Consider the following 54,810-nt stretch of genomic DNA (forward strand, 5'->3'; position numbering starts at 1 on the left):
GCTGGTGGTGGGCGGCCGCGCGAAGTTCGGCTGGTGGCGGCTGGCCCTCGGTGGCGTCATCACCGGCTTGGCGGTGAATGTCATGCACTACACCGGGATGTCGGCGCTGCGGGTGAAGGGCGACTTCGGCTACGACGGCGGCCTGGTGGCGCTGTCGGTGGTGATCGCGGTGGTGGCGGCGACCGCGGCACTGTGGTTCGCGGTCTTCCTCGACCGCCTCCTGCTGCGGCTGCTGGCGGGGTTCGTGATGGGCGCGGCCGTGACCGGCATGCACTACACGGGCATGGCGGCGGTCCGGATGACGATGGACATGAACGCCCCGGACCCGGCGGGCGCGGAGGTGTTCTCCTTCCTGTTCCCGGTGTTCGTGCTGGGCGCGATCGCGATGGCGGTGCCGCTGTGCGCGGTCCTGATGGCGCCGGCCCGCGGGGGAGTTCCCCGCGAGCCGGCGATCTCACCTCCCTACAGGCTGCACAGCAGCGAACACGCCTTGGCCGCCGACCAGTCCGTTGTGGACGGTGGCGTTCCCGGCGGGACGTTCACCGGCAGGTAGGTCACCTTCGCCTTGTTGGTGATCGGGAACAGGTTCAGCAGGGCGTACGTGGCGCAGTACACCTGCTTCGACTGGCCCGCCGCCAAGGTGAACGGACCCGTCTGGCACGACGGCTCCACGGTGTCCACCACCTGCGCGGACGTGATCCCCACCGGACCCTCGTTCGTCACCGTGATCCGCCAGTACGCCGACGCCGCCAGCACGCCGAGCAAGCCCACCGGGGCCTGCTTCGCCCACGGTCCGGCACCGCCCGGCCCGCACTGGGCCGGGTGGACCGCGGTGCAGATCTCCTTGTTCACGGTCACCTTCGGGGTGCACGACGCGCCCGGGGCGACCGGCAGCGTCACCGTGTTGGACGTGAACGAGCCCGTCGAGTCCGTGCCCGTCGCCGTGTTCGCCACCGACGTCACCAGGCAGTCCGCCGAGATCGTCGTCCGGAAGCACAGCTGGGGTGCGTCACCCGCGAAGTCGACCACCAGCGACCCGCTGAAGCCCGCCGCGCTGTGCAGGACCAGCGTCGTCGTCACGGTGATCGACGGGTGGGCCGCCACCGAAACGCCGGTCAGGTCGACCGAGCCGTCCGGCGCGAAGCCCGGGGTCGGCACCACCGCGTCGTCCTGGTCGACGACCGTGACCCGCGACGCCGCGAGGTCGACGTTCGCCAGGTCGACGTCCGTCAGCCGCGCCGACGTGTAGCCCTGGACGTGACTTCCGCCGTCACAGTAGAAGTCGCCTGGACGCAGGGTCACCTGCCCGCCGGAGCGGACACACGGTGTCGCCCCGGTGGCCGGGTCCATCGAGAACAGCACGCCCGCGTCACCCAGGCCGATCAGGCAGCCCGACGGCGGATCGTAAGCGTACCCGTAGTCCCGGGTGGCACCGCCGTTCACCGTCGGGTGCGTGACCCGGGCGGGGAGCCCGGCGCACGGCGCGCCCGTCGTCCAGTCGTGACAGACCGCCGCACCGGCGATACCGGCGTTCCACACCGGGAGGTAGCTGCGCACGTGGCCACCCGGATCGGTGACGACTTCCGGGTTGAAGACGTACGCCCCGGCCGGCAGCGCGGCCGGACCCGGCGGTGCGGGAAGCGCCGACCCGTCGAGCGCGAAGCACGTCGTGCCGCCGGTCGTCGACGAGCACACGCCCACCGGGGCGCCGGCCGTGTCGAACGCCGTGTAGGCGCTGAAGGTGAAGTTGCCCGCCGGTGCCGTCGGCCGCCAGGACGCCCAGCCGGCGCACGCCGTGGCCGTGGCGGGGTCGAAGCAGCCCAGCGAAGGCTGCTGCCCGGTGTTGGGGTCCGAGGACGACGCGAAGACCTTCCCCGCCACCACGTCCAGCGCGCCGTAGACGTACGGGTTGCTGGGAATGGCCGGTGCGATCGGCGCGTACGGCTGGCCGCCGCAGGCGCTCTGGGTCGCGATGGTCCAGCAGACCACCGTGCCGCTGGTGACCAGGCCGTACAGGTTGCCGCCGGTCTCCACGAACCCGGTGAGGCCGTTGACCGCGGGCGAACCGCCGGTGGCGGCCAACGGCCAGTACCCGCAGTTGGCCGCGGCGGCCATGTCGAGGCAGGCGACCCCGACGGACGCCGCCGTGACGGCGGGGTAGTAGACCTTCGCGGGCGCCGCGGGATCGCGGACGTACTGCTCGATCAGGGTGCTGGTGATGTCGCCGGCCCCCAGGGTGCCGAGCGGGCCGGGTGCGGTGTTGAGCACCTTCGGCCACGGGCCGCCCGGGCACCGCGCACCGGTGGCGAGCTCGGTGCAGACGACCTTCGGTGACGTGGCCCCCAGGTGGTGGTAGATGTTCCAGGCCTGCAGCACCCCGCCCGGGGTGCGGTACAGGATCGGCGAGAAGCCGTCGCCTCCGGTCGCGGTGGTCGCCGCCTGCACGGGCGGGGTGAGGGCGCCGGTCAGCTGGGTCGCGTCGGGGCCGGCGGCCGGATTCGTCCCGCGGACCGCGGTGACGCCGGACGCCGGTTCGGCGCCGGTGAACGTGCTGCCGTCGGTGGACCACTCCGGCGTCCAGCCGGGCGGGACGTGCAGGGAGCCGGACTGGTAGGCCTGCCCGGCGCCGACGGCGTCGGTGATCGTGGCGGCGCCGGTCGTGGTCGCGTGGTCCTCGTAGCCGACGACCCAGTTCGCGGTCGCGCCGTGCGCGGCCGGGGAACCGGTGCCCTGCACGGACTTCGTCAGGGCCGAGACCGGCGGGGCGGGGTCGGCGGCCGCGGGCAGCGGAACGGCGGTGACCGCCGTGAGCACCAGGGGCAGGACCGCCCCCAGCATGCGTCTTCGCATGGTTGGTCCTCGATTCTGGAAATGGACAGAATTTGTCCAGGAATCGTTTCCTGGCCGAAGGAAAATCCTATGCCGCATCGGCGTTGTGGTTGAAGTGCTCTCACCCGGGCGCCGAAAAGGCGATGCGAACAGCGCAATTCGGGGGTCGGTCGCCGTCGCGGGCACCTGCTGTGACGAGGAGGTTCCGATTCCGGCGTCACCCGTACGCTGATGACGTTCACTCGATCGGGTAACGAGGGCAGGCTAAGAAATCGCGTTTCCGAATGGCGTGAAGATTTATTCACCGGATGCGTCGTCGCTCCGCTGTGAGCGAATTCGCTGGCCAGGCGGTGATCTTGGTGCTTGGCTGCCGGGATGGAGATCTTGGTGCTGGGCGGGACGGCGTGGGTGGCCCGGGAGCTGTCCCGGCAGGCGATCGGCCGCGGCCACCGGGTGACCTGCCTCGCGCGCGGCGAAAGCGGAGCCGTCGCCGAGGGCGCGACCCTGGTCGCGGCCGACCGGCGCGACCCGTCGGCGTACGAGCCCCTGCGCGACCGGGTGTGGGACGCGGTCGTCGAGGTGTCATGGCAGCCGGGGTTCGTCCGCGGAGCGCTCGGCGCACTGGGCGGCAAGGCCGGGCACTGGGTGTACGTCTCGTCCGGCAACGCCTATGCCTCCCACGCCACCCCGGGGGCGGACGAGTCCGCGCCCCTGCTCGCCCCGACCGACCGGAGCGAAGCCGACCGCGCGTCCTACGGCGAAGCGAAGGTGGCCTGCGAGCAGGCCTCGACGGCGGCGGTGGGCGACGGCCTGCTCATCGCGCGGGCCGGGCTCATCGGCGGTCCGGGCGATCACACCGGCCGCTCCGGCTACTGGGCCGCCCGCGCGGCGCGCGATCCGCGGGGGCCGATGCTGGTCCCGGACACGCCGTCGGTGCCCACGCAGGTGATCGACGTGCGGGACCTGACGGCCTGGCTGCTCGACTCCGCGGAGGCGGGCACCACCGGCACGTACAACGCGGTCGGCCCGGTCGTGCCGTTCGGGGAGTGGATCGAGCTGTCCCGCGCCGCCGGCGGGCACACCGGCCCGGTGGTGACCGCCGGAGCGGACTGGCTGCTCGCCCAGGGCGTGGCCGAGTACATGGGGCCGGAGTCGCTGGCGATGTGGCTGGTCGAGCCGGGCTGGGAAGGCTGGTCGGCCCGGGACGGGTCGGCGGCGCAGGCCGCGGGGCTGCGGCACCGGCCCCGGGCGGAGTTGCTGGCGGACACGGTGCGCTGGGAACGCGAACAAGGCCTGGACCGCGAGCGGCGGGCGGGCCTCAGTGCGCGGCGGGAGCGCGTGTTGCTCGACGCCCTCGGCTCCTAGCCGGATTCGGCGTCGAAGCGGAGTTTCGACGTGATGCGGTAGCGGTCGCCGCGGTAGGCCGAGCGGGTCAGTTCCACGATGCGGCCCTCGCCGTCCCTGGTGAGCCGCTCGATGTGGAGGATCGGCGCGTACACCGCGATGTCCAGCAGGTCCGCCTGGTCCGGGTTGGTCACCGCGGGCTCGATCGTCTGCACCGCGTCCGCCACCGCGATCCCGAAGCGTTCGCGCAGCAGCCGGTAGAAGTTGCCCGTCTCCAGGTCGGCCGGGCGCAGGCCGGGGACCAGCGCCGCGGGCAGCGCCAGGTGCTCGATCGCGATCGGCTCGTCGTCGACGTGCCGGACCCGGGTCACGCGCAGCACCGGCGCGCCCGGCTCCAGCTCCAGCTCCCCGGCCAGGGACCGCGGGGCCGGGGACACCGCGAACGCCACCACCCGGCTGGTCCAGTGGCCTTCCGCGGGCGGCACCGCGAGGCCGGTCGCCAGTTCCTGGGTGACCTTCTGCGGGCTGGTGAACGTCCCGCGACCGCGCTGGCGCACCAGCAGCCCGGTGCGGGTCAGCTCGTCGATGGCCGCCCGGACGGTCGGGCGCGAGACGCCCAGCTCCGCGGCCAGGTCCCGCTCGGAGGCGAGCCCGGTGCCCGGCCCGGCGTTCTCGATCACCTTCAGCAGGTGCCGCCGGACGCGGTCGCGCTTCACGGTTGTCGGCCGGTCTAAAGGCTCGTCGGCAACGGTCAACGCACTGTCTTCCCGGGTACTCCGAGCGCGCCGGCGAACCGGACGCGCTCCTTCGGCAGGGCACCCAGCGCCCGCAGCCGGCCGAGGTGGCCGGCCAGGCGCTGGTGGAAGTCAGCATAACCGCGGCCCGGCGGCGACCACGCCCGTTCGGCCAGCGCGCACAGCCGGGGGAACGCCAGGTGCCGCACGTGGTCGGGGGTCGGCGCGTGCTCGGTCCACAGCTGGGCCTGGGTGCCCAGCACCCCCGGCGCGGTGCCGGTCGCCACCGGGAGCCCGCCTTCCAGGGGGTCGAAGCGGTAGACGTCCTCCAGCGTCGTCACCGGCCCGCGCGGTGGCTCGCCGGGTTCCTCCCTCTGCGGGTAGTCGAAGTACGTCGAGGTGTGCGGTGCCATCACGACCTGGTGGCCGCGGGCGATGGCGAGTGCGCCGTGCGCCGCCTCGCGCCAGGCCGTCACGACCAGGTCCGCGGGCAGCCGTCCCGCGGCGTGGCCGGTTTCGTCCCAGCACACGGCCCGGCGGCCCAGGCTCGCGACGACGTCGTGCAGCCGGCCGAGGAACCACGGGTGGAGCTCGGCCGGGCGCACCCCGAGCCGGGCCGCCGTGGCCCGCGCGACCGGGTCGGTCTCCCACTGCGTGGTCGGGCACTCGTCGCCGCCGATGTGCAGGTACGGCGACGGGAACACGCCGGCGACCTGCTCGAGCACGTCCCGGCAGAAGGCGAAGGCTTCGTCGTGGACGCCGAGGATGTCCGGGCTGATGCCCCATTCCGTCCACACCGGCAGCGGCACCGAAGGCCGGTTGCCCAGCGAAGGGTAGGCGGCCAGCGCCGCGCGCACGTGGCCCGGCAGATCGATCTCCGGCACGATCCGGACCCCGCGTTCGGCGGCGAAGGCGACCAGTTCGCGCAGCTCCCGCTGGGTGTAGAAACCGCCGTGCGGCACGCCGTCGAAGACACCGCTGCCCGCGGGCCCGACCATCGACTCCGCGCGCCACGCCCCGACTTCGGTGAGCCGGGGCCGTCCGGTGATCTCGATCCGCCAGCCCTGGTCGTCGGTGAGGTGCAGGTGCAGGACGTTGTACTTGTGCAGCGCGAGCAGGTCGACGAACTCGTGCAGGAACTCCGGCGGCATGAAGTGGCGGGCGACGTCGAGCAGCACGCCGCGCCAGGGCAGCCGGGGCGCGTCGCGGATGGTCAGGCACGGCAGCCGCGGGAACAGCTGGCGGATCGTCTGCACCCCGGCGAGGAGGCCGGCTTCGGTGGACGCGGTGAGCAGCGCGCGCCCGGGGTCGATCTCCAGGGTGTACTCCTCCGGCCCGAGGCCCGGTTTCCGGGCGAGCCGGATCACCGGTCCGTTGTGGACCAACGGCAGCCCGGTGTAGGCGGCCAGCAGCCGGGCCGGGCCGTGGGTGCCGGGGCCCGCCAGGATGCCGGTGGGCACGCAGGATCCGGCGTGGCGGGTCAGCCACGCGGGGCGGGGGATGAGCATCAGCCCTTCACCGCGCCCGCGGTCATGCCCTCGACCAGGTGGCGCTGCACCAGCGCGAAGAAGACGACGACGGGCAGCGCGAACAGCGTCGACGCGGCGATGAGGCCGCCGTAGTCGGTGCCCGTGCTGGTGCTGAACGACACCAGCCAGACCGGCAGCGTGTAGCCGGAGCTGTCCTTCATGATCACGTAGGCGAACAGGAAGTCGTTCCACGCGGTGATGAAGGCGAACACGCTGGTCGCGATCAACCCGGGCAGGACCAGCGGCAGCAGGACCGAGCGCATGACCCGGCCGCGTGTCGCGCCGTCGACCATCGCGGCTTCCTCCAGTTCGACCGGGATCCCGTGCAGGAAGCCGCGCAACGTCCAGATCGTGAACGGCAGCACGAGCGCGACGTAGGTCAGGACCAGCCCGGGCAGCGTGTCGAGCAGGTGCGCGCTCTTGAGGCCGAGGAACAGCGGGATGACCAGAGCGGGCACCGGCACCATCTGCAGCACCAGCACGCCGATGAGGAAGCTGCGGCGCCCGAAGAACCGGAAGCGAGTCAACGCCGTCGCGGCGAGGAAGGCGACCACGATGGACAGCACGACCACCGCGACGACGACCACGGCACTGTTGAGCAGGTCCTGGACGAACCCGGGCTTGGCGAGCGCGCCGGCGAAGTTGTCCAACGTGACGTCGACGGGCAGGAACTCGGGCGTGGGCTGGAGGATCTTGCCCGCGGGCTTGAAGGCCGTGAGCACCATCCAGTAGACCGGGAAGATCCACACGAGGCAGAACACGGCCGCGGTCAGGTTCCGGCCGATCCGGCGGATCACAGGTCCTCCCCGGAGCGGACGAGCCGCCGCACGTACACGGCGGTCAGGCCGACGAGCAGCGCGACCGAGACCACGGCGATCGCCGCACCCTGGCCGAAGTCGTTGCGGCTGAAGGCCCGGGTGAACGTCCAGATGCCCAGCGTCGTCGTGCCGCCGGCCGGGCCGCCCTGGGTGAGGATCCAGATCTGGTTGAACACGGTGAAGTCCCAGATGACCGAGAGGATGGTGACCAGCCCGAGGATCGGCTGCAGGAAGGGGACGGTGATCGTGCGGTGCACCCGCCACGGCCCGGCGCCGTCCAGCGCCGCGGCTTCGTAGTAGGACCGCGGGATCTGCGCCAGGCCGGCGTGCAGGGTGAGCGCGGCGAACGGGACCGACTGCCACACCACCAGCAGCCAGACGAGGGCGAACGCCGACGCCGGGCTCGTCGTCCAGTCGTGCTGGGTGAGGTCCCCGAAGCCGACCCGGGTCAGCAGCCAGTTCACCACGCCGTAGCCGGGCTGGAAGAGCCACTGCCAGACCAGGGTGGAGGCCACGTTCGGCAGCGCCCACGCCGCGATCAGGCAGAGTGTGACCGCCGTGCGCATCCGCCGGCCCAGGCGTTGCAGCAGCAGGGCGACGCCGGACGCGATCACCAGCGTCCCGAGCACCAGCGCGGTGCAGAACCCGACGGTGCGGGCGAGGACCGGCAGCAGCTGCGGGTCGGCGAGGACGGCGGCGTAGTTGTCCCCGCCGGCGAAGCCGGTTTTGCCGGTGAACAGCGACCGCAGGCCGTAGTCCTGCAGCGAAATGACGACCAGCCGGACGAGCGGGTAGCCGAGCACCAGCCCGAGCAGGGCGGCGGCGGGCAGGAGCAGGCCGTAGGGGAGCAGGGAAGGGCGTCGCGTTCTTTCCCGGACGCGGGCCTTTTCGAGCAGCACGGGGACTCCTTCGCGGAACAGGGGCGGGGCGGCCCGGCGGGGACGGCGGTCGGCCGGGCCGCCCCGCCGGTCAGCGGGCGCCCAGCGCCTCGGTCAGGTGGGCGTCGAACTCCCGGGCCGCGTCGGCGATCGGCCGTCGCCCGGTGGCGATGTCGGCGAAGAACGTGTTGATGGACTTGTCGCTCTCGATGGTCGCCCAGCCGGGGGCGGCCGGGGTGGCGACGCTGGTCTTCGCCGCGGTGGCGAAGGCCGCGTTGACCGGCGGCAGCGTGGGCGTGATCCGGTCGATCAGCTCGGTCGAGATCGGCGTCCAGCCGTCGATGCCGGCGATGGCGTCACGCTGCACGGCCGGGTCCGTCGCCGCCTTGAGGTAGGCCAGCGCCAGGTCCTGGTGGCGGCTCTTGGCCGCGACGGCGAGGTCCGAGCCGCCGAGGAACACCGGCTGCGTCTTCCCGGGCGTGGCGCTCGGGAACGGGAAGGTGCCCAGCCGGTCCTTCAGCTCCGGCTTGTTCTTGAGCACGGTGTTGACGCTCGTGTCGAGGATGGCCGCGGCGCCGCCGGAGGAGAAGATGGCGGCCTGGTCCGGGGCCTTCGTGTCGACGTTGCGGGACGCGGGGGAGGAGTAGGCGTTCTGGAAGTCCTTCCAGGCCTGCAGTCCCTTCAGCGCCTCGGGGCTTTCGAGGGCACCGGTCCACTTCCCGTCCCGCTGCGTGGCGATCTGCCCGCCGGCGTCCCAGACGAACTGCAGCGCGCCGAACCAGTACCGGCCGGGGAAGTGGAAGGCCGAGAAGTCCGGCGCCGGGTGTTTCGCCTTGATCTTGTCCAGGGCCGCGGTGAGCTCCGGCAGGGTCTTCGGCGGGGCGGTGACGCCGGCGTCGGCCCACAGCTGCTTGTCGTAGATCACCGCGCGGTTGCCGGCGAACAACGGCGCGCCGTACAGCTGTCCATCCACAGTGGCCGGTCCGGCCAGGCCGGGCAGCCAGGTCTGGCCCGCGGCGAGCTCGTCGCGGTGCGGGGTCAGGTCGGTCAGCGCCCCGTTGGCGGCGAACAGCGGGACGTTCGTGTTGCCGATCTCGATGACGTCCGGCGTGGTGTCCTGGGCCAGCGCGGTGCTGATCTTCGTGTTGATGTTGTCCCATTCCTGGATCTGCACGGTGACGTGCGCGCCGGTGGCCTTCTCGAACGCGGCGTTGATCGCCGCGGTGGCCTTGTCGCTGAGGTCGCCGTTCATCAGCCAGACGGTGAGGGTGCCACCACCGGCGGCCGGAGCGGGAGTGTCGGTACCGCAGGCGGTGGCGGTCACGGCGGCGACGGCCAGTGCGGCGGCGAGGGTGCGTCTGCGCATGGGGAGCTCCTGAGCGGTCAGCAGTGGCCGAGGTCGCGCCACTGGGCGGTGAGGCCGGGCTCGGAACCCTGGGTCCACCAGTTCGCCTGCCAGAGGTGGGCGTTGTGCTTCACGCGCTGGCCCTCCAGGTACACCGTGCCCCAGTCCCATTCCGCCGCCGTGGAACAGTTCGCGGGCTGGGAGGGTGTGGTGGGCGTCGTCGGCGTCGTCGGCGTCGTCGGCGTCGTCGGAGTGGTGGGCGGGGTGGTGGTCGTCTGCGGCGGGGTGGTCGGCGTCGTGCAGCCGGCGACGGTGTCCACATGGGACGTTCCGGCCGAGCGGTACTGCCCGGCCCGCGCGACGGCGTCGGCCGGGGAGACGACCTGGTTGCCCGCGTAGTAGGTCCAGTCGACCTGTTCGGTGTAGACGCTGTTCCCGCTCGTGTGGCCGGCGGTGTCGATGAACCACATGTTGTAGTTGATCGACATCGGCGTGCGCGGGTACACCGGATTGCCCTGGGCGTCGGTGGTGTGGTCCGCGGTGAGGACGCCGTCGAGGTAGTACTTCACGTGCCCGCCGGAGACCTGCGTGACGATGTCGTGCCAGCCGGCGAAGCTGCGGTTCTGCGCGGTGGACGTGCGCAGGCCGTCCCAGGTCGGGTTGTTCCAGTAGGTGTACCAGCTGGTCTGGTAGTTCGCCTGCGGGCCGCCCCAGCCGCCGTTGGGCAGGTACTCGGAGAAGTCGAGCTCGCTGTAGAGCGGGTCGCGGTCGTACCGCAGCGGGGAGATCGTGAAGTAGGTTTCGTTGACGTGGTCGCCATCGGGGCCGCTGTCCGGCGCATCGGTGAAGCGGACACGGCTGGCGTACGTGCCTTCGAGGAACCGAAGCTGGTTCTGGTAGAGCTCGGAGTGCGTGGTGCCGGCCGCGCTGCCGTCGGTGCTCGCGGCGAGCTGGGCGACGCGCTCGCCGTTCACCGTCGGGAAGCTGACGTTGCTGGTGAGCCACCGCGCGCCGGGCACCCCGGGGCTGCCGACGTCGTTGCGCGTGGTCCAGCCGGCTTGGGTGAAGGCGCCATCGGTGGGTGAGGCGTAGTGGAAGTCGTCGAAGAGCACACCGCCGCAGGCGGCTGCGGCAGGGTTTGCGGTGGCCGGGCTGGTGGTGGCCGGGCTGGCGTCGGCCCCGCCGGAGAGGATCAGGGCGGTCGCGGCCGCGGTCGCGAGGCTCGTCAAGGCTGCGGTGGTGGTCCGGGTGGTGCGGGACATGGGTCTCCTCCTGGGGATGCCGTCCGCGGGGAGCGCCGATTGGTCTAGACGAATCAGGTGGCCAGTACCTTCCTCCCTGACCATTGGTAAAGTCAAGAAGGCGACAGAACTTACCTTTGGTAATTTCCGGCGGCGGCTCGCTGGTGGTGGGCGGCTCGTGGGAGGAGCGTTGATCGCCCGCGTCGAGCGCGGGCCGGCGATGCGCGGGTCGGGTCGCCGGCGGTTGTTCGCGACCGGCGACCCGCGGCCGCGACCGGCACCCCGCGACCCGCGGCGGGCGATCCGCGGCTGGCGGGCGAACTGCCCGCGGCCCGCGATCGGCGGGCGTTGGCGGCGACGACCCGCGACCCGCGCCGGGCGGCCGTTGACCCGCGGCTGGCGCCCCACGATCCGCGGCCGGCGACCGCAGCCGGCGGCCCGCGCCCCGCGCCTGGCGCCCCGCACCCCCTCGGGCGACCGGCCTGCGGGCGAGCCGCCGATGGCCGTGCGGCGGCGGAATCCCCTGGCTCGACCGCCCGCGAAAACCAGACCGCGTCAGCCGACCCAGCGGCGGTAGGCGGCCAGGTCCACATTCCCGCCGCACACGATGGTCGCCACGTGGCGGCCGGCGAAGCGGTCGCGGTTCTCCAAAACCGCCGCGATGCCCAGCGCCGCCGACGGTTCGACCACCAGGCCGGCGTGCTTCAGCAGCAGCCGCATTCCCGCGATGATCGAGGCCTCCGAGACGAGGACCGCGTCGTCCGCGACGAGGAGGAGGTCGGCCAGGACCTCCGGGATCGGGCGCCGGCCGGCGACGCCGTCGGCGATCGTGTTGGTCGGGCCCGTCGTGATCACGCGCCCGGCGTGCCACGAGCGCGTCATCGCCGGGGCGCCCTCCGGCTGGATGCCGATCACCTCGGTGCCGGGAGCACAGGTCCGCAGCACGTGCCCCACCCCGGTCGCGAGAGCCCCGCCGCCGAGGGCGATCAAGACCGCGTCGAACGACGGCCCGGCGGCCACCAGCTCCAGGCCGATCGTCGCCGCCCCTTCGCACGTTTCGAGGTCCAGGCTGTCTTCGAGCAGCCGGATGCCGTCGCGGCGGGCGATGGCCGACGCGCGCTCGCGGGCCAGTTCGTGGTCGCCGTCCACCAGTTCCAGGCGGGCGCCCAGCGCGCGGATGCGCTCGAGCTTGGCCGCCGTCGCGTGCCGCGAAGCCACGACGGTGACGTCCAGTCCCCGGTTGCGCCCGGACCACGCGAGCGCCTGACCGAGGTTGCCCGCGCTGGCGCACACCACCGCCCCGCCGAGCGCGCTCGCCACCACTTCGGTGCCGCGGCCCTTGAAGCTCCGCACCGGGTTCGCCGTCTCGAGCTTGATGCTCACCGCACACCCGAGCGCCGGCTCCAGGGCCCCGCAGCGGTACAGCGGCGTGTCGAGGAAGACGGGGTCGATCACCTGGCGGGCCGCTTGGATCCGGCCGAGGTCGAGGCGCGTTTCCGGCACGGCCGAAGCCTAGTGCGCGGGCTGGAACAGCTCCACGAGGTTTCCGGCCGGGTCCGCCAGGAGGATCTGCCGCCCGCCCGGGCCGGACACCACGTCGGTGCGGAAGGCGACCCCGGCGTCGGCCAGCCGCGCGATCTCGGCGTCGAGGTCGGCGACGATCAGGTGGATGCGGTTGCGCCCGGCGGCGGCGGAATCCGCAGGGGTGGCGCGGGCGCCCGAGCTCGCCGGGCCGGAGAGCAGCAGCCGCAGCGGTCCGCGGACGACGTCGGCGAACGCCGGAGCCGCGCTCATCCGCACGGTGAAACCCAGGTGGGTGGTGTAGAAGTCGATGGCCGCCGGGACGTCGTCGACGACGTACCGGACGCTGGCGTGCTCGGTCATGGCCGGGCCTCTTTCTCTTGTGACGCACCGAGTTCCGGCAGCAAGTAGCGGATCCGCCGGTCGAGCTCCGCGGCCGTCTCGGAAAAGGAGCCCGGCTCGGGGATGCTCCAGTGCCGGCGCCGCGGGTGGTGCGGGAACTCCGGGCAGACTTCGCGGACCTTGTCGCACAGCGTGACGACGTGGTCGAACCGCCGCCCGGCGACCGTGTCCAGGTGCCGCGGCCGCTGCCCGGTGACGTCGATGCCGAACTCCTCGCCCAGCACCCGGACCGCGGCGGGGTGCAGGGCGGCCTTCGGGTGGCTGCCCGCGCTGGTCACCGTGACCACCCCGGCGGTTCGCCGGCGCAGCAGGGCTTCGGCGATCGGGGAACGGGCACTGTTTCCGGTGCACAGGAACAGCACCGCGACCCGCCCGGGCGGCGGGACTTCCGGCCGCAGGGCGGGGTGCAGGGCCGCGCCGGTTTCGGCCAACGCGCCCGCGCAGCGGTCGAGATCGAGGTGGTAGTAGCTGTCCCGGCCGTCGAAGCTGCTGCGCGAGGCGGTGACCAGGCCGCCGCCGCGCAGCAGCCGCAGGTGGTAGGAGACCAGGTTCTGCGGCTCACCGACGCGCGCCACCAGTTCCCGGACCCGCAGGTCGCCGCCGGCGAGCGCGGTCAGCAGCGACCACCGCACCGGGTGGGCGCCCAGGCGGATGAACTCGGGTGGCTGGACGGCCATGCCCGGACAGTACATCAAATGGGTTTGATGGAAAAGCCCGTCGTCCGCGAGCAGACCCGGAGGCGGCTCCGACCTGCCGGCCCCGCGCACCACCGCCCGCCGCGACGGGCCGTTTCCCGCGGCCTGCCGAAGCTGGGCTACAGGGGGTGGAGAGCTGCAAATTGTCCTTTTCGGACTCACGGGTCGCTACGACTCCGGCGGCACCGGTTCGGCTGAGGTGGAGTGAGCGTGGTGGGCCGTGCCGTCTTGGGGGGAGGGGATGGCACGGCCCACCACGCTCGGCCGGGCGCGCGAGGTGGCGCCGCGTGCCCGGCTGGTCCGGAATGCCCTACCGCGTCCGGGTTCCGGTCGCGTGGGCGGTCCACGGGGGATTGCCGCAGTCCGGCCGCCAGGTGCCGACGTGCACCCACTGGCGGCCCCAGGTCTGGGACACGAGGACCGTCGGGCGCCGGCACCGGGGGCAGGTCTGCGGCGCCGAGTCGATGGACACCTCGTCCTCCTCCGAGTGGTTGCTGGTCGCGGAGAACACGATCGTCCGAACGGGACTCGAGCGGACCGGGGAAATTACCCGGATGGCTACGCGGGTTGCCCGGGCTGGCCCGCCAGCCACGAGGCGACCTGGGTGCGCGAGGTGAGGCCGAGCTTCACCAGGATGTTTTCGACGTGCCCCTCGACGGTCCGTCCGCTGAGGACCAGCGCGGCCGCGATCTCCTTGTTGCTCATCCCGCGCGCCACCAGCTCGGCGATCTCCCGCTGCCGCCGGGTCAGCCCACCGGGCTCGGCCGTCTTGCCCGTCACGCGCGTGGCCGGCCGCTCCCGCAGCGCGTACCGGACGACCTCGTCGAGACCGGAACCGGCGGCTTCGGCGAACGCCGCGTCGAAGACGTCGTCCCCGAGCGCCTTGCGGGCCAGCGCGGCGCACTGCTCGTCGACACCCTGGTAGGGACTCATCTCGCCGACGCGGGCGCCGCTGAGCCGCCACACCGCGCCGGCGCCGCCGAGCAGCCGGGCCACCCGCTCGTGCTCGCCTTCGGCGGAGTGACACCACGCAAGCGCTTCGACGAGGAAGGCGAGCAGCGTCCGGTCGGGCAGCCGCAGGGCGACGGCCTCGTGCAGCAGTTCCGCGGCCTTCCGAGGTTCCTGCGCGCGCCAGCGATGGATCGCGACGGCCCACAGCGCGTACCCCCGGGACCAGCGCGCCTCGTGCCGGTCGGTGAGGGTGAGCGCTTCCTCCGCGGCGGCCGCGCCCCGCGGATCGCCGAGGAAGAAGCGCGCGGCGGAAAGCAGGATCAGCGTGTCGAACACCAGCAGCGCGTCCCCGGCGGTGCGGTACCCGGCCAGCGCCCGCTCCAGCAGTTCGGCCCCGCCGGTCAGGTCGCCGGTGAAGAACGTGGCCATGCCGGCACATTCCGCGTGGCCGGCGCGGAGCCGGTCGTCGTCGAGTTCCTCGGCGAGTCCGGCCAGTTCCGCCAGCAGTTCCGCGTGCGGCGCGCCGGTCTGGATCGCCAGGAACGCCATCGCGTACAGCCCCCGGGCCCGGACCAGGCTGCGCTCGCCGCACAGTTCGAGGCCGCGCCGCAGGTACCCGCAGCCTTCCGGGACGAGCCCGCCGCCGTACCAGAAGTTCCACAGCGAAGCCGCGATGTCCAGCGCCCGGCCCGGCTCGCCGGGGCCGGACAGGCAGTGTTCGAGCACGGCCCGGAGGTTGGCGTGCTCGCGGCGGAGCCGGCCGAGCCACTCCGACTGCCGCGGGCCGAACCCCTCGGTCCGGTAGCGCCGCGCGAGGTCCGCGTAGTACTCGGCCTGCCGGGCCCGGACGCCGGCCTCGTCGCCTTCCGCGGCCAGCCGGCCGCCGCCGTATTCGCGGACGGTCTCCAGCATCCGGTACCAGGCGTGCCGCCCGAAGGTGCCGTTCTGGCGGCTGACGACCGATTTGTCCACCAGGCCGGTCACGACGTCCAGCGCGCTGCCGCCGTCGGCCGCCGCGGGCGCGCCGACCTGCTCGGCGGCGTCGAGGTCGAACCCGCCGGGGAACACCGACGCCTGCGTCCACAGCCGCTGTTCCGCGGGTGTGCACAGCTCGAAGCTCCAGTCGATCGCCGCTTCCAGGGTCCGGCGGCGGGGCTGCACGGCGGCCGGCCGCGAAGTGAGCAGGCCGAGCCGGTCGTCGAGCCGCTCGAGGACCTGGTCGACCGACAGCACGCGCACGCGGACGGCGGCCAGCTCGATGGCCAGCGGGATGCCCTCGAGCCGGCGGCAGATCCGGCTCACCGTCGCGCGGGTGTCCGGGGTGAGCTCGAAGCCGGGGGAGACGGCCGCCGCGCGGTCGGCGAACAGCGTCACCGCTTCGACCGGGCCGCCGCCGGTGTCGTCGGCGACCGGCAGCGGCTCGACGTGCAGGAGGTGCTCGCCCTCGACGTGCAGGGTGTGCCGGCTGGTGGCGAGGACGCGCAGGCCGCCGGAGCCGGCGAGCAGTTTCGCGACCAGCGTCGCGCACTCCTCGGCGACGTGCTCGCAGTTGTCCAGCACCAGCAGGAGCTGCTTGTCCTCGAGGTACTCGGCGAGCCCGGCGGCCTGGTCGCTGGTGCCGCGCAGGCCGAACGCCGTCGCCACGGTGTTCGGCACCAGGTGCGGATCGCCGACGTCGGCCAGCTCGGCCAGCCACACGCCGTCGGGGAACGCCCGCCGCACGTCGGCGGCGACCCGCAGGGCCAGCCGCGTCTTGCCGACCCCGCCGGCGCCGGTCAGCGTGACGAGCCGGGCCGCGGCCAGCAGGCGTTTCGCGTCCCCGAGCTCGTGGCGCCGCCCGACGAAGCTGGTCAGCTCGGCCGGGAGGTTTCCGGCACTCCGGCGGGAACGCGCACCCATGCGCAGAGTCTAGGACGGGCCCCGCATCACCGTGTCGTCCCTTCAATCACGCATGATGCCTCTCTGATCACGGGTGATGACCCCAATCGACTAACTTCGTCGTAGATATTGTTAACAATCTCATCGACGATTAGGGTGCGGGTATCGAGACCCGAAGCGACGAGGACCCACCTTGATCATCGACTGCCACGGCCACTACACCACCGCCCCGCCCGCCCTCGCCGCGTGGCGGGACCGCCAGGTCGCCGCCCTGGACGGCGGCGGTGCCGCCCCCACCGCGGCCGACCTGCGGATCAGCGACGACGAAATCCGCGAGAGCATCGAGGGCAACCAGCTCCGGCTGATGGACGACCGCGGCATCGACCTGACGATCTTCTCGCCCCGCGCGTCCTTCATGGCCCACCACGTCGGCGGCTTCGAGACGTCGGCGGCGTGGGCGGCGATCTGCAACGAGCTCTGCCACCGCGTCAGCGCGCTCTACCCGGAGCGGTTCGCCCCGGCCGCGATGCTCCCGCAGTCCCCGGGCGCCGACCCCGCCACCTGCCTCCCCGAGCTGACCCGCTGCGTCGAGGAGTACGGCGCCGTCGCGCTCAACCTCAACCCCGACCCGAGCGGCGGCCACTGGACGGCCCCGCCGCTCACCGACCGGTCGTGGTACCCGATCTACGAGAAGATGGCCGAGTACGACATCCCGGCGATGGTGCACGTCAGCACCAGCGTCAACCCGGCGTTCCACACCACCGGCGCGCACTACCTGAACGCCGACACGACCGCGTTCATGCAGCTCGTGCAGGGCGACCTGTTCACCGACTTCCCGACCCTGCGGCTGATCATCCCGCACGGCGGCGGCGCGGTGCCCTACCACTGGGGCCGGTTCCGCGGCCTGGCGATGGCGCTGGGCAAGCCCGAGCTGGAGGAGCACGTGCTGAACAACGTTTTCTTCGACACCTGCGTCTACCACCAGCCGGGTTCGGACCTGCTCTTCGACGTCGTCCCGGCGCGCAACATCCTCTTCGCGTCGGAGATGATCGGGGCCGTCCGCAGCGTCGACCCGCGGACCGGGCACCACTTCGACGACACCCGCCGGTACGCCGAGGCCGCGAACCTTTCCGAAGAGGACTGGGCGGCCATCCGGGAGCACAACGCCCGGGCCGTCTACCCCCGCCTGGACGCGCTCCTGAAGGGACAGGGCCGGTGACCGCACCCAAGACACCGGGCTGGCTGGACTGGTGCCCCGCACCGTCCACACCGGACTTCCGGCTGCCGCCCGGCACGGTCGACGCCCACTGCCACGTCTTCGGCCCGCAGGCGCAGTTCCCCTTCGCGCCCGAACGCAAGTACACGCCCTGCGACGCGAGCAAGGATCAGCTGTTCGCGCTGCGCGACCACCTCGGCGTCTCCCGGAATGTCATCGTGCAGGCCACCTGCCACGGCGCGGACAACTCCGCGATGGTCGACGCCGTCCGCGCGTCCGGCGGCCGGGCGCGCGGGGTCGCCACGGTCCGGCCCGACATCGGTGACGCCGAGCTGCGGGAGCTGCACGAGGCGGGTGTCCGCGGCGTGCGGTTCAACTTCGTCAAGCGCTTGGTCGACGCCGCACCGCGGGAAGACCTCAGCGCGATCGCGAAGAAGGTCGCGCCGCTCGGCTGGCACGTCGTGCTGTACTTCGAGGCCCCCGACCTGCCCGAACTGGAAGGCTTTTTCGGCACGCTGCCGGTGCCACTGGTGATCGACCACATGGGACGGCCGGACGTCACGAAACCCGCCGATGGCACCGAATTCGCCCGGTTCCTGGAGTTCGCCGCCCGCAACGACGTCTGGGTGAAGGTGAGCTGCCCCGAGCGGCTCACCGTCACCGGACCCCCGGCCTACACCGACGTCGTGCCGTTCGCCCGCCGCGCCGTCGCGGAGTTCCCGGACCGGGTGCTGTGGGGCACCGACTGGCCGCACCCGAACCTCACGAACCACATGCCCGACGACGGCCTGCTCGTCGACCACGTCCGCCACCTCGCGGACACCCCCGAAGCGCAGCACAAGCTGCTCGTCGACAACCCGATGCGCCTCTACTGGCCCGGCGAAACCGCCTGAAACCCCGAAGGGCATGCAATGCAGCACGCCAACGCGCTCAACCGGCTGAACCGCCTGCCGATCTCCCGGTTCCACAAGTTCACCCTGTTCGCCGTCTCGTTCGCCTACTTCTTCGAGTTCGCCGACATCAACAGCTTCGCCACCACCGCGCCCAAGCTGATCAAGCTCTGGGGCGTGACGGTCGACCAGGTCGCGTACGTGACGTCGCTGTCGTTCGTCGGCATGTTCTTCGGCTCGGTCATCGCGAGCACGATCGCCGACCGCTGGGGCCGGAAGAACGCGCTCGTGCTGACGACCGTGTGGTTCGGCGTCTTCTCGTTCGCGGCGGTGTTCTCCTGGGACATCGTGTCCCTCGGCGTGTTTCGCGTGCTGACCTCGGCGGGCCTGTCGGCGATGACCGTCGTCGCGGTGATCTACGTCAACGAGCTCTACCCGGCGGCGAACCGGGGCAAGTACCAGGCGTACGCGATCGTGATCGGCATCTGCGGCACGCCGGTGACGAACCTGATCGCCAGCGTGGTCGTCCCGCTCGGCGACTGGGCGTGGCGGCTGGTCTACCTCTGGGGCGCGCTCGGCGTCCTGCTCGTGCTGTTCACCCGGCGTCTGAAGGAGTCGCCCCGGTGGTACGAGAGCCGCGGCGAACACGTCAAGGCGGACGCGGTCCTGCGCGAGATCGAAGCCCAGGTCGCGGCGGAGAAGGGACCGCTGCCGGAGCCCGCGCCGCCGGCCGGGGAGGCGCCGGTGGCCAAGGCCCCGCTGCGGCTGCTCCTGCGCAAGAAGTACCTGCTGCCGACGCTGCTGCTCACGGTGCTGTGGGTGACGCAGACGATCGGGTTCTTCGGCTATTCGAGCTGGGCGCCGACGCTGCTGGCCAAGGAGGGCTTCAGCGTCGAGAAGTCGGTGTTCTACGTGGCCCTCACGACGGTCGGCGCGCCGCTGGGCTCGTACCTGGCCGCCCTGGTCACCGACCGCTTCGAGCGAAAGTGGTGCCTGGTCGCCTTCGGCACGGTGATCGCGCTCTGCGGGCTGTTGTACGGGCTGACGTTCAACCCGGTCCTGATCGTGGTGTTCGGCTTCCTGGTCAACATGTTCGAGCGCGGCTACACGGCACTGGGCTACGCGTACTCGCCGGAGCTGTTCGACACGCGCGGCCGGTCGCTGGGCACCGGCGTGTCGTACGGCCTGGGGCGGCTGTCGAACGCGGCGGGCCCGCTGATCGTGGCCGGGCTGTACAACGGCAGCGGCTACCGGAGCGTCTTCTTCTTCATCGCGGGAACGTGGCTGGTCGGCGCGGTCGTGCTCGCGGTGTTCGGCCCACGGACCCGCCAGGCGCGGCTCGCGCGCGTCACCGAGCCGGCCGGCGTCTAGAACGCGTAGCGGACGCGCAGGTAGGGCGCGTGGACGGCGATGAGGTCGAGCAATTCGTCCAGCAGGGCTCGCTTGTGGCCGGCGCGGTAGCGGACGTTCACGCCGCCGCCCTCGCTGCGCTTGGTCTCCTGCAGGTCGGGCCGCCAGAGGACCTGCTCGGCCTTGGGGTGCCAGCCGAGGTTGACCTCGTGCAGGGCGCGGTTGTGGGTCAGCATGATCACCTCGGCGGCTAGCTGGGCCTTGGTGCCGTCGTTCGTCGCGTCGCCGAGGTCCTGCAGCAGGCGGGTCCAGTCGGCCAGCCAGCCGTCGTAGACGACGACCGGGCTGAGGTTGACGTGCACCTCGTACCCGGCGGCGACGAAGTCGTCCAGCGCGCGCAGCCGGTCGGCGATCGGGCTGGTCCGCAGGTCCAGCAGCTTGGCCGGCCGCTCGGGCATCAACGAGAACCGCACCCGGGTGCGGCCGCGCGGGTGCAGGTCCAGCAGCCCGCGGTGGACGTACTTCGTGGCGAACGACGCCTTCGCGGTCGGCTGCCCGGCGAACAGGCCGATCAGGTCCGCGACATTGTCGCTGACCAGGGCGTCGACCGAGCAGTCGGAGTTCTCGCCGATGTCGTAGACCCACGCGTCCGCGTCGCACTGGTTCGGCTCCGGCTTGGGGCCCTGCCGGGCGATGTGGCGGGTCAGATACCCGGTGATCTGCTGGATGTTGGCGAAGACGGTGATCGGGTTGGAGTAGCCCTTGCGGCGGGGGACGTAGCAGTAGGCGCACGCCATCGCGCAGCCGTTGGAGGTCGAGGGTGCGATGAAGTCGGCGGAGCGCCCGTTGGGCCGGGCCGTCAGCGACTTCTTGATCCCCAAGACGAGCGCCTCGCGCTTGATGCGCACCCAGCGGCGGACGTTGGTCTCGTCGCCGTGGAGTTCGGGGATGCGCCAGTGGCTGGCGACCTCGACGACGGTCGCGTCGGGGAAGCGGTCGAGCACCTGGCGCCCGCGGGGGAGCTCGGCCGCCGCGGGTTCGACGTAGATGCGCGACGGCGCGAGGAGCTTCTCCCGCTCGAGGTCCGCGTCTGTCAAGGGAGGTTCACCTGCGCAGTCTCGGGGCTGCCCACTCTACCCGCGCTAACCGGCGCCGGGCGGCGCACCAGGGCGACCATTGCCGCGCCGAGCAGGCCGGCGATCGCGAACACGCCGAAGCCCAGTGTGGACAGTCCACTCGCGACCAGGACACCGCCCAGCCAGGGGCCGAACACCGCGCCGAAGCGGCCGACGCCGGCGACCCAGCCCAGCGCCGTCGCGCGGCTGTCCGCGGGGTAGTGGGCCCCGACGGCGGCGTAGATCAGCGTCTGGGCGCTGAACAGCCACGCGCCGGTGAGGAAGACGACCACGTACGTCAGGGGCAGCGGCATCCGGACGGCCAGCAGCCCGACACCGGCCGCGGTGAGCGTGAACCAGATGACGGCGACCGGGCGGGCACCGAAGCGGTCGGCCAGCCGGCCCGCGACGAGCATGCCCGCGATCCCGCCCAGGTTGATGACGAGCAGGAAGCTGATCGCCGAACCGAGCTGGTAGCCGCTGCCGCGCATCATCGTCGGCAGCCAGGTGTTGACGCCGTAGACCAGCAGGAGCCCGGCGAAGGAGGCGATCCAGAACAGCAGGGTGGTCAGCCGGACCGCCGGGGTGAACAGGCCGCGCAGACCACCGCGGCCGCGCGCGGGTTCCGGGTTGAAGGGCTCGAGCGGGACCGCGAACTTACGTGCGACCGCTGTGGCGCGCTCGGTCCGGCCCTTGGCCAGCAGGAAGGTGAGCGATTCCGGCAGCAGGAAGACGACGGCCGGGAGGACCGGCACGAGCAGCAGCGCCCCGAGCCAGTACACCGACCGCCAGCCCAGTGACTGCACGAGCGTCATCCCGAGGGCGCCGGCCAGCGCGCCGCCGGCCTGGTGGGCCGTCATCACGGTGGTGACCGCGAGGTTCCGGCGCCACGCGGGCGCGTACTCCATGACCATGGCGATGGCCGAGGGCAGCAGCCCGCCGAGGCCGAGGCCGGCGGCGAACCGGGCCGCGCCGAACCACCCCGGCGCCGGGGCGGCGGCGCACGCACCGGCCGCCAGCGAGAAGAGGACGACGCCGGTGAGGATGATCTTCCGGCGGCCGATGTGGTCGGTGAGCATGCCGGACGCGAGGGCGCCGAGCAGCATGCCGAACGTCGTCAGGCTGCCGATCTCGCCGCCGGTGACGGCGGTCAGGCCGAATTCCCGGTCGGCCAGCACGCCCGGCAGGGTCGCGCCGTAGACGAACAGGTCGAGGCCGTCGAGCAGGACGAGGACCCAGCACAACGCGGTGACACGGACGGCGAGGCGGTTCTCCGGTGCGGACATCTTCGTCCCTTTCGTCCCGGGTCAGCGACGAAAGCCGAAGTTACATCGTGTGAGATATTGAGCACAAGACTCAACTCAAAATTGTCAACAATTCTGTGAATCAGCTATGTGCGCCAGCTGGGCGTGGGCCGCGGCGGCGACGTCGGCCCGCACGCCGAGCTCGCCGAGCATCTCGGCCGCGGCCGCCATCTCACCGGTGCGGCGGACGGCGTGCCGGTACGAGCCGTCGACCAGCCGGTCCACAGTGGACGCGTCCGCGGCGGTCAGCTCGCCGACGATGATCTTCCGTAGCCAGTCTTCGCAGCCGGCGGCGCGGGCGGCCTGCAGTGCTTCGACCACCGCGGCGGACATCCCCTTGAAGAAGACGCTCCGCAGCAGCTTGCGCTCGGCGGCGAGCCCGGCCTCGCCGGGCATGGTCTCCACCGCCGCGCCGAGCGGGTTGAGCGTCGCGGCGACGGTGCCGGCCGCGGGCCCGGTGGCCAGCATCGGCACCCGCAGGCCCCGGCCGGGGACGGGCGCCATGATCGCCACGTCGGCGAACGGGATCCGGTGCTCGGCGGCGAGGGCGGCGAGGCCGCGTTTGGTGCCGGGGGAAGCGGTGTTCAGGTCGGCCCAGACGCCCGGCAGCCCGGCGAGCCCGGCCTCGAAGGCCCGGAGTGCGGCCGACGCACTGTTGACGCTCAGGACGAGGTCGGCGCCCCGGGCCGCGTCGGCTTCCGAGCGCGTGCCGACGACCCCGTCGGCGGCCGGGACCGCCGGGTCGTAGCCCCGCACGGTGACCCCGGCGGCCACCAGATCACGGGCCAGAGCGCCGCCCGCTTCGCCCAGGCCGAGTACCGCGATGGTTCCGGTCATAGCAGAATCCTCCTCGCCAGCTACGATCGAGTACACGATGTGCTCGACAAAATTGTCAACAAACGGAGCCGAGGCTATGACGGAGAGTGCGCCGGACCGGCAGCCGGGGGAGCGGTCCGCGGTGGCGGCCATCCGCGACGCCATCGTCCGCGGCGAGTTCGTGCCCAACCAGCGGCTGGTGGAAGCCGATTTGTCGGCACAGTTCGGGGCGAGCCGGGCGACGGTGCGGGCGGCGCTGATCGAGCTGACCAACGAGGGGCTCGTCGAGCGCGTGCAGAACCGCGGTGCCCGGGTGCGGGCGGTGTCGCTGGAGGAGGCCGTCGAGATCTCCGAGGTGCGCATGATGCTGGAGTCGCTGTGCGCGGCGAAGGCGGCGGAGCGGATTTCCGACGCCGAGGTGGGCGAGCTGCGCGAACTCGGCGAGCGGATGCAGGCGGCCGTGGCGGGCGGGGACGTCGTCGGGTACTCGGGCCTCAACCAGCGGCTGCACCGGCGCATCCGCGAGATCAGCGGGCAGCGGACGGCGGCGCAGGTGCTGGAACGGCTGCGCGGGCAGAGCGTCCGGCACCAGTTCCGGCTGGCGATGCGCCCGGGCCGGCCGCAGGTGTCGCTCCCGGAGCACCTGGCCATCATCGACGCCATCTGCGCGCACCAGCCCGAGAAGGCGGCCGACGCCGCTCGGGTGCACCTGGGCAGCGTGATCGAGGCCCTGAAGGCCGCCGACGCCGAGGTGTCCCCGCTGCACCCCTGATTCCCGCCAAGATTGTTGACAATTTCGTCGACCAGACTCTACGGTGGCGGTATGAAGCCCGTCATCGTCACCGATCCGCCCCGCGCCGACCTCGACCGGGTCTCGCGGCTGGCGGACTACGGCGTCGCCACCGTGCACGAGGCTCTCGGCCGCTCCGGTCTCCTCGCGGCCGGCCTCCGGCCGATCCAGGACGGCGTCCGCGTCGGCGGCACCGCGGTCACGGCGCTGTGCTGGCCCGGGGACAACCTGATGATCCACGCCGCCGTCGAGCAGTGCCGCGAAGGCGATCTCCTCGTCGTCACCACCACTTCGCCCTGTCAGGACGGCCTTTTCGGCGAGCTCTTCGCCACCGCGCTGCGCCGCCGCGGGGTGCGCGGGCTGGTCACCACCACCGGTGTCCGCGACGTCGCCGATCTGCGCGCCCTCGGCTTCCCCGTCTGGTCGGCGGCGATCAGCGCGCAGGGCACGGTCAAGGCGACCGCGGGGGCGGTCAACGTCCCGGTCGTCGTCGGCGGGCAGCTCGTCCGCCCGGGCGACGGCATCGTGGCCGACGACGACGGCGTCCTGTGCGTCCGCCGCGAGGATGTCCATAGCGGACTCGAAAAGGCGAAGGCCCGGCTGGAGAAGGAAGCCGCCGCCCGGGAGGCCTTCGCCACCGGCCAGCTCGGCCTGGACCGCTACGGCCTGCGCGAAAAGCTCGAAGCCCTGGGCGTCCGGTACCTGACCGCCGAGGAGTACGAGAAGGAGCAGGCATGACCGGCGTGCGCTGCATGCTCATGCGCGGGGGCACGTCGAAGGGTGCCTACTTCCTCGCCGGAGACCTCCCGGCCGACCCCGCCGCCCGCGACGACCTGCTGCTGCGGATCATGGGCACCCCCGACCCGCGCCAGATCGACGGCCTCGGCGGCGCGCAGCCGGTCACCAGCAAGGTCGCCATCGTCTCGCAGGCGACCGACGCCGGCCACGACGTCGACTACCTGTTCCTGCAGCTCGGTGTGGAGGAGCCCACCGTCTCCGACCGCCAGACCTGCGGCAACCTGCTCGCCGGTGTGGGCCAGTTCGCCGTCGAACGGGGGCTCGTGCCCGCCGGGCCGGAGCGCACCACCGTCCGGATCCGGATGGTCAACACCGGCTCGATCGCCGTCGCGACCTTCGCCACCCCCGGCGGCGAAGTCGACTACCGCGGCGACACGGCCATCTCCGGCGTGCCCGGCACCGCCGCCCCGGTCGAACTCGACTTCACCGACACGGAGGGGTCCGTGTGCGGCAGCCTCCTGCCGACCGGGAACGTCCGCGACGACATCGGCGGCATCGCCGTCACCTGCGTGGACAACGGGATGCCGGTGGTCGTCGCGCGGGCCGAAGACCTCGGCGACGGGCCGGGCCTGCCCGAGCGGATCGACGCGCTGCGCATCGAGGCCGGGAAGCTGATGGGTCTCGGCGACGTCCGCGGCTCGTCGGTCCCGAAGACCACGCTGGTCGCCGCGCCGCGCGACGGCGGCGCCATCGCCACCCGCACCTTCATCCCGGTCAAACCGCACCCGTCGATCGGGGTGCTCGGCGGCGTCAGCGTCGTGACGGCGTTGCTGCTCGACGGCGCCGTCGGGGCCGAGCTCCTCCGCAAGCCGCCGGCGGGTAAGCCGATCGAGATCGAGCACCCGAGCGGGAAGCTCGCGGTCGCGGTCGAGTTCGAAGGATCCCGCGTCCGCCGGTCGACGGTGCTTCGCACCGCGCGGAAGTTGTTCGACGGCACCGTTTTCCCCCGTTCCTGAGGAGCCGGCCTTGTCTTCGCCACGTCACGAGGTCGCGCACCTCGGCCACGTCGAGCTGTTCACCCCCGAGCCGGAGCGGAGCCTGGACTTCTTCGTCCGCGTCCTCGGCCTGACCGAGAACGGCACCGACGGCGACTCGGTGTACCTGCGCACCTGGGACGACTACGAGCACCACAGCCTGAAGCTCACCGCGGCGAAGACGTCCGGCGTCGGGCGGACGGCGTTGCGCGCGTCCAGCGAAGAAGCCCTCGACCGGCGGGTGGCGGCCCTGGAAGCGTGCGGGCTCGGCATCGGCTGGGTCGACGGCGACACCGGGATCGGCCCGACGTACCTGTTCCGCGACCCCGACGGCCACGAACTCGAGCTGTACTGGGAAACCGAGCGCTACCGCCCGCCGGACCACCTGCGGCCGGCGCTGAAGAACCAGGCCCAGGCGTATCCGGGCCGAGGCGCCGGTGTCCGCCGCCTCGACCACGTCAACTACCTGGCCCGCGAGGCGGAGGCCAACGGCCGGTTCGTCTGCGACGTCCTCGGCGGCCGCGTCACGGAGCAGATCCGGCTCGACAGCGGCGTGATTTCCGGGCAGTGGACGCATTTCGCGCAGAAGTCGTACGACCTGGTGTACACGAACGACCGGACGGGTTCGCACGGGCGCCTGCACCACATCGCGTTCGCGACGGACACGCGCGAGGACATCCTCCGGGCGGCGGACATCGCGCTCGACAACGGCGTCCACATCGAGACCGGGCCGCACAAGCACGCGATCCAGCAGACGTTCTTCCTGTACGTGTACGAGCCGGGCGGCAACCGGATCGAGTTGTGCAACCCCACCGGACGGCTGATCTTCGCGCCGGACTGGGAACCGGTGACGTGGACCGAGGCGGAGCGGGCCAAGGGTCAGGCGTGGGGGTTGAAGACGATCGAGTCGTTCCACACGCACGGCACCCCGCCGGTCTGACGCCCGCCCGAGGGGCTCGACCGCCCCGGCGGCGGCTGACATCCGGCCGCGGCGCGACTACCGTGGGCAACGGGGAGTCATCGGCGCAAGGGGAGGCGCTGCGATGGGGGAGAATGCCGGCTGGGCACCGTCGGGATGGCCGTTGTGGGCGTTGCCCGCACGGGTGCGCGTGCTCGTTCTCGGTGTGGTTCTGGCCGTCTTCGGCCTGGTGGCGCTCGCGGCCCGGACGCCTCCGGCGCCGGGGGACTGGACGGCGGCGGCCTGGCTCGCCGCGGCCGCACTGCCGCACCTGCACGCGTCGCACCTGATCCAGCGCCGTCGCCGCGATCGGGCGGGCACGCCGTACGTCGACCTGTGCAGCGTCTGGATCTTCGCCGGGGTGATCGTGCTGCCCCTGGTGCTCGAACTGGGGCTGGTGGCGGTGCTCTACGCCCACCGCTGGGTGCTGGTCACCCGGTTCGACGCGGTCCGGCCGCCGCACCGCATCGTGTTCACCGCCGCCACGCTCGCGCTGGCCGCGGCCGCCGCGGCGACCGTGCTGCGCGCGAGCGGCGTCCAGCAGCACCTCGCCGACGGTGCCCGCCCCGGCTGGGCCGACCTGGTCGCCGTGGTCGCCGCGGCCGCGGTGCAGTGGGGGGTCAACACCGTGCTCGTCGGCACGGTCATCGCCTGGACGGTCCCCGCCGAGCACCCCCGCCGGCTGCTGGGCAGCGCCTCGGACAACCTGCTGGAGGCGGGCCAGCTGGCGCTCGGCGTGTTCGTCGCGCTCGCGCTGCTGTGGTGGCCGCCCGCCACGCTGCTGATGATCGTCCCGACGTTCGCGCTGCACCAGTGCGTCCAGCTCGACCAGCTGAAGCTGGCCGCCCGCACCGACCAGCGCACCGGGCTGCTCAACGCGATCGCCTGGCACGAACAGGCCGCGCAGGCGCTCGAGCGCACCCGCGGCCGGATCGGCGTGCTGATGATCGACCTCGACTGGTTCAAGCGCATCAACGACACCCACGGCCACCCGGTCGGCGACGACGTCCTCGCCGAGGTGGCCACGGTGCTCACCCGGACCGTCCGGCGCGGGGACGCGGTCGGCCGGTACGGCGGCGAGGAGTTCGCCGTGCTGCTGCCCGACGTCGACGAAGCCGAGGTCCGGGCGATCGCCGAGCGGATCCGCGTCCGGATCCGGGCGCTGCGCATCACCACGCCGGCGGGGGAGCCGGTGACCCTGTCGGCGACGATCGGCGCCGCGTTGCGGCCCTCGGTGCCCGAAGCCGGGCTGGACGAGCTGATCCGGGCGGCCGACGACGCGCTGTACGCGGGCAAGAAGGCCGGCCGGGACCGGGTGGCGGTCGCCGGGCGCTGAAGCCGTCAGTTCTGGCCGGGGTCGGCCGGGCCGCGGTGGTGCTGGAGCGCGAGCCCCCGGTCGTGGTCGAAGGTCACCGGGACTTCGGTGCCGACCAGCGGGCACCGCCGGAGCGCCTCGCGGATCACCGCGTCGTAGACGTCGTCGGTCGCCGCGCCGGGCAGGTAGATGCCGACCGCGGCGCGCAGCTCGTAGCCGCTGTCGTCGCGGTGGTCAGCGCCTGGTGCAGACAGGTCGCCAGGGCGGCGGCGTAGAGCCGCTCCGGGTTCAGCGCGTCGGCCGTGCCGTTGCCGCTGGGTTCGCCGACGGGGTAGGCGAGGTCGCCGCGGCCGTCGATCCGGACGCTGCCGCGGCTCGACGTCGCTTCCGCCGAGTGGATGTCCCGTGCCATCGCGTCCTCCGGGGTCGTTTCCGCGCGATTACCCGGCGGCGGCCGCCCCACACGCTCGGCTCGTCTCGCGCACTTCCAGGTGGTGCGGCGCGACGATCGACCGCGGCGGTTCCGGCGCCGCCGCCTGCCGCGCGAGGCGGTCGAGGGCGAGTTCGGCGATGCGGTCCTTGTCCGGCGACACGGTCGTCAGGGCCGGCACGCTGTAGCGGCCGTCTTCGATGTCGTCGAACCCCACCAGGGCCAGGGCTTCCGGCACCGCGACCCGCCGGTCGGCGGCGGCCCGCAGCGCGCCCAAGGCCAGTTCGTCGGTGAAGCAGAAGACGGCGTCGGGCGGCTGGGCCAGGTCGAGCAGCCGCAGCATGGCCTGGTGGCCGTCGGCGCGGTGCAGGCGCCGCACCGGCACTTCCAGGTCCGGCTCGGCCGGCAGCCCCGCCTCGGCCAGCGCCTGCCGGTAGCCGGCGAGCCGCTGCCGCGCGGTCGCGTTCAGCGAGCGCGGCTGGATGCCCAGGGCGGCGACGCGGCGGCGGCCCGACCCGAGCAGGTGCCCGGTGGCCTCGCGCGCGGCGGCGACGTTGTCGATGGCGACGTGGTCGACGCCGGCGGTGCCATCGTGCTCGCCGAGCAGCACCAGTGGCACGGTGTCGGTGCGCGCGGCCAGCTCGGCGGGCGCCACCGCCCACGGGCTGAACAGGACGCCGTCCACCAGCTGGCTGCGCCGGCCGTGCAGCAGTTCCTTCTCGCGCTCGGCGTCGCCGTCGGTCTGGTCGATGAGCACGGTCATGCCCCGGGCGCCGGCGATCCGGACGGTCCGCGCGGCGAGCTCGGCGAAGTACGGCGAGTCGATCTCCGGGATGACCAGCGCGACCAGGCCGGTCCGGCCGCGCCGCAGGGTGCGGGCGGCCAGGTTGGGCCGGTAGCCGAGGGCGTCGATGCTCGCCTGCACGCGTTCGCGGGTCGCCGGGGCGACGTACCGGAACCCGTTGACCACGTTGGACACCGTGCGCACCGAGACGCCGGCGTGCTCGGCCACGTCACGCAGTTTCGGGTTCACCGGCGCATCGTACCTCTTGCAACGTGGCATGCCACGTTGCAAACTGAGCTGCCACGCCGTCGTGCCGCCAAGGAGGCCCCGGATGACCGCGCACCGAACCGCTCCCGCCCCGCTGCCCATGGCCGAACTCGCGGCGCTGACCGAGCGCCTGGACACCGACGGCATCACCGGGCTGCCCCAGGCGTTCCCGCGCGATTGGGTGCGGCAGCTCGGCGAGGACATCGACACGGCGTTCGCCGAGGCCCGCGCCCGGCCGGACGGAGCCGTCGGCCGCGGCCCCAACCGCTTCTACGTCGAAATCCACCCGGAGCAGCTGCGCGGGTTCACCGACCTCGTCACCCACCCGTGGATCACCGCCGTCGCCGAGGCGGTGCTCGGGCCGGAGTACCGGATCGTCGAGGTCGGCTTCGACGTCCCCCTGGCCGGTGCGGTCGACCAGCCGTGGCACCGGGACTTCCCGATGCCCGCCGAAACCGCGCGCGAGCGGCGGCTGACGTCGCTGGCGGTGAACGTGACCGCCGTGGACACCGAGCCGGACATGGGGCCGTTCGAGATCGCGCCCGGCACGCACTGGGACGACGGCGGCGCGTTCGAGCACGGCATGTTCCCGCCGCGGGAGGCGTACCCGCGCTACCAGGAGCTCGCGGCGCGCAAGTTCCCGCGGATGGGCGACATTTCGATCCGGTCGGCCCTGACGGTCCACCGCGGCACCGCGAACCAGTCGGCGAAGGCGCGCCCGGTCCTGGTGCTGGGCCTCGACGCACCGGGGGCGGGCAACGACGAGCGGCACGACACGGCGGTGACGCGCCAGTTCTGGGCGTCCCTGCCGGAATCCGTGCGCGCACACCTGCACTGCCCGGTCGTCGACGTCTTGACGCCGATCACCCAGAAGCACACGATCGAAGGTCTCGTGATGGGAGCCTGAGGTTTGGCGGTCCCGGAGGCGGGCACTTTCAGGCCATGGCTGAAGCGGGAATCACCGAAATGACGGGCCGGGCCGGCGTCGTCGCGGCCCTGCGCCGCGTACTGCTCGCCTTCGGGGTCGGCGGTGCGCTGGCGTGCCTCGCGTGGATGGCGTTGTGGCTGGCCATGCACGTTTAGCTGCCGGGCCCCGGCCACGCGGCGTGGCCGGAGCCCGGGTTTTCACTGGCAGGCTTCGCAGTCCGGGTCGTCGATGCGGCAGGCGGCGCCATCGGTGAGCGGGAAGTCGAAGTCCTCCAGCTCGGGCACGGCGACGGACTCTTCCGGAGTGGTGGTGGCGGACATGGCCCTCCCTTGTGGACGAACGGGTTCTCCTGGGTGTAGCGCCGAAGATCGCCACGCATTCCGTGACCCGCGCCACAGCGCGGTCAGCGCTCGAGGAGCCGGACGAAGCCGGTGATCGGCGGCGCGGCCCTGCGGTGTCGCGAATGACTCATTCGGGACCTCGGACGTCCCGAATGAGTCATTCGCGACCTTCGAGCAGCGCCGGCACCCACACCGACACGACTTTGGCGGAAGCCCGGCCCCAAGGCGGCGGCCGTCCGGCGTTACCCACAAGGTGGTTTCGTTCGCCGCCGAACCGAACACCTCGCCCGCCGCCTCGGCCAGGTGATCTTCGGAACCGGCCGCGGCGAGCGCGCCAGAGCTGCGTTACCTTCGCGGTCTGGTGCGTCGGGGGAAGGCGGCAGATGACGATCGACCAGGCGGGTGGGCCGGTGCGCAAACCGGGCCGGCGGGCGCACCGGCCCGATCCGGACGGCGGGCCGGTCGCGGGGTTCGCGCACGCGCTGCTGGTGCTCAAGGAGACCGCGGGCGATCCGTCCTACGACCGGATGCGCACCGAATTCGGGGCGGTGGCGTCCAAATCCGCACTGGCCGCCGCCGCGCGGGGGCTGCAGCTGCCCAGCTGGGAAACCACCTGGGAATTCGTGCGGCCCCTGGCCGTCACCGTGCTGGGCGGGGACGAAGACGCGACGCGCCGGGAGTGGCGGGCCCGGTGGACCGCCGCCAGGCAAGGCGGAACCGAGCCGGACAGCCGGCCCGGGCGGCACGGGTGGCTGCTGGTCGCCGCGGTGGTGGCCGTGGTCGCCGCCGGGGTCGTGGCCGCCGTGAGCTGGCCTCGGTCCCACGGCGGCGGGGAACCTTCGCTGCCGATCGAAGGCGACGCCTCCAGCCTGGTCGCCGACGTCACCTACCCCGACGGCAGCCGGGTCGCGGTGAACGAGCGGTTCGTCAAGACCTGGCGGCTGCGCAACGCCGGCACGGTCGGGTGGCACGGCCGGTTCCTGCAGCGCCTGCCCCCGCTCGACGGCCTGGACGTCTGCCACACCGATCCACGCGTGCCGCTGCCCGACGCCGAGCCCGGCGCGGAAGTGACGGTCAGCGTGCCGGTCCAGGCCCGCGGCACGCCGGGCCCGTGCCAGGTGTACTGGAAAATGGTCGACTCCGGCGGGCGGCTCTACCTGCCGCAGTCCAGCGGCATCTACTTCCAGGTCGAAGCCGGCTGAGCCCGGCGGGCGGGCTCAGCCGGACGAGACCTCAGATGAAGTAGTCGACGTTGGCGATGAGGCTCGTGCCCATCCCCTTCACCCGGACCTCGAGGTTCGACGCGGTGTTGGCCGGCCACTTGACCGTCCCGACCCCCGACTTCCCGCAGCCGATGCCCTGCCAGGCGTCGGGGTGGGCCGCCTTGCCCATCCGGGCCTCCACGCACGCGGCCTGGTTGGTGCCCGACTGCGTGTTCCACTCGACCCGCAGCTTCCCGCGCCAGCCGCTCGCCGGGCTGGTGTAGGAACAGTGCTTGGACACCGGGCCCCACTTGGCCACCGCACCGGTGGCCGTGCCGGAGCACAGGGCGGACGTGCTGAGCGTGCCGGCTCCGGCCGGCGCGGCCGTCAGGGCCGCCAGCGCGGCGGCCGCCCCGACGACGGCGGCCACGCGGCCGCGGGCCGGCTTGCTGCTCGAGGTGTGCATGGGAATGTCCGTTTCCTTTCTCGACGACCGGCGGTCTCCGCCGGTGCCGCCGAGACTCGCAGCGCGCCGGGAACCGGGACAAGAAGTCCCATGTCCAGGCATTGTCCGCGCACATCAGGACAACGTCCGTGTTCGCGGGCGGCTTCGTGGGTAGTCCTCTCCCGGACGATCACCGAGCCTGCGGAAGGGGGCTTTCGTGCCGCAATGGGTGGCGGCGGGGTGCTGGGGCCTCGTCGGCGGGATCGCGCTCGTGCTCGGCGCCGCGGTGGCCTGGTGGGTGCGGGTTCCGCGGCGGGTGGTGGCCGGGATCATGGCCTTCGGGGCCGGGGTGCTCATCTCCGCGCTGGCCTTCGACCTCGTCGACGAGGCCCAGCGGTCCGGCGGGCTCTGGCCGACCGCGGGCGGGTTCCTCGGCGGCGCCGCGGTGTACGTCCTGATCAACGTCCTGCTGGCCCGGCGGGGTGCCCGGCACCGCAAGCGGTCCGGCGACCAGCAACCGTCCGAACAGGACACCGCGGGCAGCGGGGCCGCGATCGCCGTCGGTGCCCTGCTCGACGGCGTTCCCGAATCCGTCGTGCTCGGCGTGTCCCTGCTCGGGGGCGGGGGTGTCGGGATCACCGTGCTGGCCGCCGTGTTCATCTCGAACGTCCCCGAAGGGCTGTCCAGCGCCGCCGGCATGAAGGCCGCCGGCCGCAGTGCCCGGTACGTCTTCGGCGTCTGGGCCGGCATCGCGGTCGCCAGCGGGATCGCGGCCCTCCTCGGCAACCTGCTGTTGCGGACCGCGTCCCCGGCGACGGTCGCCGCCATCACGGCGGTGGCCGCGGGGGCGATCCTCGCGATGATCGCCGACACGATGATCCCGGAGGCCTTCGAACGCACCGAGCTCTACACCGGCCTGCTCGCCACCATCGGCTTCCTGACCGCCTTCGTCATCGAGCACGCCGGCTGACGACGACCGCGACCACGACACCGGCTGCGGTGAACACCGCCGTGGCCACCGGGCTCAGGTACTTCGACAGGCTCGGCGCGCTGCTCGGCCCGGCCAGCCACAGCGTCAGCGCGGTGGCGTAGACCGCGGCGAGCCCGGCGGCCCACCAGCGGTGTGCCCGCCGGCGCAGCGAACCGATCAGCACGACGGCGATCGGCACGCCGGACAGCAGGGCGAACTGGCCGGCCACCAGGACCGGGACGGCCCAGGCCGCGACGAGCACGGCCTTCGAGGTGCGGGGCGGAGCGGCGACAGTCATCGGGTTCCCTTTCCGTGGGCTTCGGCGGTGGTCTTGAGGTCGGCGAGCCAGGCGTCGAGGCCAGGCGCCAGGTAGCGGAGGGCGGTGGCGGGGTCGGCTTCGATCTGCGCGCCCGTCCAGCTCTCCTCGGTGCGGACGAGCACGCCGCCCCGCACCGGGGTGAACGTCCAGACGTGCACGCCACGGTCGATGCGCAGCCCGTCGCCGATCGCCGGCCCGGTCCAGCGGACGCACCGGCCCGGCTGCACCTGCCCGACCGTCGAGGTGATGACCAGGGTGGTCGCCGGGGTCGTCGGCGTCGGCGGTGCGGGCGTGGTCCAGCGGAACCGCGAACCCGGCCGCAGCGGACCGGCGTCGAGCTTCTTCGCGCTGGTGACGGCCGATTGCCACGCGGGCCAGCGCGCCACGTCGGTGTGCAGCTTCCAGACCGCGGCGGCCGGCGCCTCGACGAACGTTTCGGTCCGGTGGTGCAACTGCGCGGCCGGGTCGATGCCGGCGCCCCGGCAGCGCAGAGCCGGGGTGGCCTCGGCGACGGCGGCGGGGCCGGTGAGTCCCGCGGTGACCGCGAGCGCGAGCAGTGCCGAACGGATCATGATTCCCTCCGGTTTGTTAGTAGTTATCGTGATGGTTAGAAGCTATAACCGGTGTTGCGTGAGTGTCAATAGGAAAAGTGATAGCCTCTAACGGTGATGAGCGAGAGCCCGCGAGAGCGTTATCGAGCCCAGGTGCGCGAGGAGATCAAGCGCCACGCGTGGGAGCAGATCGCCGCGGCCGGCGTACCCGCGCTGTCGCTCAACGCGATCGCCAAGCAGGTCGGCATGAGCGGCCCGGCGCTGTACCGGTACTTCGCGAGCCGTGACGAGCTGATCACCGCGCTCATCCGCGACGCCTACCGCAGCCTCGCCGACACGGTTCGCGCGGCCCGCGACGCCGGGGCGGGCGTGTCCGGGCTGGCGGCCACCATCGGCGAATGGGCGCGCAGCGATCCCCAGCGCTACTTCCTCATCTACGGCACGCCCGTGCCCGGCTACCACGCGCCCGGGGACACGACCGCGATCTCGTTCGAGGTCATGGCCGTGCTGATCGAAGCCTGCGCCGAAGAGGCGGGCGACGAGCCGCCGACACGCTTCGACACCCACCTCGAGACCCACCGCGCGTGGGCGGGCGACCACCCGGCGCCACCCGCGGTCCTGCACCGCGCGCTGTCCTTCTGGACGCGCCTGCACGGCGTGCTCTCCCTCGAGCTGGCCGGCCACTTCGCCGGCATGGAATTCGACCCGGACCTGCTGATCACCGAGGAACTGGCCGCGCTGGAGCGGCCGTGATCACCCGGTCTGTTCGCGGATCCAGTCCGCCACGACGTCCACCCGGGCGATCGTCTCCGGCCCGGGCTGCGGGCACGGCGGCCCGGTGTTGACGATCGCCACCAGGGTCGCGGTGGCGTCGTCGTCGGAGACGAAGAACGGGCCGCCCGAGTCCTCGGGGCACGGGCCGTTTTCGACCGTGCGCTTGCCGACCGGCTGGGCCTCCAGGGTCGCCTGGCCGATGCCCGACACCGTGAAGCGGCCGCGCTTGAGGTGGTCGGACGGGCCGAGCACGGTCGCCGAGAGCGAACCCCAGCCGGCGAACTGGAGCTGCTTCCCGACCGACGGCCGGGTCGTGGCCAGCCGCACCGGGGTGATGTCCTCGATCGGGCTGCCGAGCTTGGCCACCGCGAGGTCGTTGACCGGCGACTGCCGGACGTCGACGACCTCGCTCGTGTAGCCGCCGGGGTCGCTGTCCTTCAACCGCCCGACGGTGACCTTCATCGTGTACGGCGGCCGCCCGCCGATCCGGGTGTCCTTCAGGTCGTGGAAGCAGTGCCCGGCGGTGACGATCCACTGCGGCGCCACCAGCGACCCGCTGCAGGCGCCGCTGCGCACGCCACCACCCGGGACGGGGATGTCGTCGGAGGTCAGCTTCGCGTTGAACGGCAGGACCGGGTTCGGTGCGGGCCGGGTGGACGTGGCCACCGGTGCCGGTGCCGGTGCCGGGGCCGGGGCGGCCGTGTCGGGCAGGCTGTGCCCACCGGCCGCGGCGGCCAGGACGGGGCCCGCGACCGGCAACCCGGTCACGGCGTGGGCGAACGCGAGGCCGGCGCCCGCCAGCACCGCGACCGCCACCGCTCGTGCCCGGAGCTGCCGTCGTCGATCCGAAGAGGTCCTCACACTCTTAATGCACGGGTGGGAGCCCGGAATGGTTGCGAGAACCGGACGGCACTGGCATCCGCGCCGGTCAGCCGCGTCGCCGGCGGGCCGGTTTCGGCGCCGCGATCGCCGGCCACAGCACGGAGACGACCGCTTCGGGGATTTCGTCCCGGCTCTCGCCCCGGTAGAAGGCGGCGAAGTAGCTGCCGAAGCAGAGGGTCGCGATGGTGTGCTTGTCGATGCCGCTTCGGACCGCGCCGCTGTCCTGCAACTGGGAAAGCACGTTCTCGACGAGGGTGACCCGCGGTTCGACAGCGTGCTCCCGGAGGATCCCGAGCAGCTCGGGGGTGCGGATCGCTTCGCCGGCGAAGTTGCCCATGAGGACCATGGCGTCCGGGTTGAAGTACGCGGGATCGAGCCGCCGGACGGCTTCGGTGAACGCTTCCCGCGGTTCCAGCGCGGTCAGGTCGACGGTGTAGGAGTCGCGCTGCTTGCGGAAACCGTAGTCGAGCGCGTCGACGACGAGCTCGAACTTGGTCCGCCACCGCCGGTACAGCGTCGGGCGGCTGACTTTCGCGTCGGCCGCGATGTCGCCGATCGTCATGAGGGAGTAGCCGTCGCGGACGAGGCGTTCGCGCGTGGCCAGGATGATCGCCTCGTCGAGCGCGGTGTCGCGGGGCCGTCCGCCGGGTCTGGGAGTGGCTTCCGGATCTGCTTGGGCCATGCGGAAAGCCTAGTCGATCCGTTACGGAACGTGGCCGTAACGGATCGACCGGGGCAAGCCGTCAGGGGCGCTGCCCCACTTCGTCGACGTAGGTCTTCACCGTCACCGCGCTGTCGGTCGTGCCCAGGAACTGGTACGTGGCGGCGTCGAAGACCAGCACGATCGGCTGCGCCTTAGGGCTTCCGGGCGGCAACGGGAACGCGATCCCGACACCCGGGCGGCCGGCGCCGTCGGTGACGTGGTCCAGGGCGGTCAGGCCTGGCACCTTCGCCGCTGCCTGGAACAGCGCCGCGTAGGACGCCGGCTGGAGGACCTGCTCGTGGGCGAGGTTGTACACGTCCTTGCCGATGTATTCGGCGTTGCCCTTGCGGTCGGCCTCGTACTGGTAGAGGTAGGCGAGCATCGCGTCGGCCGTCGTCGGCAGGTCCGTCCGGTAGACCGTCTTGGGCGTGCAGTCCTCGAGCATCCCTTCCTTGCGCGGGTCGTTCGTACCGTACATCGGCGCCTTGCCGTTGCGGCAGCCCCCTTCCTTGATGCTGCCGATCAGGCTGTCGCGGGTCCCGTCGATCGAGAACCAGACCTCGCGGATGTGGTGGTCGGGCTGTTCCGTCTTCACGTACAGGAACTGGTCGGGGCGCGGTGGCTTGCCCGGTTCCTTCAAGGCCGTGCTCGCCGCCTCGGTCAGCACCTTGACCGGGTCGGCGTGCGCGACGCCGACCCCGACCCCGACCCCGACCTGGTCGGCGGGGGCCAGCGCGACGACGGCGGTGATCGCCGCGGCCAGGCCGGCCGAGGCGCCGGCGAGCCAGAACCAGCGGCGCGGCCGGTGCCGCCGCTCACCGCGCGCGGCTTCCAGGAGCCGCTCGCGGGCCGGCGTGAGCTGCTCCGCCGGCGCGAAGCCGACGGTTTCCGCGCGGCTGCGGATCAGGTCCAGTTCATCCATGACCCGAGGTCTCCTTCACGAGGTCGAGGGCGCCGAGCTCGGCGCGGACGCGGGCGCGAGCCCGGTTGAGCCGGGATTTGACGGTGCCGACGGGAATGCCGAGCGCTTCGGCGACTTCCTGGTAGGCCAGGCCTTCCGCGGCGACGAGCAGCAGGACGTCCCGTTCGCGGGGCCGCAGGGCGGCCAGGGCCCGGTCGAGCCGCGTGCCGAGGGCCTGGGCGCTGACCTGGTCGGCGACCCGGTCGGCGTGCCCTTCTTCGGCGGCGGGCGGGCCGACGGCCAGCCGGAGCTTCAGCTCGCGCACTTCCGCCCGCCGCTGCCGCGAGACGAGGTTCGTGGCGATGCCGTAGAGCCACGGCCGCGCGTCGGGCCGGTCCGGGTCGAACTTCGCCCGCTTGTCGAAGGCGATCAGGAACGTGTCCGCCAGGACGTCGTCGGCGGTCGTCGGCCCGAGGCGCCGCACCAGGTAGCGGTGGATGTGCCGCGAGTGGCGGTCGAAGATGACGGCGAAGAAGCTCGGCTCGTGCCGCGACCGCGCGATCACGCTCGCGTCGTCGTCGGAATCAGGGTCGTCCGGGGTCATCGCCCGCCTTTCGGTCCAGCCAGTGTCATCGGCTGTTCTCAGGCGGCGCGGGGCGGGTTCCGAAATCGACGGGGGAAGTGACTCAGGTCACTCAGCGGCAGTCGGTGGCCGGGTCGCCGGTCGCGAGCATGCGGCGGTTCGCCTCGCCGAGGCCGTCGGCCAGCGCGTGCAGCTGGTCCGGGGTGAGGACGTCGATCAGCAGCTCGCGGACCAATGCGACGTGCCCGGGCGCGGCCTGCTCCAGCAGGGCCATGCCTTCGTCGGTGAGCACGGCGTAGACCGCGCGGGGATCGCTTTCGCACGCGCGGCGGCGCACCAGGCCGGCCCGTTCCAGCTGGCCGATCTGGTAGGTGAGCCCGCTCTTGGAGTTCGACACCGCGCAGGCGAGCTCGGCCATCCGCAGTTCGCGGTCCGGGGCTCGGCTGAGCCGCGCGAGGATCACGTACTGGAGGTGCGAGATTCCGGAATCCTGCTTGAGCTGCTGGTCCAGCCGCCGGTTGAGCAGCTCGTAGGTGCCGAGGAACGCGTTCCAGGCGCGCTTCTCCTCGGCGTTCAGCCACCGTGGACGACCCATGTCACAACGGTACCTGTTGTTCAAATTCGAACTCAAGGGGTACGGTGCGATCAAGGTTCAAATTTGAACGGAGTCGCCATGATCCCCGCCGCCACCGTCCGCACCCGGGTGCGGGTCCCGCTGCGCTTCGCCGACGGCTACTCGGCCACGGCCGAAGTCGTCACCTTCGACGGCTTGGCCGACGGTGCCGAGCACCTCGCCCTGGTGTTCGGCGACCCGGCCCGGCCGCTGGTGCGGATGCACTCCGAGTGCCTGACCGGCGACGTCTTCGGTTCGGCCCGCTGCGACTGCGGGCCGCAGCTGCGTGAGGCGGTGGAACGGATCGGCGGCGCCGGCGGCGTCCTGCTCTACCTGCGTCAGGAGGGCCGGGGCATCGGCCTGTACGCCAAGCTGGACGCCTACGCCCTGCAGGACGCGGGCCTCGACACCTACCAGGCGAACACCGCGCTGGGCCTGCCCGAGGACGCCCGCGACTACACCGCCGCGGCCCAGATGCTCGCCGCGCTCGGTATCGCCGAGGTGGACCTGCTGACGAACAACCCGGACAAGGTCCGGCAGCTGCGCGACCGCGGCATCACGGTCGCCGGGACGGTGCCCACCGGCGTCCACGCGACCCCGGACAACCTGCGGTACCTCGACGCCAAGGTCCGGCACACCCAGCACACCCTGGCCCTGCCCGAGCTGGCCGGCTGACGGCGTTTCCGCTGGTAGGGTTCTGTTGTGTCGGAGGTTCCGGGGACCCGCGTGCGGTTCGGCCGCCGCTGGTCCTCGCTTGCCGTGCGGCTGCTGGACAACGTCGTCGAAGCGGAGCTCGACCTGCCGCCGGTGGACGAGCAGGTCCTGGTCCTGGTCAGCGCGGGGACCAAGACGATCGAGTCGCGCCACGGCAGCCGCTGGCGCAGCGCGGAGTACGGGCCGGGCTCGATCGGCCTGACCGCACCCGGCCACGCGGCCCGGCTCCGCTGGCGCGGCGACGGCCGCACGCTGACCACGCACGTCCACCTGCCGGCCGCGCTGATCGACCGCACCGCCCTCGAGCTCTGGGGCCGCAACGCGGACCACCTCGGCCGCCCGGACGCCCTGGCGGTCCGGGACCCGGTGCTGGCGTCGGTGGCGGGAGCCCTGGGCGCGGCGGCCCGCGCCGGCGCGGACGAGCTGTACGCGGAATCGGCGGCCACGTTCCTGGCGGTCCACCTGCTGACCCACCACGCGGCGGCGCCCCCGCCCCGCGAGCCCGGCCGCGACGACCAGCGCACCCGCCGCGCGGTGAAGTTCATCCGGGACCACCACCACCTCCCGCTGTCCCTGGCCGACATGGCGGCCGCGGCGGACCTGAGCCCGTTCCACTTCCTGCGCGTGTTCAAGACGGCGACCGGCCAGACGCCGTACCGCTACCTGACCCGGATCCGGGTCGAACGGGCCTGCCGCCACCTGGAGCGCGGCGAGCTGTCGGTGACGGAGATCGCGCAGGCGTGCGGCTTCGCGACGCCGTCGCGGTTCGCTTCGGCGTTCCGGGCCCAGATCGGGCTTTCGCCCTCGGCGTACCGGGCCGCGGTGCGGGGCTAGCGAGCAATGAGCGCCGTCCCCAGCCGGACGACACGCGTACCTGCCCGGACGACACGACGTCCGGTGCGGGCGTGGGCCGTGTCGTCCGGCTGAGTACGCGTGTCGTCCGCCGGGGTACGCGTGTCGTCCCTTCCGGGACGGGCGCAATAAACGGCGTCCCGGGCAGCAATCACGGGAAAGCGCGGCCGGGCAAGTGCCGGTTAGCGTCGGCGGGTGTCCACTTCAGAAACCAGCGTCGAGGCGACTGTCAACGGCGAGGCCGTGCGGTTGCGGGTCGATCCGCGGGAGTCGCTGCTCGACGTCCTTCGTGAGCGGCTCGGGCTGACCGGGACCAAGAAGGGCTGCGATCAGGGCCACTGCGGTGCCTGCACGGTCCACCTCGCCGGCCGCCGCGTGGTCTCCTGCCTGACGCCCGCCGTGCAGGCCGCCGGGCAGGACGTCACCACCATCGAAGGCGTGGCCGGGCCCGATGGTGCCCTGCACCCGCTGCAGCAGGCCTTCGTCGACCACGACGCTCTCCAGTGCGGCTACTGCACTCCCGGCCAGATCATGTCCGGCCTCGCCTGCATCGCCGAAGGCCACACGCGCGACGACGACGAGATCCGCGAGTACCTCAGCGGCAACCTGTGCCGCTGCGGCGCCTACGCCGGCATCGTCGCCGCTGTCCGGCAAGCTGCGGGGGAGGGCTGATGCGTCCCTTCGCCTACTTCGCGCCCGACACCCTGAGCGCCGCCGTCGACGCTCTTCGCGACGCCGTGCCCGGCACCAAGGTCCTCGCCGGCGGGACCACGCTGTACGACCTGATGAAGCTCGGCATCGAAACCCCGCCGGCCGTCGTCGACGTGCACCGGCTGCCCGAGCTGGCGACGATCGAGACGAACGAACGTGAACTCGTCTTCGGCGCCGGGGCCCGGATGGCCGACGTCGCCGACCACCCGGCCGTCCGGGACGGCTATCCCGCCCTGGCCGAGTCGCTGTGGCGTGCCGCGTCGCAGCAGCTGCGGAACATGGCGACCGTCGGCGGGAACCTGTTGCAGCGCACCCGGTGCGGCTACTTCCGCGGCGGGCCCGAGTTCCCCTGCAACAAGCGCGAACCCGGCAGCGGCTGTGCCGCCCGTGATGGCCACGACCGCACCCACGCGCTGCTCGGCACCAGCGACACCTGCATCGCCACCTACCCCGGCGACTGGGCGATCGCGCTGCTGGCCTTCGACGCGGTCGTCGACGTCGCCGGCCCGCACGGCGAACGCACCGTTCCGCTCCACGAGCTGCACGTCGAACCCGAGGACCCGACCCGGGAACACACCCTCGACGACGGCGAGCTGATCCTCCGCATCCGCGTCCCGGCGACCCCCGCCGGCCGCGGCTCGACCTACCTCAAGATCCGCGACCGCGAGTCCTACGCCTTCGCCCTCGCCTCGGCGGCGGTCGCCCTGACCGTCGAGGACGGCGTCGTCGGCGACTGCCGGATCGCGCTCGGCGGGGTCGCCACGCGCCCCTGGCGGGCCACCGAGGCCGAACGCGTGCTGCGCGGCACCCCGCTGACCGCCGAAAACGCCCGGCACGCCGGGGAAATCGCCTTCGCCGGGGCGCGTCCCGGCACCCACAACGGATTCCGGATCGAGCTGGGCATCCGCACGGTCGCCGACGCCGTGCGCACGGCCGGAGAGCGGGCCACCCGATGACGCCCCGAGCCGACGCCGTCGAAAAGGTCACCGGCCGGGCCGCCTACGGCACCGACCGCGTCCCGGACGGCCTGGCCCACGCGGCCCTCGTCCCGGCGCGGATCGGCCGCGGCCGTGTGTCGCGGGTGGACACCGCCGCGGCCGAAGCCGTGCCCGGTGTCCTGCTCGTGGTGACCCGGTTCGACGAGGAGGAGCTGCGCGGCCCGGGCTTCATCATGGGCGGCGGTTTCTCCTTCCAGAGCCTCCAGCCGCTGCTCGACGACCGCGTCGCCTACCGCGGCCAGCCGATCGCCCTGGTCGTCGCGGAGACGCCGGTCGCCGCGACGGAGGCCGCCGAGCTGGTCACCGCCGACTACGCGCCCGAACCGGTCGCCGTCCACCTCGACGCCGAGGGTGCGACCACCCTCGTGCAGGAAGAAGCGATCCCGCTGCCGTTCCTCGCCGACATCAAGGTCGGCGACGCCGACGCCGTGATCGACGCGAGCCCGGTCCGGATCGACCGCACCTACGAGCACGCCGCCCAGCACGCGGTCCCGATGGAGCTCAACGGCGCCGTCGTCGAGTGGCGCGGCGGTACCCTGGTCGTCCACGAGGGCACCCAGAACGCCGCCGCGGTCCGGCACGGCCTGGCCCAGCAGCTCGGCCTCGACCCGGCCTGCGTGGAAGTGCGCTCGCCGTACGTCGGCGGCGGCTTCGGGCAGAAGAACTCCCTGCAACCGCACCTGGCGCCGCTGGCACTGGTCGCCAGGCGCCTGGGCCGGCCGGTCAAGCTGGTCCTGACCCGGACCCAGACGTTCCACAACGGCAGCTTCCGCCCGGCCACCCGCCACCGCGTGCGCCTCGGCGCGGACGAGACCGGCCGGATCCTCGGCGCCGTGCACGAGGTCGACCAGCAGACGTCCCGGCACGACCTGTTCCCGGCGATGCACACCGAAGTCACCTCCCGGCTGTACGGCTTCGGCGCCTTCCGCGGCCGGCACCGCCTGGTGCAGACCGACGTGCAGACGCCGGGCTACATGCGGGCGCCGTTCGAAAGCTCGGCGATGTTCGCGTTCGAGTCGGCGGTCGACGAACTCGCGTACGCCACCGGCCAGGACCCGGTCGCGCTGCGGCTGGCCAACGACACGCTGACCGACCCGGTCAGCGGGCGGCCCTTCTCCACCCGCTTCCTCGCCGAATGCCTCCGCCGCGGCGCCGAAGACTTCGGCTGGGCCGCCCGCGACCCCCGGCCCGGCTCGATGCGCGCCGGCGACGGCTCGCTGATCGGCTGGGGCGTCGCCGCGGGCGCCTACCCGGGCCACATCGCCCCCGCCGTCGCCCACCTCACCGCGCACGCGGACGGCCGGGTCACGGTCGGCGTCGACGGCCACGAGATGGGCCAGGGCATCCGCTCGGCGATCGCCCTGCTCGTCGCGAACGACCTGGGAATCGCCGTCCGGGACGTCGAAGTCCGCGTCGGCGACACCCGGTACGCGCCGCAGCACCTCACCGCGGGATCGTGGGGCACCGCGACCGCGCTGCCCGCCGTCCACTCCGGACTGCGGGAGCTGCGCAAGCACCTCGACGCCGCCGGCACCGGCCCGGTCGACGTCGCCGCGGCGGTCACGCGGATCGGGCACCCGGTCGAGGTCGAAGCGACCACGATCGCGCCCGGGCAGCCGCCCGAAGCCGCCGGGCAGGCGAAGTCCGGCCACCTGGCCATCGCCGGCCCGGTCTACCCGGAGTTCAGCACGTTCAGCTGGGTCGCCCACTTCGTCGAGGTCCGCGTGGAGCCGATGACGTGCCGGATCCGCGTGCCGCGGGTGGTCAGCGTCGTCGACTGCGGCCGGGTCGCGAGCCCGGTGACCGCGGCGAGCCAGGTCCGCGGCGGCGTGATCTGGGGCATCGGCGGCGCGCTGCGGGAGGAGAGCCTTCCCGACCCGCACTCCGGCGGCTTCCTCAACGCCACGCTGGAGGAGTACCCGGTCATGGTGAACGCCGACGTCCACCGCATCGACGTCGGCTTCGTCGACGAGCCCGACCTGCGCTTCAACCCGGTGGGCGTGAAGGGGCTCGGCGAGGTCGCGATGGTCGGCGTCGCCGCGGCGGTGGCCAACGCCGTCCACCACGCCACCGGCAAGCGCCACCACCGGCTCCCGATCCGCCTCGATGACGTCCTCTGAGCAGCCCGGGCGGGGTCTGCTCGGCCTGGTGTTCGTCCTGCCGGTGACGGTCCTGCTCGCGGCCGGTGTGGGCGGACCGGTGCGGACGCTGGAGGTGCTCGGCCCGCCGATCGCCTTCGCGCTGCCGATCGTCGCGATGATCGCGTTCTGGTGGGCGGACTGGCCCGGCACCCTGCTGCGCGGCGGCTGGACGGGCGTGTCCGACACGGCCCTCGTCGCGGCCGGGGGCGTGGTGCTGGCCCGGCTCGGCCGGGACACGGTGCCGCTGGCCGCGGGCATCTTCACCCTGATGCTCCAGCTGACCCTGGTCGGCGAGGGCCGGCCCCTCCGCGGCCGCGGCACGCACTGGCCGGGTGCCGCGGCGCTGGCGCTGTGCTGGGTCGCCGGGCTGGGGCTCTACCTGGGCCTGGTCCCGACCGGCGTGGTGCCGGGGGAGGACTACGCCGCGTTTTCCGCCGTGCTGGGCGCCTGGCAGATGATCTTCTTCGTCGCGTTGCGCGGCCGGCCGTTCGCGCGGATCCGGCGCCGCGCGGTCCGCCTGGCGACGGCCCACGGTGTGGTCGTCGCCTGCGCGGGGGCGACGTTCTGGGTGCCGCCGACGGTCGCGGGTTCGGCCATCGCGTCGGTGCTCGTCGTGGCGATGCTCTTCGAGGCGGGGCCGGCGGTCCGGGTGAGCTTGCCGGTGGTCCTGCTGACGGCCGCGCTGGCCACGCTCCTCCCGCCGGTGGCGCGGTGGGCCGCGGTGCCGGAGAGGCTCGTCGGCGCGTGGACCGCCCACACGACGTTGAACGCGCTCAGCCTGGCGGTCATCCTGCACGTCGCCGTGTGGCGGCGCTGGCCGGCCTCAGCGCCGTGAGGCCACCGTCGCCAGCTGCTCGCTGATCTCCGCCAGCAGCTCGGTGGCCGCGTCGCCGAGCGCGGCCAGGTCGGCCAGGGTCGTCTCTTCGGTGGTCACGGGCACAGGTCTTCCTCCAAGGCCTCGTGGCGGGCGACGACGGCTTCGGCGAACGCGGTGTGCACGCGCAGGTACTCGTCGCGGCCGACCGCCGTGTCGGCCCATTCGTGCCAGCGGATGTGCGCCTCGGCGACGTCGACCTTCGCGGCCGCCGCCACCGTGGCGGGGGAGGTTCCGGCGAGGATCGCGTGGTGCATCAGGGACGGCGAGGAGCGCCGGGCGAGCTCGGCCAGCGCGGCGAGGCGACCGAGTTCCGCGAGCGTGTCGGACGTGACCGGACGCGGGCGCGGCCGGGGCACCGGACGCGAGTTCCCGAGGTTGTCGGTCAGGACGCTGGTCATCAAACGACTCCTGAGGCGGAAAGCAGTGAAGCAACCCGAACGGCGGATGTTTACCCCGGGCAGGCCGGGGTAAACGCCGCCGCTGGTGATCTCCGTCTCACCGCATCGGGTGGGCCACCCGGACGGGTGGCCCACCCGGGCTCAGGTTGCCCGGACCGCCCCGCAGTGCCACGGGATCCGCTGCGGCCGCACGCTTTCCAGCGTCGGGACGACCGGGGCGATCGAGCCGTCGCGGCGGAACGTCAGCTTGTCGATCGTCGTCTCGCGGTGGGTGCCGTCGCCGCCCGGGATGCCGAAGCGGTGGTAGGCGAGGTACCAGTCGTCGGTGCCCGGGACCTGCAGCATCGAGCTGTGCCCGGTGCCGAGGACACCCAGGTGGGCGTCCTTGCTCAGGAGCAGGCCGCGGTTGGTGAACGGCCCGGTCGGGCTCGGCGCCGTGGCGTAGCCGACGCGGTAGTCCGGGCTGCGGGTGTCGTCGATGGACCAGCTGAGGTAGTACGTGCCCTTCCGCTCCACCGTGAACAGCCCCTCGCGGAAGTCGTTCAGGCCGGTCAGGCGGGTGATCTTCGCGCTGTCGTAGGACACCATGTCGGCGTTGAGCGGGACGACGTAGGCGTTGCCGTTGCCCCAGTACAGGTACGGCTGTCCGGTGTGGTCGAGGAACACCGCCGGGTCGATGGCCTGGCCGCCGTCGGGGTTCTTCGCGATCAGCGGCTTGCCGGAGTCGACGAACGGGCCGGTCGGGGAGTCGCTCACCGCGACGCCGATCTTGGCCTCGGCGCAGAAGTAGAAGTAGTACTTCCCGCCGTGCTTCGCGATCGTCGGCGCCCAGGCGTTCTTGTCGGCCCAGCCGACGTCCTTGCCGAGGTCGAGGATGACGCCCTCGTCCGTCCAGTCGACGAGGTTCTTCGACGACCACGCCGAGAACTTCGTCCCGCTCCAGCCGTCGAAGCCGTCGGTGGTCGGGTAGAGGTAATAGGTGTCGCCGAACGCGACGATGTTCGGATCGGCGTGGTAGCCGGGCAGCACCGGGCTGCGCACCTCGTGCGCCTCGACCGTCCACACGCGACGGTCGCCGCCGGCGCCGGTCACCGTGAACTGCTTCGGCGAGCCGAGGTCGACCGGCTTCCCGTTGTCCGGCCTGATGGTGGCCCCCGGCGCCAAGCCGAACTTCGGCGCGAGCCGGCGCAGGTCGGTGCCCGGCTTGACCGGCAGCACGACCGTCCCGGCCCCGGCGTCGATGACGGCCGGTGTCTTGAGCGCGTCGAGCTGCACCGAGCGGATCGCGGTGCTGTTCGACGGGAGCGTGGCGACCTCGGGCCCGGACAGCGCCCGGTTGTGCAGCCGCACGTCCTTCATCTTGCCGGTCAGGGTCTTGTCGCCGGCGTACACCGACCGGCCGAGGTAGTTCGCCGCCGTGACGCCGCCGCCGAGGTCCGCCGGCTTGATCGTGGCGTTCGCGTTGCGGCCCACCTCGACGCCGTCCAGGTACAGCACCTCCACGCCGTTGCCGACGGTGAGCGTCACGTTCTTCCACACCCCGCGCGGCAGCCCGCCGCCGGAGTCCGCCGCCTGCTCGGTGGTCCAGTTGCCGGTGGCGATGGCGCCGCGGAAGCCGCCGCTCGCCGTACCGCCGGTGGTGAAGAGGTAGCCGTTGCCGGTCCCGTCCTTGGCCGTGTTGCCCAGCCCCCACAGGAAGTACGGCGTCTGCTGGTTCTCCTCGACCAGGACGTCGGCCGACACGGTGGCCGCCGAGGCGCCGGTGAGCAGGTTGTTCGGCAGCTGGACGTGCCCGTTCTTGCCGCCGAAGGCCAGCGCGCCGTCACTCCAGCTGACGTCACCGGCCAAGGCGCCGTCGTAGCCGTGGCCGGTGGTGTCGGCCGCGACCGTGCCGGACTTCGCGTCGAGCGGCCAGTGCGCGACCAGGCCCTTCGCGTCGGCCTTCGGCGGCACCGGCGGTGCGCTCAGGCGGTTCATCTCGGCCTGGGTGACCGGCAGGACGGTGCCGTGCCGCGGCGACGCGGGCAGGTGCGCGCCGGTCGACATCGTCCACTTGCCCGAGTCGAGGTCGGTGGTCTCGAACGGGACGTAACCGCGGCCGCCGAACTCGTCGATGAACAGGTACCACTTGTTCTCGGTGTTGGACTTGAACCCGGTCGGGCCCTCGCCCGCGGACAGGCCGGGGCTGGTCGCGGTGGCCTTGCCGAGGCAGTCGGCGACGAAGCCGTAGTGCGGGTCGAGCAGGTCGGTGGCCTTCTCCTCGGTGATGAACTTGCTGCACGGCGTCGAGGAGGTGTTGTTGCGCTCGTCCTTGGTGAACCGGTAGTAGGTGCCCTGGTTCTTGATGACCGTCGAGTCGATCACCGAGTAGCCCGGGTCGATCCAGACCTGCGGCGCGCTGAAGGTGTGGAAGTCGCGCGTGGTCGCGTACATCATCCGGTTGTAGCTGTCGCCGAGGTGGTTCGGGTCGTTCTCGGCGTACAGCTTCGACGCCCAGTAGACGACGTACGTGCCGCGCTTGGCGTCCCAGAACGCCTCCGGGGCCCAGGTGTTGCCCGCGGTCGGCGGGGACACCTGGACGCTGCGCTGGCGCGACCAGTGCGCCAGGTCGGTCGACTCCCAGACCATGATCGACCGGCTGCCGGTCCGCTGGGCGGCGTCCCAGCCGCGGCCGGCGTAGATCCGCAGGTCGGTGGCGAGCAGGTAGAACTTGTCGCCGTCGGGGGAGCGCAGGATGAACGGGTCGCGCACGCCCAGCTCGCCCAGGCTCGACTTGAGCACCGGCCGGCCGTTGTTGAGCTCGGTCCAGTTCAGCGGGTCGTTGCCGTTGCTGAGGGCCGAGTAGATCTGCTCGCCGTCGGAGGTGCCTTCGCCGGTGAAGTAGAAGAAGCTGTAGCCGGCCAGGGGTTCCTGCGCGGGCTTGGGGACGACGGTGGCGGTGAACCGCCGGGTGGTGCTCTCACGGCCGAGGCTCACCTTCGCGGTCAGGACGACCTTCGCGGGCGCGGCGCCGGTCGCCGGCCGGGTGACCTCACCGGTCGGGGTGATCACCGACGGCGCGGACGACGTCCAGGTGACGCGCGTGCCGTCCGGGCCGCTCGCCGGCAGTGTGAGGTTGCCACGGACGTCGTCGATGTCGGGCACGGACAGCGTGCTCGCGGCGGCGCGGAGGCCGGTACCGGTGTCGGCGGAGGGCGCCGCACCGGCGCCGGCACCGCCGAGGGGGACGAGTGCGGCCGCGACGGCCAGCACGACGCCGAAACGGCGCGGGGAGAACAACTTCATCGTTGTCGGTTCCTTCGAGGCCTGCGCATGTTAACGTTAACATGATTCGGGTACGCTGACTCTAGGTCGGCGCGGTCCCGGTGGTCAAGAGCCGTGCGGATGGCGGGCCAGCTGCTCGGCGATCGCTTCCCGTGGGTACGGCGTCTTCCGGCTCTCGGTGTGGAGGGCGAAGTAGAAGTCGTTGACGACGGCGGCGAGCGGGGCGTACCGGCGCAGCAGCGGCGCCTGGTCCGGCACCTCGCCGGCGGCGCACGCGCGGACGAAGTCGTTGCGAGCGCGGGCATCCGGCCGGGCGCGCAGACCGCGGACGACCCGGTTGACGAGGTGGGTCAGGACGTAGGCCCGGTCGTGGCCGTCGTGGTCGGCGAGGAACTCCGCTTCGGCGTCCGAGAGGTCGAAGCTCGCGGCCACGGTCAGGCCGAAGTCCGTGAGGTGGAGCCGTTCGCCGTCGGTGACGATGTTGGCGAAGTGCGCGTCGAAGTGCTGGACGTCTTTCGTGGCCAGAAAATCGGTGATGTGCCGCAGGTCTTCTTCGAGCGGCAGGTCGTCCCCGGGCCAATCGGCGAGGCTGTGCGGCAGGTACTCGAGGAACAGCACGAGGTCGGTGCCGGAGCCGGCCAGCGCTTCCAGCCGCCGTCGCACGCCGGGGTCGCCGTGCCAGAACGCGACGTCGGCCTCGATGTCGGCCTGCGGGCGCGGCAGGCCCGGCCGGATCCGCCAGTGGTGCAGGAGCGGGAAGTTTTCGCATTCGCCCCCGCGGACCCAGGCGGACGTCATCAGGTGTGCTTCCAGCTCGCGCCAGGCTCCGCCGCCCGCGGACCCGACGCCGTAGTGCGACCACAGCGGCAGCCCGTAGAGGTCGGCCGTCGAGTGCGGGTTCGCGAGTTCGACGGCGGTGAGCGGGACGCGCTTGACGAAGACAGGCTCGCCGGCCACCTGCAGCAGCCAGGACGAGCCGCCGATGCCGGTGCCGAGCGGACGTGCCTTGGTCAGGAGGTCGTCGCCGGCTTCCGCCAAGGCGGCGGCGATCTTCTCGTCGCGTGCCAGGCGGCCGGTCACGCGCGCACCAGCGGCAGATAGACGTCGTCGACGATCCCGACCAGGATGTCATCGGCCACTGTGGTCAGTCCGTGCGTGAGGTATTCGTTGCGCAGCAACACGAGAGCCACGGTGGCCACGCGCGGGTTCAGGGCCTCCGGCCGGGCCTGCCCGCGCGCTACCGCCTGTTCGACGACGGTCAGCCAGGCCGCGGTTCCGCCGGAAGCGGCCTGTTCGTGCAGCTGCTCGCGGAGTTCGGGTTCGTCACCCACGCCGGTGAGGAGGCTGCGAAGGGCGCGCGCGGCGGGCGAAGTCTGACCGCAGTTGATCGCCCGCAGCAGCGTCAGCGCGTCTTCGCGGAGGTTGCCGGTGTCGGGTGGCTTCAGGGTGTCCTCGGCGAGGTGGCGGTAGGCGGCGACGCCGAGCGCGGCGCGGTTCGGCCAGCGGCGGTAGATCGCGTTCTTGTTGGTCCCGGCGCGCTGGGCGACGCGTTCCATGGTCAGGCCGGAGTAGCCGGCCTCGGCGAGCTCGGCCGCCGCCGCGCGCAGGATCGCCTCTTCCAGCTCGGTGCCCCGGCGCCGGGTCTTCGGTGTCGCCATGGCACCATCCTACGGTACGGTACGGACCGTACCTTAAATCTGGGAGGAAGACATGCGAGCCAAGGGGATCGGCTACGACACGGGGCTCGAGGTCCGCGGGCGCGTCAACCGCCCGTTCGACCCCGGCCTGGTCCGCCGCGAGCTGGCGATCATCCGCGACGACCTGCACTGCACGGCGGTGCGGCTGATCGGCACCGACCTGGACCGGATTGAGTTCGCCGCGCGCGAGGCGGCCGCGCTGGGGCTGGAGGTGTGGTTCTCGCCGTTCCCGTGGGACCTCGGCCCGGAGGACCTCCTGGACCTCTTCGCCGACGGCGCCGCGCGGGCCGAACGCCTCCGCGAGGCGGGCGCCGAGATCGTCTTCGTCACCGGCGCCGAGCTGAGCCTGTTCTGCCACGGCTTCCTGCCGGGCGGCAGCATCACCGAGCGCCTGGACAACCTCCTGGCGTCGAGGGAACTGGTGGCCGGGCTGCCGGAGCGGGTCAACGCGTTCCTGTACCGCGCGGCCGAGGTGGTCCGCGCCCGGTTCGGTGGCCGCGTCACCTACGCGGCGATTCCGCTGGAGCGCGTCGACTGGACGCCGTTCGACATCGTGTCGGTGGACGCGCACCGCTCGAAGGAGGTGGAGCACATCTACCGCCAGGGCGTCCGGAGCCTGGTCGCGGCGGGCAAACCGGTGGCGATCACGGAGTTCGGCGTGACGCCCTACCGGGGCGCGGCCGATCTCGGCGCCCGCTGCGGCGAAATCCTCGAGTACGAAGACGACGTCCCGGTCCGGCTGACGGGCGACTACGTCCGGGACGAACAGGAACAGGCCCGCTACCTGCGCGAACTGCTGGAGATCTTCACGGCGGAAGGCGTCGACGCGGCCTTCGCCTGCACGTTCGTCTGCTACGGGCTGGTGCACCGGGCCGATCCCCGGACCGACCTCGACATGGCGAGCTGGGGCGTGGTGAAGGTCCTGGAAGAGGGTACGGGGGAGACGTACCCGGACGTCCCGTGGGAGCCGAAGGCGGCCTTCGGCGCGCTGGCCGAGTGCTACGCCTGAGCCGGTGAGCGGTCCGATGAATTCTTGGCCAACCGCGGCTGCAACCGGGTCGGCGTTGACAGAGGGCGAGGCCTCTTCTAGCGTTCATAGCGCAAGACATCGGATGACCAGCCCGATTCCGGGCCCGTCCGCCGGCCGATGTGCACCCCTGCCGTACTCCGTCAGGAAGGACACGCCGAAGATGCCGGAATTCCCCCGCCGGACGGCTTTGCGCTCGCTCGCCGCCTCCGTTCTCGCCGTCCCGATCGTCCTGGGCGCCGCCGGTCCCGCCCACGCGGCCCCGCTGTGGCACCCGGACCCCGCCGCCGACGGCCTGAAGGCCTTCGAGGGCATCGAAGCCGACCGGGGCCACCACCACCCCGACCGCAAGTACGTCGTCGTCGAAGGCGACCACTACCGGTTCAACATCTGGAAGGACGACCGCGACACGACCGGCGGCGGCGACCGCCAGCGCACCGAATCGAAGGGCATGGTGCAGAACGGCACGACGTTGAAGATGCACAACGGCGAGACCTGGACGCTCTCCTACGAGATGTACCTCCCGGCCTCGCTGCACGGCACCAGCAAGTTCACCCACATCTTCCAGACGAAGACGCCGTCGACCAACGGCGGGCCGTGGGTGACGCTCGACCTGACCCGCAGCGGCAGCAAGGAAATGCTCAACGCCCGGGCGTACGCCAACTCGGGTTCGCCGAGCATCGCGGCCACGGAACTGGCGCCGCTGCGGGACAAGTGGATCACCATCGAGTGGACGTTCACGCCGGGCTCGAAGGGCAAGGCGGCCTGCGTCATCCGCAACGGCACCGGGTCGGGTGCGCCGGTCGCCGCACAGGGCAGCATGAGCAACGTGAACCTCCCCGACCAGGGTGACTACGTCCGCCCGAAGTGGGGGATCTACCGGTCGGTCCAGAGCGCGTCGTCCGACATCCTCGACACCTACCTGCTGTTCCGGAACTACACGGCGGCCCGCAAGTAGGTGCGCGTTCGCGAAACCAGGGTGACACTGGCGGCATGAAGGTCGTCGACGGGTACCCCGGCACACGCCGCCCGTCGACGACCGCCCGCTACCTCGGACCACCGCCGCTGCGGCGCGGTCCGGTGCTGGTCACGGCCGCTTTCGCGGCCCTGGGCGGTGCGTTGATCCCGGCCGCTTCGGTGGCGGGCCTCTGGCGGCTCTGGCAGTTCTACGCGATGCTGTTCGCCCTGTTCGCGGTGGTCGAATTCATCGCCTTCGTCGCCGTTTTCGGGTGGCCGACGCGCAAGACCGCGCACGCCGCGGCGGTCACCGCGGCCGCCGGCCTCGCGCTGTGGGTCGCGAGTCGGCCGCTCGGGCTGCTGACCCGCCTCGACCCGTGGCAGCCCGCGGACACCGTCCTCGGCTTCACCGATTACCTCGCGGCCGCCTTGCAGGTCATCGCCGTCTTCGGGTTCCTGGTCGTGGCACGGCGGGGAGCGCACCCGCGGCCGTCGGCGCCGCGGCGGGTGGCGGCGTGGATCGTGCTGTTCCCCGTGCTGCTGCTGGTGCTCGCGGCCGGCACCGCGGGCACCATCGCGGCCGGCGACCGCATCACCAGCCCGGCCGCCTCGACCCTGCTCGACGGCAGCACCGTCGAATACTGCCGCGCGGACGGGATTCCCCTCGAAATGGACCTCACCCGCCCGGCCGCGCGTGGCGCCCCGGTGGCGCTGTTCCTGCACGGCGGCGGCCTGATCGCGGGCAACCGCAGGCCCACCGGGCCGGGCGCGCTGCTGGCGGGGTCGCGGCTCGGGCCGCTGCGCGACGCACTGACGGCCCGCGGATTCGCCGTCGCCGCGATCGACTACCGCCTCGCCCCCGCCGCCCGCTGGCCGGCTCCCTTGGACGACGCTCGCTGCGCGGTCCGGTTCCTCGAGGCCCACGCGGCGGAGCTGGACCTCGACCCGGCCCGGATCACGGCGGTCGGGACGGGCGCGGGTGGCACGCTGGCGTCCCTGCTCGGGGTGGCCGGAACGCCGGAGGTCCGCGCGGTGGCGGCGATCGACGCCCCGGCCGAATTCGACCTCGCGGGCCAGGACCCGCTCACCCGCGCGTCGGTGCTGGCGGCATTGGGCCGTTCCCCGGCGACCCTGCGCGAGGCGAGCCCGCTGACGTACCCGGGCACGGGCGCCCCGCCGTTCCTGATCGTGGGCGGCCGCAAATCGGCGGAGTTCGCGGACCGCCTGCGCACGGCGGGCGTCCCGGTGACGACGGGCGGCGGCGATCCGGCCGAGGTGGCGCAGTTCCTGGCGACGGCCACCGGCACACTGACCCCATGACGACGGACGCCCGGGCCGAGATCCGGTACTTGCTCACCCCGGACATCGAGCCGGCGACCTACGTCCCGGACGATCCCGGGCGGTTCATGTTCCTGGTCCAGCTGATCGCCGGGCCGGCCGGGGAGCCGGGCGAGGAATCGTTCGACTTCGAGGTCTGCAGCCCCGGGTGGCTGGCCGAACAGGCCCGCGGCGGGCCGATCTCGGGCCGCCACCACGTGATCGTCGACCGCTTCGACTGGCCCGCGCTGGTCGCGTACTTCGACGACCTGGTCGCCCGCTGCACCGGCGCGGACTGGGCGGAGGTCACCGCGAAGCTGAGCCGGTACGGACTCTGGGAGTTCGAGGACTACCGGGCCTGAGCTTCCCGAAGACGTTGCGCCGCGCCGGTGTCCGTGGCTTGACCTGGAGCGCGCTCCAGCCTCTAGCGTGAGGTCACGCCGACCGAATCGTCAGGAGAATGCTTCATGGAGCTCGGTTTCCACCTTCCCATCTTCGACATCGACGGCGGGACCACCGCCATCGCCGGTGAGCTCGCCCGGGTGGGCGCCGCGGCGGAGGAGGCCGGGGCGACCTGGCTGTCCTTCATGGACCACTACTTCCAGATCGAGCCCACCGGCCTGCCCGCCGAGGCCAACATGCTGGAGGGCTACACGACGCTGGGGTTCCTCGCCGCGCACACGTCCCGGATCGAACTCGGCCTGCTCGTCACCGGCGTCACCTACCGGCACCCCGGCCTGCTCGCGAAGATCGTCACCACCCTCGACGTCCTTTCCGGCGGCCGGGCGGCGCTGGGCATCGGCGCGGCGTGGTTCGAGCGCGAGCACCGGGGGATGGGCGTGCCGTTCCCGCCGGTCGCCGAGCGGTTCGAGCGGCTGGAGGAGACGCTGCGGATCTGCGGGCAGATGTGGGACCCGGCGGACAACGGCCCGTTCGAGGGCAAGCACTACCAGCTCGCCGAGACGCTGTGCGCGCCCCAGCCGATCAGCCGGCCGAAGGTGCTCATCGGCGGCGCCGGCGAGCGCAAGACGCTGCGGCTCGTCGCCCAGTACGGCGACGCGTGCAACCTGTTCGCTTCTTCGCCGTCGGACGTCGAGCACAAGCTGGACGTGCTGCGCCGCCACTGCGACGACGTCGGCCGAGACTACGACGAGATCCGCAAGACGGTCCTGGCCAACAACCCGCGTCCGACACCGGAAACCCGCGACGACTTCGTCCGCTCGATGGAGGACTACGCGAAGCTCGGCATCCAGCAGGCGATCGTCACGCCGACAACGGGTTCGCCGGCCGCGTGGATCGAAGGCATGGCACCGGCCGTGCCGCAGCTGGCCGGACTGGGCTGAGCCTTTACCTCGCGCTAACCCCGGCCCTGGTAGTCAGGAACCGGACCGGCGGACCGCCGGCTCCGGGTGAGCTGCACCCTCTTGGTCCACAGTGGACACTCTCTGGTCGTTTTTTCTTTCCGGTGAACCA

The 54,810-nt window shown here is 72.5% G+C and carries 57 protein-coding genes (1 of these 57 cut by a window edge); 26 read left to right on the forward strand and 31 right to left on the reverse strand.

Features of this window, described 5'->3' with window-relative positions:
- On the forward strand, positions 1-553 hold the 3' portion of the coding sequence (locus tag H5965_RS35645; RefSeq protein WP_310975327.1) for an MHYT domain-containing protein. 290 nt of this gene lie to the left of the window's left edge; the window shows 553 of its 843 coding nt (coding positions 291-843); its start codon lies off the left edge, out of view; its stop codon occupies positions 551-553.
- Here the strand turns inward: H5965_RS35645 and H5965_RS35650 are convergent.
- Positions 463-2,850, reverse strand: coding sequence for a hypothetical protein (locus H5965_RS35650; protein WP_310975329.1), 2,388 nt, complete (start codon positions 2,848-2,850; stop codon positions 463-465). The genes H5965_RS35645 and H5965_RS35650 overlap by 91 nt on opposite strands.
- A 354-nt stretch (positions 2,851-3,204) precedes the next feature.
- Here H5965_RS35650 and H5965_RS35655 point away from each other — a divergent pair, with 354 nt between their 5' ends.
- Complete coding sequence (locus tag H5965_RS35655) at positions 3,205-4,194, forward strand: epimerase (RefSeq protein ID WP_310975330.1); 990 nt, start codon at positions 3,205-3,207, stop codon at positions 4,192-4,194.
- Here H5965_RS35655 and H5965_RS35660 read toward each other — a convergent pair.
- From H5965_RS35660 to H5965_RS35710, 11 genes are all read right to left on the reverse strand, one after another.
- Positions 4,191-4,889, reverse strand: a complete 699-nt coding sequence (locus H5965_RS35660) for a GntR family transcriptional regulator (protein WP_310975332.1) — start codon at positions 4,887-4,889, stop codon at positions 4,191-4,193. The genes H5965_RS35655 and H5965_RS35660 overlap by 4 nt on opposite strands.
- Positions 4,890-4,924: 35 nt before the next feature.
- Positions 4,925-6,415: a beta-N-acetylhexosaminidase gene (locus tag H5965_RS35665; protein ID WP_310975334.1), complete on the reverse strand. Its 1,491-nt coding sequence runs from the start codon at positions 6,413-6,415 to the stop codon at positions 4,925-4,927.
- Positions 6,415-7,233, reverse strand: coding sequence for a carbohydrate ABC transporter permease (locus tag H5965_RS35670; protein WP_310975335.1), 819 nt, complete (start codon positions 7,231-7,233; stop codon positions 6,415-6,417). The genes H5965_RS35665 and H5965_RS35670 overlap by 1 nt, the downstream gene beginning before the upstream one ends.
- On the reverse strand, positions 7,230-8,153 hold the full coding sequence (locus H5965_RS35675; RefSeq protein WP_310975336.1) for a sugar ABC transporter permease: 924 nt from the start codon (positions 8,151-8,153) through the stop codon (positions 7,230-7,232). The genes H5965_RS35670 and H5965_RS35675 overlap by 4 nt, the downstream gene beginning before the upstream one ends.
- 70 nt (positions 8,154-8,223) lie before the next feature.
- On the reverse strand, positions 8,224-9,498 hold the full coding sequence (locus tag H5965_RS35680; protein WP_310975337.1) for an extracellular solute-binding protein: 1,275 nt from the start codon (positions 9,496-9,498) through the stop codon (positions 8,224-8,226).
- A 17-nt stretch (positions 9,499-9,515) separates the two neighbouring features.
- Positions 9,516-10,739, reverse strand: coding sequence for a carbohydrate-binding protein (locus tag H5965_RS35685; RefSeq protein ID WP_310975339.1), 1,224 nt, complete (start codon positions 10,737-10,739; stop codon positions 9,516-9,518).
- Between the two features lie 534 nt (positions 10,740-11,273).
- Positions 11,274-12,221 carry a pyridoxal-phosphate dependent enzyme gene (locus H5965_RS35690; protein ID WP_310975341.1) on the reverse strand — a complete coding sequence of 316 codons (948 nt, stop codon included), beginning with the start codon at positions 12,219-12,221 and terminating at the stop codon, positions 11,274-11,276.
- Positions 12,222-12,230: 9 nt separating this feature from the next.
- Positions 12,231-12,602 (reverse strand): VOC family protein, encoded by a 372-nt coding sequence (locus H5965_RS35695; RefSeq protein WP_310975343.1) that lies wholly within the window; start codon positions 12,600-12,602, stop codon positions 12,231-12,233.
- A complete protein-coding gene (locus H5965_RS35700) occupies positions 12,599-13,318 on the reverse strand; it encodes an ArsR family transcriptional regulator (RefSeq protein ID WP_310975345.1) in 720 nt (239 codons plus the stop codon). The genes H5965_RS35695 and H5965_RS35700 overlap by 4 nt, the downstream gene beginning before the upstream one ends.
- Before the next feature lie 328 nt (positions 13,319-13,646).
- On the reverse strand, positions 13,647-13,808 hold the full coding sequence (locus tag H5965_RS35705) for a hypothetical protein (RefSeq protein WP_310975347.1): 162 nt from the start codon (positions 13,806-13,808) through the stop codon (positions 13,647-13,649).
- Positions 13,809-13,894: 86 nt separating this feature from the next.
- On the reverse strand, positions 13,895-16,186 hold the full coding sequence (locus H5965_RS35710; protein WP_310975348.1) for a LuxR C-terminal-related transcriptional regulator: 2,292 nt from the start codon (positions 16,184-16,186) through the stop codon (positions 13,895-13,897).
- A 172-nt stretch (positions 16,187-16,358) separates the two neighbouring features.
- Here H5965_RS35710 and H5965_RS35715 point away from each other — a divergent pair, with 172 nt between their 5' ends.
- The 3 genes from H5965_RS35715 to H5965_RS35725 are packed head-to-tail and all read left to right on the forward strand — an operon-like array spanning position 16,359 to position 19,642.
- Positions 16,359-17,384, forward strand: coding sequence for an amidohydrolase family protein (locus H5965_RS35715; protein ID WP_310975349.1), 1,026 nt, complete (start codon positions 16,359-16,361; stop codon positions 17,382-17,384).
- A complete protein-coding gene (locus tag H5965_RS35720; RefSeq protein WP_310975350.1) occupies positions 17,381-18,274 on the forward strand; it encodes an amidohydrolase family protein in 894 nt (297 codons plus the stop codon). The genes H5965_RS35715 and H5965_RS35720 overlap by 4 nt, the downstream gene beginning before the upstream one ends.
- 18 nt (positions 18,275-18,292) lie before the next feature.
- Positions 18,293-19,642 carry an MFS transporter gene (locus tag H5965_RS35725; RefSeq protein WP_310975352.1) on the forward strand — a complete coding sequence of 450 codons (1,350 nt, stop codon included), beginning with the start codon at positions 18,293-18,295 and terminating at the stop codon, positions 19,640-19,642.
- Here the strand turns inward: H5965_RS35725 and H5965_RS35730 are convergent.
- The 3 genes from H5965_RS35730 to H5965_RS35740 all read right to left on the reverse strand — a co-directional run bounded on the left by H5965_RS35730 (position 19,639) and on the right by H5965_RS35740 (position 22,877).
- Positions 19,639-20,718 (reverse strand): spore photoproduct lyase family protein, encoded by a 1,080-nt coding sequence (locus tag H5965_RS35730; protein WP_310975354.1) that lies wholly within the window; start codon positions 20,716-20,718, stop codon positions 19,639-19,641. The two genes, H5965_RS35725 and H5965_RS35730, sit on opposite strands and share 4 nt — an antisense overlap.
- Positions 20,715-22,022 (reverse strand): MFS transporter, encoded by a 1,308-nt coding sequence (locus H5965_RS35735; RefSeq protein ID WP_310975356.1) that lies wholly within the window; start codon positions 22,020-22,022, stop codon positions 20,715-20,717. The genes H5965_RS35730 and H5965_RS35735 overlap by 4 nt, the downstream gene beginning before the upstream one ends.
- Before the next feature lie 84 nt (positions 22,023-22,106).
- Positions 22,107-22,877, reverse strand: a complete 771-nt coding sequence (locus H5965_RS35740) for a DUF1932 domain-containing protein (RefSeq protein ID WP_310975358.1) — start codon at positions 22,875-22,877, stop codon at positions 22,107-22,109.
- A 76-nt stretch (positions 22,878-22,953) separates the two neighbouring features.
- On the opposite strand from H5965_RS35740, the gene H5965_RS35745 reads away from it, so the two are divergent.
- The 5 genes from H5965_RS35745 to H5965_RS35765 all read left to right on the forward strand — a co-directional run bounded on the left by H5965_RS35745 (position 22,954) and on the right by H5965_RS35765 (position 27,712).
- Positions 22,954-23,628: a GntR family transcriptional regulator gene (locus H5965_RS35745; protein ID WP_310975360.1), complete on the forward strand. Its 675-nt coding sequence runs from the start codon at positions 22,954-22,956 to the stop codon at positions 23,626-23,628.
- A 51-nt stretch (positions 23,629-23,679) separates the two neighbouring features.
- Positions 23,680-24,384 (forward strand): 4-carboxy-4-hydroxy-2-oxoadipate aldolase/oxaloacetate decarboxylase, encoded by a 705-nt coding sequence (locus H5965_RS35750; RefSeq protein ID WP_310975362.1) that lies wholly within the window; start codon positions 23,680-23,682, stop codon positions 24,382-24,384.
- On the forward strand, positions 24,381-25,400 hold the full coding sequence (locus H5965_RS35755) for a 4-oxalomesaconate tautomerase (RefSeq protein WP_310975364.1): 1,020 nt from the start codon (positions 24,381-24,383) through the stop codon (positions 25,398-25,400). Before H5965_RS35750 ends, H5965_RS35755 begins: the two co-directional genes overlap by 4 nt.
- 10 nt (positions 25,401-25,410) lie before the next feature.
- A complete protein-coding gene (locus H5965_RS35760) occupies positions 25,411-26,358 on the forward strand; it encodes a catechol 2,3-dioxygenase (RefSeq protein WP_310975366.1) in 948 nt (315 codons plus the stop codon).
- A gap of 103 nt (positions 26,359-26,461) precedes the next feature.
- Entirely contained in the window at positions 26,462-27,712 is a 1,251-nt protein-coding gene (locus H5965_RS35765; RefSeq protein ID WP_310975368.1) for a GGDEF domain-containing protein, read from the forward strand.
- 5 nt (positions 27,713-27,717) lie between these two features.
- Here the strand turns inward: H5965_RS35765 and H5965_RS35770 are convergent, their stop codons facing one another.
- Genes H5965_RS35770 through H5965_RS35780 form a run of 3 tightly spaced genes read right to left on the reverse strand, consistent with a single transcriptional unit; the run spans position 27,718 to position 29,154 of the window.
- Entirely contained in the window at positions 27,718-27,840 is a 123-nt protein-coding gene (locus tag H5965_RS35770) for a hypothetical protein (RefSeq protein ID WP_310975369.1), read from the reverse strand.
- Positions 27,837-28,103, reverse strand: coding sequence for a hypothetical protein (locus H5965_RS35775; RefSeq protein ID WP_310975370.1), 267 nt, complete (start codon positions 28,101-28,103; stop codon positions 27,837-27,839). The genes H5965_RS35770 and H5965_RS35775 overlap by 4 nt, the downstream gene beginning before the upstream one ends.
- Before the next feature lie 28 nt (positions 28,104-28,131).
- Positions 28,132-29,154 carry a LacI family DNA-binding transcriptional regulator gene (locus tag H5965_RS35780; protein ID WP_310975372.1) on the reverse strand — a complete coding sequence of 341 codons (1,023 nt, stop codon included), beginning with the start codon at positions 29,152-29,154 and terminating at the stop codon, positions 28,132-28,134.
- Positions 29,155-29,236: 82 nt separating this feature from the next.
- On the opposite strand from H5965_RS35780, the gene H5965_RS35785 reads away from it, so the two are divergent.
- Together H5965_RS35785 and H5965_RS35790 are read left to right on the forward strand one after the other, a co-directional pair.
- The gene (locus H5965_RS35785; protein ID WP_310975374.1) at positions 29,237-30,079 is read left to right on the forward strand and encodes a phytanoyl-CoA dioxygenase family protein; all 843 of its coding nucleotides are present in this window, start codon (positions 29,237-29,239) and stop codon (positions 30,077-30,079) included.
- 35 nt (positions 30,080-30,114) lie between these two features.
- Positions 30,115-30,255, forward strand: a complete 141-nt coding sequence (locus H5965_RS35790) for a hypothetical protein (RefSeq protein ID WP_191306731.1) — start codon at positions 30,115-30,117, stop codon at positions 30,253-30,255.
- Positions 30,256-30,297: 42 nt separating this feature from the next.
- On the opposite strand, the gene H5965_RS35795 is transcribed toward H5965_RS35790, so the two are convergent.
- On the reverse strand, positions 30,298-30,420 hold the full coding sequence (locus H5965_RS35795) for a hypothetical protein (RefSeq protein ID WP_255410490.1): 123 nt from the start codon (positions 30,418-30,420) through the stop codon (positions 30,298-30,300).
- A gap of 404 nt (positions 30,421-30,824) precedes the next feature.
- On the opposite strand from H5965_RS35795, the gene H5965_RS35800 reads away from it, so the two are divergent.
- Positions 30,825-31,643, forward strand: a complete 819-nt coding sequence (locus tag H5965_RS35800; RefSeq protein ID WP_310975376.1) for an NBR1-Ig-like domain-containing protein — start codon at positions 30,825-30,827, stop codon at positions 31,641-31,643.
- Positions 31,644-31,674: 31 nt separating this feature from the next.
- Here H5965_RS35800 and H5965_RS35805 read toward each other — a convergent pair whose 3' ends face one another.
- Entirely contained in the window at positions 31,675-32,109 is a 435-nt protein-coding gene (locus H5965_RS35805) for a hypothetical protein (protein WP_310975377.1), read from the reverse strand.
- A 196-nt stretch (positions 32,110-32,305) separates the two neighbouring features.
- On the opposite strand from H5965_RS35805, the gene H5965_RS35810 reads away from it, so the two are divergent.
- Positions 32,306-33,058 carry a ZIP family zinc transporter gene (locus tag H5965_RS35810; RefSeq protein WP_310975379.1) on the forward strand — a complete coding sequence of 251 codons (753 nt, stop codon included), beginning with the start codon at positions 32,306-32,308 and terminating at the stop codon, positions 33,056-33,058.
- On the opposite strand, the gene H5965_RS35815 is transcribed toward H5965_RS35810, so the two are convergent.
- Both H5965_RS35815 and H5965_RS35820 read right to left on the reverse strand, forming a co-directional pair.
- Positions 33,039-33,356, reverse strand: coding sequence for a hypothetical protein (locus H5965_RS35815; RefSeq protein WP_310975382.1), 318 nt, complete (start codon positions 33,354-33,356; stop codon positions 33,039-33,041). The two genes, H5965_RS35810 and H5965_RS35815, sit on opposite strands and share 20 nt — an antisense overlap.
- Complete coding sequence (locus H5965_RS35820; RefSeq protein ID WP_310975384.1) at positions 33,353-33,949, reverse strand: SRPBCC family protein; 597 nt, start codon at positions 33,947-33,949, stop codon at positions 33,353-33,355. The genes H5965_RS35815 and H5965_RS35820 overlap by 4 nt, the downstream gene beginning before the upstream one ends.
- A 96-nt stretch (positions 33,950-34,045) precedes the next feature.
- Between H5965_RS35820 and H5965_RS35825 the strand changes: the two genes are divergently transcribed.
- Positions 34,046-34,681, forward strand: a complete 636-nt coding sequence (locus H5965_RS35825; protein WP_310975385.1) for a TetR/AcrR family transcriptional regulator — start codon at positions 34,046-34,048, stop codon at positions 34,679-34,681.
- Here H5965_RS35825 and H5965_RS35830 read toward each other — a convergent pair whose 3' ends face one another.
- The 5 genes from H5965_RS35830 to H5965_RS35850 all read right to left on the reverse strand — a co-directional run bounded on the left by H5965_RS35830 (position 34,682) and on the right by H5965_RS35850 (position 38,366).
- Positions 34,682-35,563 (reverse strand): trypsin-like serine protease, encoded by an 882-nt coding sequence (locus tag H5965_RS35830; RefSeq protein ID WP_310975391.1) that lies wholly within the window; start codon positions 35,561-35,563, stop codon positions 34,682-34,684.
- Positions 35,564-35,630: 67 nt separating this feature from the next.
- Entirely contained in the window at positions 35,631-36,266 is a 636-nt protein-coding gene (locus tag H5965_RS35835; protein WP_310975393.1) for a TetR/AcrR family transcriptional regulator, read from the reverse strand.
- Positions 36,267-36,327: 61 nt separating this feature from the next.
- Positions 36,328-37,209, reverse strand: a complete 882-nt coding sequence (locus H5965_RS35840; RefSeq protein WP_310975394.1) for a CU044_5270 family protein — start codon at positions 37,207-37,209, stop codon at positions 36,328-36,330.
- Positions 37,202-37,792 (reverse strand): RNA polymerase sigma factor, encoded by a 591-nt coding sequence (locus H5965_RS35845; RefSeq protein WP_310975396.1) that lies wholly within the window; start codon positions 37,790-37,792, stop codon positions 37,202-37,204. The genes H5965_RS35840 and H5965_RS35845 overlap by 8 nt, the downstream gene beginning before the upstream one ends.
- A 91-nt stretch (positions 37,793-37,883) precedes the next feature.
- The gene (locus H5965_RS35850) at positions 37,884-38,366 is read right to left on the reverse strand and encodes a MarR family transcriptional regulator (RefSeq protein WP_310975397.1); all 483 of its coding nucleotides are present in this window, start codon (positions 38,364-38,366) and stop codon (positions 37,884-37,886) included.
- A gap of 78 nt (positions 38,367-38,444) precedes the next feature.
- On the opposite strand from H5965_RS35850, the gene ribA reads away from it, so the two are divergent.
- From ribA to H5965_RS35880, 6 genes are all read left to right on the forward strand, one after another.
- Positions 38,445-39,059, forward strand: a complete 615-nt coding sequence (gene ribA / locus H5965_RS35855; protein WP_310975399.1) for a GTP cyclohydrolase II — start codon at positions 38,445-38,447, stop codon at positions 39,057-39,059.
- Between the two features lie 27 nt (positions 39,060-39,086).
- Positions 39,087-39,932, forward strand: a complete 846-nt coding sequence (locus tag H5965_RS35860) for an AraC family transcriptional regulator (RefSeq protein ID WP_310975400.1) — start codon at positions 39,087-39,089, stop codon at positions 39,930-39,932.
- A gap of 213 nt (positions 39,933-40,145) precedes the next feature.
- Positions 40,146-40,622: a 2Fe-2S iron-sulfur cluster-binding protein gene (locus H5965_RS35865; protein ID WP_310975401.1), complete on the forward strand. Its 477-nt coding sequence runs from the start codon at positions 40,146-40,148 to the stop codon at positions 40,620-40,622.
- Positions 40,622-41,617: a xanthine dehydrogenase family protein subunit M gene (locus H5965_RS35870; protein ID WP_310975402.1), complete on the forward strand. Its 996-nt coding sequence runs from the start codon at positions 40,622-40,624 to the stop codon at positions 41,615-41,617. Before H5965_RS35865 ends, H5965_RS35870 begins: the two co-directional genes overlap by 1 nt.
- The gene (locus H5965_RS35875) at positions 41,614-43,779 is read left to right on the forward strand and encodes a xanthine dehydrogenase family protein molybdopterin-binding subunit (protein WP_310975405.1); all 2,166 of its coding nucleotides are present in this window, start codon (positions 41,614-41,616) and stop codon (positions 43,777-43,779) included. Before H5965_RS35870 ends, H5965_RS35875 begins: the two co-directional genes overlap by 4 nt.
- Positions 43,766-44,635, forward strand: a complete 870-nt coding sequence (locus tag H5965_RS35880; RefSeq protein WP_310975407.1) for a hypothetical protein — start codon at positions 43,766-43,768, stop codon at positions 44,633-44,635. The genes H5965_RS35875 and H5965_RS35880 overlap by 14 nt, the downstream gene beginning before the upstream one ends.
- A gap of 95 nt (positions 44,636-44,730) precedes the next feature.
- Here H5965_RS35880 and H5965_RS35885 read toward each other — a convergent pair whose 3' ends face one another.
- The 4 genes from H5965_RS35885 to H5965_RS35900 form a co-directional block, all read right to left on the reverse strand.
- Complete coding sequence (locus H5965_RS35885; protein ID WP_310975409.1) at positions 44,731-45,075, reverse strand: hypothetical protein; 345 nt, start codon at positions 45,073-45,075, stop codon at positions 44,731-44,733.
- A gap of 141 nt (positions 45,076-45,216) precedes the next feature.
- Entirely contained in the window at positions 45,217-48,360 is a 3,144-nt protein-coding gene (locus H5965_RS35890; RefSeq protein ID WP_310975410.1) for a family 43 glycosylhydrolase, read from the reverse strand.
- A gap of 84 nt (positions 48,361-48,444) precedes the next feature.
- Positions 48,445-49,419, reverse strand: coding sequence for a hypothetical protein (locus H5965_RS35895; protein ID WP_310975411.1), 975 nt, complete (start codon positions 49,417-49,419; stop codon positions 48,445-48,447).
- Positions 49,416-49,997, reverse strand: a complete 582-nt coding sequence (locus H5965_RS35900) for a TetR/AcrR family transcriptional regulator (RefSeq protein WP_310975413.1) — start codon at positions 49,995-49,997, stop codon at positions 49,416-49,418. The genes H5965_RS35895 and H5965_RS35900 overlap by 4 nt, the downstream gene beginning before the upstream one ends.
- Positions 49,998-50,049: 52 nt before the next feature.
- On the opposite strand from H5965_RS35900, the gene H5965_RS35905 reads away from it, so the two are divergent.
- The 5 genes from H5965_RS35905 (at position 50,050) to H5965_RS35925 (ending at position 54,680) form a co-directional block, all read left to right on the forward strand.
- Positions 50,050-51,045 carry a hypothetical protein gene (locus H5965_RS35905; RefSeq protein ID WP_310975415.1) on the forward strand — a complete coding sequence of 332 codons (996 nt, stop codon included), beginning with the start codon at positions 50,050-50,052 and terminating at the stop codon, positions 51,043-51,045.
- A gap of 181 nt (positions 51,046-51,226) precedes the next feature.
- The gene (locus H5965_RS35910; protein WP_310975416.1) at positions 51,227-52,021 is read left to right on the forward strand and encodes a hypothetical protein; all 795 of its coding nucleotides are present in this window, start codon (positions 51,227-51,229) and stop codon (positions 52,019-52,021) included.
- Positions 52,022-52,056: 35 nt separating this feature from the next.
- Positions 52,057-53,340, forward strand: a complete 1,284-nt coding sequence (locus tag H5965_RS35915) for an alpha/beta hydrolase (RefSeq protein ID WP_310975417.1) — start codon at positions 52,057-52,059, stop codon at positions 53,338-53,340.
- Complete coding sequence (locus H5965_RS35920) at positions 53,337-53,699, forward strand: immunity 8 family protein (RefSeq protein ID WP_310975420.1); 363 nt, start codon at positions 53,337-53,339, stop codon at positions 53,697-53,699. The genes H5965_RS35915 and H5965_RS35920 overlap by 4 nt, the downstream gene beginning before the upstream one ends.
- A 105-nt stretch (positions 53,700-53,804) precedes the next feature.
- On the forward strand, positions 53,805-54,680 hold the full coding sequence (locus tag H5965_RS35925) for an LLM class F420-dependent oxidoreductase (protein ID WP_310975422.1): 876 nt from the start codon (positions 53,805-53,807) through the stop codon (positions 54,678-54,680).
- The last annotated feature ends 130 nt before the right edge of the window (positions 54,681-54,810 follow it).

It is taken from the genome of Amycolatopsis sp. 505, assembly GCF_031625235.1.
In the GTDB taxonomy this organism is placed as follows: Bacteria; Actinomycetota; Actinomycetes; order Mycobacteriales; family Pseudonocardiaceae; genus Amycolatopsis.

Bases quoted from the DNA above. Each gene is read 5' to 3' on its own strand.
- H5965_RS35880 (WP_310975407.1), top strand. From the start codon at position 43,766: ATGACGTCCTCTGAGCAGCCCGGGCGGGGTCTGCTCGGCCTGGTGTTC.
- H5965_RS35740 (WP_310975358.1), bottom strand. From the start codon at position 22,877: ATGACCGGAACCATCGCGGTACTCGGCCTGGGCGAAGCGGGCGGCGCT.
- H5965_RS35920 (WP_310975420.1), top strand. From the start codon at position 53,337: ATGACGACGGACGCCCGGGCCGAGATCCGGTACTTGCTCACCCCGGAC.
- H5965_RS35885 (WP_310975409.1), bottom strand. From the start codon at position 45,075: ATGACCAGCGTCCTGACCGACAACCTCGGGAACTCGCGTCCGGTGCCC.
- H5965_RS35900 (WP_310975413.1), bottom strand. From the start codon at position 49,997: ATGGCGACACCGAAGACCCGGCGCCGGGGCACCGAGCTGGAAGAGGCG.
- H5965_RS35735 (WP_310975356.1), bottom strand. From the start codon at position 22,022: ATGTCCGCACCGGAGAACCGCCTCGCCGTCCGTGTCACCGCGTTGTGC.
- H5965_RS35655 (WP_310975330.1), top strand. From the start codon at position 3,205: ATGGAGATCTTGGTGCTGGGCGGGACGGCGTGGGTGGCCCGGGAGCTG.
- ribA (WP_310975399.1), top strand. From the start codon at position 38,445: ATGATCCCCGCCGCCACCGTCCGCACCCGGGTGCGGGTCCCGCTGCGC.
- H5965_RS35850 (WP_310975397.1), bottom strand. From the start codon at position 38,366: ATGGGTCGTCCACGGTGGCTGAACGCCGAGGAGAAGCGCGCCTGGAAC.
- H5965_RS35665 (WP_310975334.1), bottom strand. From the start codon at position 6,415: ATGCTCATCCCCCGCCCCGCGTGGCTGACCCGCCACGCCGGATCCTGC.
- H5965_RS35820 (WP_310975384.1), bottom strand. From the start codon at position 33,949: ATGATCCGTTCGGCACTGCTCGCGCTCGCGGTCACCGCGGGACTCACC.
- H5965_RS35790 (WP_191306731.1), top strand. From the start codon at position 30,115: ATGGCTGAAGCGGGAATCACCGAAATGACGGGCCGGGCCGGCGTCGTC.
- H5965_RS35700 (WP_310975345.1), bottom strand. From the start codon at position 13,318: ATGGCCGTCCAGCCACCCGAGTTCATCCGCCTGGGCGCCCACCCGGTG.
- H5965_RS35795 (WP_255410490.1), bottom strand. From the start codon at position 30,420: ATGTCCGCCACCACCACTCCGGAAGAGTCCGTCGCCGTGCCCGAGCTG.
- H5965_RS35825 (WP_310975385.1), top strand. From the start codon at position 34,046: ATGAGCGAGAGCCCGCGAGAGCGTTATCGAGCCCAGGTGCGCGAGGAG.
- H5965_RS35650 (WP_310975329.1), bottom strand. From the start codon at position 2,850: ATGCGAAGACGCATGCTGGGGGCGGTCCTGCCCCTGGTGCTCACGGCG.
- H5965_RS35915 (WP_310975417.1), top strand. From the start codon at position 52,057: ATGAAGGTCGTCGACGGGTACCCCGGCACACGCCGCCCGTCGACGACC.
- H5965_RS35695 (WP_310975343.1), bottom strand. From the start codon at position 12,602: ATGACCGAGCACGCCAGCGTCCGGTACGTCGTCGACGACGTCCCGGCG.
- H5965_RS35845 (WP_310975396.1), bottom strand. From the start codon at position 37,792: ATGACCCCGGACGACCCTGATTCCGACGACGACGCGAGCGTGATCGCG.
- H5965_RS35685 (WP_310975339.1), bottom strand. From the start codon at position 10,739: ATGTCCCGCACCACCCGGACCACCACCGCAGCCTTGACGAGCCTCGCG.
- H5965_RS35835 (WP_310975393.1), bottom strand. From the start codon at position 36,266: ATGGCCCAAGCAGATCCGGAAGCCACTCCCAGACCCGGCGGACGGCCC.
- H5965_RS35750 (WP_310975362.1), top strand. From the start codon at position 23,680: ATGAAGCCCGTCATCGTCACCGATCCGCCCCGCGCCGACCTCGACCGG.
- H5965_RS35725 (WP_310975352.1), top strand. From the start codon at position 18,293: ATGCAGCACGCCAACGCGCTCAACCGGCTGAACCGCCTGCCGATCTCC.
- H5965_RS35680 (WP_310975337.1), bottom strand. From the start codon at position 9,498: ATGCGCAGACGCACCCTCGCCGCCGCACTGGCCGTCGCCGCCGTGACC.
- H5965_RS35840 (WP_310975394.1), bottom strand. From the start codon at position 37,209: ATGGATGAACTGGACCTGATCCGCAGCCGCGCGGAAACCGTCGGCTTC.
- H5965_RS35890 (WP_310975410.1), bottom strand. From the start codon at position 48,360: ATGAAGTTGTTCTCCCCGCGCCGTTTCGGCGTCGTGCTGGCCGTCGCG.
- H5965_RS35875 (WP_310975405.1), top strand. From the start codon at position 41,614: ATGACGCCCCGAGCCGACGCCGTCGAAAAGGTCACCGGCCGGGCCGCC.
- H5965_RS35800 (WP_310975376.1), top strand. From the start codon at position 30,825: ATGACGATCGACCAGGCGGGTGGGCCGGTGCGCAAACCGGGCCGGCGG.
- H5965_RS35755 (WP_310975364.1), top strand. From the start codon at position 24,381: ATGACCGGCGTGCGCTGCATGCTCATGCGCGGGGGCACGTCGAAGGGT.
- H5965_RS35925 (WP_310975422.1), top strand. From the start codon at position 53,805: ATGGAGCTCGGTTTCCACCTTCCCATCTTCGACATCGACGGCGGGACC.
- H5965_RS35815 (WP_310975382.1), bottom strand. From the start codon at position 33,356: ATGACTGTCGCCGCTCCGCCCCGCACCTCGAAGGCCGTGCTCGTCGCG.
- H5965_RS35870 (WP_310975402.1), top strand. From the start codon at position 40,622: ATGCGTCCCTTCGCCTACTTCGCGCCCGACACCCTGAGCGCCGCCGTC.
- H5965_RS35710 (WP_310975348.1), bottom strand. From the start codon at position 16,186: ATGGGTGCGCGTTCCCGCCGGAGTGCCGGAAACCTCCCGGCCGAGCTG.
- H5965_RS35905 (WP_310975415.1), top strand. From the start codon at position 50,050: ATGCGAGCCAAGGGGATCGGCTACGACACGGGGCTCGAGGTCCGCGGG.
- H5965_RS35805 (WP_310975377.1), bottom strand. From the start codon at position 32,109: ATGCACACCTCGAGCAGCAAGCCGGCCCGCGGCCGCGTGGCCGCCGTC.
- H5965_RS35775 (WP_310975370.1), bottom strand. From the start codon at position 28,103: ATGGCACGGGACATCCACTCGGCGGAAGCGACGTCGAGCCGCGGCAGC.
- H5965_RS35765 (WP_310975368.1), top strand. From the start codon at position 26,462: ATGGGGGAGAATGCCGGCTGGGCACCGTCGGGATGGCCGTTGTGGGCG.
- H5965_RS35785 (WP_310975374.1), top strand. From the start codon at position 29,237: ATGACCGCGCACCGAACCGCTCCCGCCCCGCTGCCCATGGCCGAACTC.
- H5965_RS35745 (WP_310975360.1), top strand. From the start codon at position 22,954: ATGACGGAGAGTGCGCCGGACCGGCAGCCGGGGGAGCGGTCCGCGGTG.
- H5965_RS35910 (WP_310975416.1), top strand. From the start codon at position 51,227: ATGCCGGAATTCCCCCGCCGGACGGCTTTGCGCTCGCTCGCCGCCTCC.